This is a genomic window from Streptomyces nidicola (assembly GCF_050106155.1).
In the GTDB taxonomy this organism is placed as follows: Bacteria; Actinomycetota; Actinomycetes; order Streptomycetales; family Streptomycetaceae; genus Streptomyces.
This window is the reverse complement of sequence record NZ_JBNBPI010000001.1, coordinates 3,577,484-3,632,943: the sequence shown is the minus strand read 5'-3', so window position 1 is coordinate 3,632,943 and position 55,460 is coordinate 3,577,484. Positions and strand designations below refer to the sequence as shown.

55 protein-coding genes, 1 pseudogene and 1 riboswitch (2 of these 57 running past the window's edge) are annotated in these 55,460 nt (G+C 69.9%); of the genes and pseudogenes, 26 read left to right on the top strand and 30 right to left on the bottom strand.

The window, feature by feature from the left end; genetic code table 11:
* On the top strand, window positions 1-314 hold the 3' portion of the coding sequence (locus tag ACOKM3_RS16410) for a TetR/AcrR family transcriptional regulator (RefSeq protein WP_426901170.1). Its footprint begins 268 nt before the window's first position; only the last 314 of its 582 coding nucleotides appear in the window; its start codon lies beyond the left edge, outside the window; the stop codon is at window positions 312-314.
* 52 nt (window positions 315-366) lie between these two features.
* On the opposite strand, the gene ACOKM3_RS16405 is transcribed toward ACOKM3_RS16410, so the two are convergent.
* The 4 genes from ACOKM3_RS16405 to ACOKM3_RS16390 all read right to left on the bottom strand — a co-directional run bounded on the left by ACOKM3_RS16405 (window position 367) and on the right by ACOKM3_RS16390 (window position 3,930).
* Window positions 367-690 carry a DMT family transporter gene (locus ACOKM3_RS16405; RefSeq protein ID WP_426901168.1) on the bottom strand — a complete coding sequence of 108 codons (324 nt, stop codon included), beginning with the start codon at window positions 688-690 and terminating at the stop codon, window positions 367-369.
* 120 nt (window positions 691-810) lie between these two features.
* Complete coding sequence (gene rsgA / locus ACOKM3_RS16400) at window positions 811-1,821, bottom strand: ribosome small subunit-dependent GTPase A (protein ID WP_426901166.1); 1,011 nt, start codon at window positions 1,819-1,821, stop codon at window positions 811-813.
* A gap of 12 nt (window positions 1,822-1,833) precedes the next feature.
* Window positions 1,834-3,192 carry a 3-phosphoshikimate 1-carboxyvinyltransferase gene (gene aroA, locus ACOKM3_RS16395; RefSeq protein WP_426901165.1) on the bottom strand — a complete coding sequence of 453 codons (1,359 nt, stop codon included), beginning with the start codon at window positions 3,190-3,192 and terminating at the stop codon, window positions 1,834-1,836.
* A 36-nt stretch (window positions 3,193-3,228) separates the two neighbouring features.
* Window positions 3,229-3,930, bottom strand: a complete 702-nt coding sequence (locus tag ACOKM3_RS16390) for a M50 family metallopeptidase (protein WP_426901163.1) — start codon at window positions 3,928-3,930, stop codon at window positions 3,229-3,231.
* Between the two features lie 60 nt (window positions 3,931-3,990).
* Between ACOKM3_RS16390 and ACOKM3_RS16385 the strand changes: the two genes are divergently transcribed.
* From ACOKM3_RS16385 to ACOKM3_RS16340, 10 genes are all read left to right on the top strand, one after another.
* A complete protein-coding gene (locus ACOKM3_RS16385; RefSeq protein WP_426901161.1) occupies window positions 3,991-4,806 on the top strand; it encodes an SOS response-associated peptidase in 816 nt (271 codons plus the stop codon).
* 99 nt (window positions 4,807-4,905) lie between these two features.
* Window positions 4,906-5,541, top strand: a complete 636-nt coding sequence (locus ACOKM3_RS16380; protein WP_426901159.1) for an alpha/beta hydrolase family protein — start codon at window positions 4,906-4,908, stop codon at window positions 5,539-5,541.
* 244 nt (window positions 5,542-5,785) lie between these two features.
* On the top strand, window positions 5,786-6,469 hold the full coding sequence (sigR, locus tag ACOKM3_RS16375; RefSeq protein ID WP_266718852.1) for an RNA polymerase sigma factor SigR: 684 nt from the start codon (window positions 5,786-5,788) through the stop codon (window positions 6,467-6,469).
* Window positions 6,466-6,762, top strand: a complete 297-nt coding sequence (rsrA, locus tag ACOKM3_RS16370) for a mycothiol system anti-sigma-R factor (RefSeq protein WP_266713907.1) — start codon at window positions 6,466-6,468, stop codon at window positions 6,760-6,762. Before sigR ends, rsrA begins: the two co-directional genes overlap by 4 nt.
* Window positions 6,763-6,952: 190 nt before the next feature.
* Complete coding sequence (locus ACOKM3_RS16365) at window positions 6,953-8,284, top strand: HD-GYP domain-containing protein (RefSeq protein ID WP_426901157.1); 1,332 nt, start codon at window positions 6,953-6,955, stop codon at window positions 8,282-8,284.
* Between the two features lie 389 nt (window positions 8,285-8,673).
* Window positions 8,674-9,903 (top strand): HD-GYP domain-containing protein, encoded by a 1,230-nt coding sequence (locus ACOKM3_RS16360; protein ID WP_426901155.1) that lies wholly within the window; start codon window positions 8,674-8,676, stop codon window positions 9,901-9,903.
* A gap of 114 nt (window positions 9,904-10,017) precedes the next feature.
* Complete coding sequence (locus tag ACOKM3_RS16355; RefSeq protein ID WP_266713911.1) at window positions 10,018-10,998, top strand: tetratricopeptide repeat protein; 981 nt, start codon at window positions 10,018-10,020, stop codon at window positions 10,996-10,998.
* Between the two features lie 98 nt (window positions 10,999-11,096).
* On the top strand, window positions 11,097-11,747 hold the full coding sequence (gene def, locus ACOKM3_RS16350; RefSeq protein WP_426901153.1) for a peptide deformylase: 651 nt from the start codon (window positions 11,097-11,099) through the stop codon (window positions 11,745-11,747).
* 294 nt (window positions 11,748-12,041) lie between these two features.
* Entirely contained in the window at window positions 12,042-13,187 is a 1,146-nt protein-coding gene (locus ACOKM3_RS16345; protein ID WP_426901151.1) for a terpene synthase family protein, read from the top strand.
* Complete coding sequence (locus ACOKM3_RS16340) at window positions 13,184-14,569, top strand: cytochrome P450 (protein WP_426901149.1); 1,386 nt, start codon at window positions 13,184-13,186, stop codon at window positions 14,567-14,569. Before ACOKM3_RS16345 ends, ACOKM3_RS16340 begins: the two co-directional genes overlap by 4 nt.
* A 17-nt stretch (window positions 14,570-14,586) precedes the next feature.
* On the opposite strand, the gene ACOKM3_RS16335 is transcribed toward ACOKM3_RS16340, so the two are convergent.
* Complete coding sequence (locus tag ACOKM3_RS16335) at window positions 14,587-15,549, bottom strand: helix-turn-helix domain-containing protein (RefSeq protein ID WP_426901147.1); 963 nt, start codon at window positions 15,547-15,549, stop codon at window positions 14,587-14,589.
* 94 nt (window positions 15,550-15,643) lie between these two features.
* On the opposite strand from ACOKM3_RS16335, the gene ACOKM3_RS16330 reads away from it, so the two are divergent.
* Window positions 15,644-15,808, top strand: a complete 165-nt coding sequence (locus tag ACOKM3_RS16330; protein ID WP_426901145.1) for a hypothetical protein — start codon at window positions 15,644-15,646, stop codon at window positions 15,806-15,808.
* Here the strand turns inward: ACOKM3_RS16330 and ACOKM3_RS16325 are convergent.
* The 9 genes and pseudogenes from ACOKM3_RS16325 to ACOKM3_RS16285 all read right to left on the bottom strand — a co-directional run bounded on the left by ACOKM3_RS16325 (window position 15,790) and on the right by ACOKM3_RS16285 (window position 26,306).
* A pseudogene (locus ACOKM3_RS16325) lies at window positions 15,790-16,621 on the bottom strand (class I SAM-dependent methyltransferase). The gene ACOKM3_RS16330 and the pseudogene ACOKM3_RS16325 sit on opposite strands and share 19 nt — an antisense overlap.
* 113 nt (window positions 16,622-16,734) lie before the next feature.
* Window positions 16,735-17,754, bottom strand: coding sequence for a ribonucleotide-diphosphate reductase subunit beta (locus ACOKM3_RS16320; RefSeq protein WP_426901143.1), 1,020 nt, complete (start codon window positions 17,752-17,754; stop codon window positions 16,735-16,737).
* The gene (locus ACOKM3_RS16315) at window positions 17,754-20,111 is read right to left on the bottom strand and encodes a ribonucleoside-diphosphate reductase subunit alpha (protein ID WP_426901141.1); all 2,358 of its coding nucleotides are present in this window, start codon (window positions 20,109-20,111) and stop codon (window positions 17,754-17,756) included. The genes ACOKM3_RS16320 and ACOKM3_RS16315 overlap by 1 nt, the downstream gene beginning before the upstream one ends.
* A gap of 127 nt (window positions 20,112-20,238) precedes the next feature.
* Window positions 20,239-20,369, bottom strand: a riboswitch (cobalamin riboswitch).
* Between the two features lie 63 nt (window positions 20,370-20,432).
* Entirely contained in the window at window positions 20,433-20,954 is a 522-nt protein-coding gene (locus ACOKM3_RS16310; protein ID WP_426901139.1) for a GNAT family N-acetyltransferase, read from the bottom strand.
* A gap of 105 nt (window positions 20,955-21,059) precedes the next feature.
* Window positions 21,060-22,688 (bottom strand): monocarboxylate uptake permease MctP, encoded by a 1,629-nt coding sequence (gene mctP / locus ACOKM3_RS16305; protein ID WP_426901137.1) that lies wholly within the window; start codon window positions 22,686-22,688, stop codon window positions 21,060-21,062.
* Window positions 22,685-22,951 carry a DUF3311 domain-containing protein gene (locus tag ACOKM3_RS16300; RefSeq protein ID WP_426901135.1) on the bottom strand — a complete coding sequence of 89 codons (267 nt, stop codon included), beginning with the start codon at window positions 22,949-22,951 and terminating at the stop codon, window positions 22,685-22,687. The genes mctP and ACOKM3_RS16300 overlap by 4 nt, the downstream gene beginning before the upstream one ends.
* 126 nt (window positions 22,952-23,077) lie before the next feature.
* On the bottom strand, window positions 23,078-23,281 hold the full coding sequence (locus ACOKM3_RS16295) for a YbdD/YjiX family protein (RefSeq protein WP_426901133.1): 204 nt from the start codon (window positions 23,279-23,281) through the stop codon (window positions 23,078-23,080).
* Complete coding sequence (locus ACOKM3_RS16290; RefSeq protein WP_426901131.1) at window positions 23,250-25,412, bottom strand: carbon starvation CstA family protein; 2,163 nt, start codon at window positions 25,410-25,412, stop codon at window positions 23,250-23,252. Before ACOKM3_RS16290 ends, ACOKM3_RS16295 begins: the two co-directional genes overlap by 32 nt.
* A gap of 129 nt (window positions 25,413-25,541) precedes the next feature.
* A complete protein-coding gene (locus ACOKM3_RS16285; RefSeq protein WP_266713936.1) occupies window positions 25,542-26,306 on the bottom strand; it encodes a GntR family transcriptional regulator in 765 nt (254 codons plus the stop codon).
* A 341-nt stretch (window positions 26,307-26,647) separates the two neighbouring features.
* Between ACOKM3_RS16285 and ACOKM3_RS16280 the strand changes: the two genes are divergently transcribed.
* From ACOKM3_RS16280 to ACOKM3_RS16265, 4 genes are all read left to right on the top strand, one after another.
* Window positions 26,648-27,952, top strand: coding sequence for a sugar ABC transporter substrate-binding protein (locus ACOKM3_RS16280; RefSeq protein WP_426901128.1), 1,305 nt, complete (start codon window positions 26,648-26,650; stop codon window positions 27,950-27,952).
* A gap of 97 nt (window positions 27,953-28,049) precedes the next feature.
* Entirely contained in the window at window positions 28,050-29,057 is a 1,008-nt protein-coding gene (locus ACOKM3_RS16275) for a carbohydrate ABC transporter permease (protein WP_426901127.1), read from the top strand.
* Complete coding sequence (locus ACOKM3_RS16270; RefSeq protein WP_426901125.1) at window positions 29,054-29,944, top strand: carbohydrate ABC transporter permease; 891 nt, start codon at window positions 29,054-29,056, stop codon at window positions 29,942-29,944. Before ACOKM3_RS16275 ends, ACOKM3_RS16270 begins: the two co-directional genes overlap by 4 nt.
* A gap of 9 nt (window positions 29,945-29,953) precedes the next feature.
* The gene (locus tag ACOKM3_RS16265; protein ID WP_426901123.1) at window positions 29,954-31,438 is read left to right on the top strand and encodes a glycoside hydrolase family 3 protein; all 1,485 of its coding nucleotides are present in this window, start codon (window positions 29,954-29,956) and stop codon (window positions 31,436-31,438) included.
* Window positions 31,439-31,641: 203 nt separating this feature from the next.
* Here ACOKM3_RS16265 and nagB read toward each other — a convergent pair whose 3' ends face one another.
* Window positions 31,642-32,427 (bottom strand): glucosamine-6-phosphate deaminase, encoded by a 786-nt coding sequence (nagB, locus tag ACOKM3_RS16260; RefSeq protein ID WP_426901121.1) that lies wholly within the window; start codon window positions 32,425-32,427, stop codon window positions 31,642-31,644.
* A 265-nt stretch (window positions 32,428-32,692) separates the two neighbouring features.
* Between nagB and ACOKM3_RS16255 the strand changes: the two genes are divergently transcribed.
* Together ACOKM3_RS16255 and ACOKM3_RS16250 are read left to right on the top strand one after the other, a co-directional pair.
* Window positions 32,693-33,757 (top strand): SIS domain-containing protein, encoded by a 1,065-nt coding sequence (locus ACOKM3_RS16255; protein WP_426901119.1) that lies wholly within the window; start codon window positions 32,693-32,695, stop codon window positions 33,755-33,757.
* A 367-nt stretch (window positions 33,758-34,124) separates the two neighbouring features.
* Complete coding sequence (locus tag ACOKM3_RS16250; RefSeq protein ID WP_266718858.1) at window positions 34,125-35,591, top strand: sensor histidine kinase; 1,467 nt, start codon at window positions 34,125-34,127, stop codon at window positions 35,589-35,591.
* A 215-nt stretch (window positions 35,592-35,806) separates the two neighbouring features.
* On the opposite strand, the gene ACOKM3_RS16245 is transcribed toward ACOKM3_RS16250, so the two are convergent.
* Together ACOKM3_RS16245 and ACOKM3_RS16240 are read right to left on the bottom strand one after the other, a co-directional pair.
* A complete protein-coding gene (locus ACOKM3_RS16245; RefSeq protein ID WP_016639615.1) occupies window positions 35,807-36,064 on the bottom strand; it encodes a WhiB family transcriptional regulator in 258 nt (85 codons plus the stop codon).
* Window positions 36,065-36,383: 319 nt separating this feature from the next.
* Window positions 36,384-37,352, bottom strand: coding sequence for a diacylglycerol/lipid kinase family protein (locus tag ACOKM3_RS16240; protein WP_426901117.1), 969 nt, complete (start codon window positions 37,350-37,352; stop codon window positions 36,384-36,386).
* A gap of 126 nt (window positions 37,353-37,478) precedes the next feature.
* Here ACOKM3_RS16240 and ACOKM3_RS16235 point away from each other — a divergent pair, with 126 nt between their 5' ends.
* Entirely contained in the window at window positions 37,479-37,922 is a 444-nt protein-coding gene (locus tag ACOKM3_RS16235) for a hypothetical protein (RefSeq protein ID WP_266713950.1), read from the top strand.
* Between the two features lie 72 nt (window positions 37,923-37,994).
* On the opposite strand, the gene ACOKM3_RS16230 is transcribed toward ACOKM3_RS16235, so the two are convergent.
* The 3 genes from ACOKM3_RS16230 to ACOKM3_RS16220 all read right to left on the bottom strand — a co-directional run bounded on the left by ACOKM3_RS16230 (window position 37,995) and on the right by ACOKM3_RS16220 (window position 39,980).
* A complete protein-coding gene (locus ACOKM3_RS16230; RefSeq protein ID WP_426901115.1) occupies window positions 37,995-39,044 on the bottom strand; it encodes an RNA polymerase sigma factor SigF in 1,050 nt (349 codons plus the stop codon).
* Window positions 39,041-39,454: an ATP-binding protein gene (locus tag ACOKM3_RS16225; RefSeq protein ID WP_266713954.1), complete on the bottom strand. Its 414-nt coding sequence runs from the start codon at window positions 39,452-39,454 to the stop codon at window positions 39,041-39,043. The genes ACOKM3_RS16230 and ACOKM3_RS16225 overlap by 4 nt, the downstream gene beginning before the upstream one ends.
* Window positions 39,455-39,719: 265 nt before the next feature.
* A complete protein-coding gene (locus ACOKM3_RS16220; RefSeq protein ID WP_426901113.1) occupies window positions 39,720-39,980 on the bottom strand; it encodes a UBP-type zinc finger domain-containing protein in 261 nt (86 codons plus the stop codon).
* Window positions 39,981-40,031: 51 nt separating this feature from the next.
* On the opposite strand from ACOKM3_RS16220, the gene ACOKM3_RS16215 reads away from it, so the two are divergent.
* Window positions 40,032-41,630 (top strand): Na+/H+ antiporter, encoded by a 1,599-nt coding sequence (locus ACOKM3_RS16215; RefSeq protein ID WP_426901111.1) that lies wholly within the window; start codon window positions 40,032-40,034, stop codon window positions 41,628-41,630.
* Here ACOKM3_RS16215 and ACOKM3_RS16210 read toward each other — a convergent pair.
* The 3 genes from ACOKM3_RS16210 to ACOKM3_RS16200 all read right to left on the bottom strand — a co-directional run bounded on the left by ACOKM3_RS16210 (window position 41,609) and on the right by ACOKM3_RS16200 (window position 43,551).
* A complete protein-coding gene (locus ACOKM3_RS16210; RefSeq protein WP_426901109.1) occupies window positions 41,609-42,556 on the bottom strand; it encodes a 1-aminocyclopropane-1-carboxylate deaminase/D-cysteine desulfhydrase in 948 nt (315 codons plus the stop codon). The two genes, ACOKM3_RS16215 and ACOKM3_RS16210, sit on opposite strands and share 22 nt — an antisense overlap.
* Window positions 42,557-42,590: 34 nt before the next feature.
* Window positions 42,591-43,181 carry an N-acetylmuramoyl-L-alanine amidase gene (locus ACOKM3_RS16205; RefSeq protein WP_327661643.1) on the bottom strand — a complete coding sequence of 197 codons (591 nt, stop codon included), beginning with the start codon at window positions 43,179-43,181 and terminating at the stop codon, window positions 42,591-42,593.
* Window positions 43,182-43,317: 136 nt separating this feature from the next.
* Window positions 43,318-43,551 (bottom strand): hypothetical protein, encoded by a 234-nt coding sequence (locus ACOKM3_RS16200; protein WP_426901107.1) that lies wholly within the window; start codon window positions 43,549-43,551, stop codon window positions 43,318-43,320.
* Window positions 43,552-43,772: 221 nt separating this feature from the next.
* Here ACOKM3_RS16200 and ACOKM3_RS16195 point away from each other — a divergent pair, with 221 nt between their 5' ends.
* From ACOKM3_RS16195 to ACOKM3_RS16185, 3 genes are all read left to right on the top strand, one after another.
* Window positions 43,773-45,179: a family 2B encapsulin nanocompartment shell protein gene (locus ACOKM3_RS16195; RefSeq protein ID WP_426901105.1), complete on the top strand. Its 1,407-nt coding sequence runs from the start codon at window positions 43,773-43,775 to the stop codon at window positions 45,177-45,179.
* A gap of 112 nt (window positions 45,180-45,291) precedes the next feature.
* On the top strand, window positions 45,292-46,395 hold the full coding sequence (locus tag ACOKM3_RS16190) for a family 2 encapsulin nanocompartment cargo protein polyprenyl transferase (protein WP_426901103.1): 1,104 nt from the start codon (window positions 45,292-45,294) through the stop codon (window positions 46,393-46,395).
* A gap of 163 nt (window positions 46,396-46,558) precedes the next feature.
* Window positions 46,559-47,158, top strand: coding sequence for a GNAT family N-acetyltransferase (locus tag ACOKM3_RS16185; RefSeq protein WP_426901101.1), 600 nt, complete (start codon window positions 46,559-46,561; stop codon window positions 47,156-47,158).
* A gap of 38 nt (window positions 47,159-47,196) precedes the next feature.
* Here the strand turns inward: ACOKM3_RS16185 and ACOKM3_RS16180 are convergent, their stop codons facing one another.
* From ACOKM3_RS16180 to sodN, 3 genes are all read right to left on the bottom strand, one after another.
* Window positions 47,197-48,081 (bottom strand): NAD(P)-dependent oxidoreductase, encoded by an 885-nt coding sequence (locus ACOKM3_RS16180; protein ID WP_426901099.1) that lies wholly within the window; start codon window positions 48,079-48,081, stop codon window positions 47,197-47,199.
* Between the two features lie 57 nt (window positions 48,082-48,138).
* Entirely contained in the window at window positions 48,139-48,963 is an 825-nt protein-coding gene (locus tag ACOKM3_RS16175) for an ATP-grasp domain-containing protein (RefSeq protein ID WP_426901097.1), read from the bottom strand.
* 169 nt (window positions 48,964-49,132) lie between these two features.
* The gene (gene sodN, locus ACOKM3_RS16170) at window positions 49,133-49,528 is read right to left on the bottom strand and encodes a superoxide dismutase, Ni (RefSeq protein ID WP_306323441.1); all 396 of its coding nucleotides are present in this window, start codon (window positions 49,526-49,528) and stop codon (window positions 49,133-49,135) included.
* A gap of 190 nt (window positions 49,529-49,718) precedes the next feature.
* Here sodN and sodX point away from each other — a divergent pair, with 190 nt between their 5' ends.
* A complete protein-coding gene (gene sodX, locus ACOKM3_RS16165; protein WP_426901095.1) occupies window positions 49,719-50,171 on the top strand; it encodes a nickel-type superoxide dismutase maturation protease in 453 nt (150 codons plus the stop codon).
* On the opposite strand, the gene ACOKM3_RS16160 is transcribed toward sodX, so the two are convergent.
* Window positions 50,066-50,704 (bottom strand): CGNR zinc finger domain-containing protein, encoded by a 639-nt coding sequence (locus tag ACOKM3_RS16160; RefSeq protein ID WP_426901093.1) that lies wholly within the window; start codon window positions 50,702-50,704, stop codon window positions 50,066-50,068. The two genes, sodX and ACOKM3_RS16160, sit on opposite strands and share 106 nt — an antisense overlap.
* A 95-nt stretch (window positions 50,705-50,799) precedes the next feature.
* Between ACOKM3_RS16160 and ACOKM3_RS16155 the strand changes: the two genes are divergently transcribed.
* The gene (locus ACOKM3_RS16155) at window positions 50,800-51,570 is read left to right on the top strand and encodes a class I SAM-dependent methyltransferase (protein ID WP_426901091.1); all 771 of its coding nucleotides are present in this window, start codon (window positions 50,800-50,802) and stop codon (window positions 51,568-51,570) included.
* A gap of 104 nt (window positions 51,571-51,674) precedes the next feature.
* Here ACOKM3_RS16155 and ACOKM3_RS16150 read toward each other — a convergent pair whose 3' ends face one another.
* The 3 genes from ACOKM3_RS16150 to ACOKM3_RS16140 form a co-directional block, all read right to left on the bottom strand.
* Window positions 51,675-52,427 (bottom strand): amino acid ABC transporter ATP-binding protein, encoded by a 753-nt coding sequence (locus ACOKM3_RS16150; protein WP_426906809.1) that lies wholly within the window; start codon window positions 52,425-52,427, stop codon window positions 51,675-51,677.
* A gap of 11 nt (window positions 52,428-52,438) precedes the next feature.
* Entirely contained in the window at window positions 52,439-53,386 is a 948-nt protein-coding gene (locus ACOKM3_RS16145; protein WP_426901090.1) for an amino acid ABC transporter permease, read from the bottom strand.
* 84 nt (window positions 53,387-53,470) lie between these two features.
* Window positions 53,471-54,430 (bottom strand): ABC transporter substrate-binding protein, encoded by a 960-nt coding sequence (locus tag ACOKM3_RS16140; RefSeq protein WP_426901088.1) that lies wholly within the window; start codon window positions 54,428-54,430, stop codon window positions 53,471-53,473.
* A 563-nt stretch (window positions 54,431-54,993) separates the two neighbouring features.
* Between ACOKM3_RS16140 and ACOKM3_RS16135 the strand changes: the two genes are divergently transcribed.
* Window positions 54,994-55,460 carry the beginning of an NAD(P)-dependent malic enzyme gene (locus ACOKM3_RS16135; RefSeq protein ID WP_426901086.1) on the top strand. The gene runs 748 nt beyond the window's last position, so 467 of the gene's 1,215 nt are visible here — the first part of the coding sequence; the start codon lies at window positions 54,994-54,996; its stop codon lies beyond the right edge, outside the window.

Below are 55,460 nucleotides of genomic sequence, written 5' to 3'. Positions count from 1 at the left end.
CGCTGGTGCGGGCCGCGCTCACCGGGTGCTGGAGCGAGCGCCTGCCCGCGCCGACGCTGTCCGCGGTGCCGTCCTCCTCGTCCGTGCCGGCCCAGCGCAGAGCGGACGGGCCGCTGCCGGCGCCCGGCGACCTCGTGGTCGCGGTGCGGGACCGGAGCGTGGCCGCGCTCGGGGTGCCGGGTGTGGCGAAGGGCGAGATGGAGGTGCTGGCGCGGGACTGCGAGGTGGCGGTGCGGCTCGCGCTGTCGTGTGTGATGGCGCCGCCGGGGGAGGGCGGGGTCGCGCGGATGGTGCGCGAGGTCCTGCGGCGGTAGCGCGGACGTTCAGTGTGCCGGTGGAGCGGACGCGTCAGTTGGCGCGGACGCGTCAGTGCGCCGAGCCCGACAGCTGCAGGCCGATCACGCCCGCGATCACCAGGCTGATCGAGACGATCTTGAGGACCGAGACCATGTCGCCGAGGAAGACCATGCCGTAGATCGCCGTGCCCGCCGCGCCGATGCCCGTCCACACCGCGTAGGCAGGACCCACGTCGAGCTTCTTCAGGGAGAGCGTGAGGAGTCCGAAGCTGCCGAGGGCGAACGCGGCGAACGCGATCGTCGGCCACAGCCGGGTGAAGCCGTGGGAGAGCTTCAGGCAGACGGCGAATCCGGTCTCCAGGATCCCCGCGACGACGACCAGCAGCCACGCCATGTCCTTGTGCCTCCCGCGTTCCACTGATCTCTGACTGATCTCTGAATGTCTGTGATCTTGCGTCCGGCTTGGTGCGATTATGCCCTTACCTGTGTGGCGCGGCAGCAAACAAGCGCGAGCTCAGTCGCCCTCCCGGCGCTCCCGTGTCGCGAGGAGGCGGCGCAGCGAGTACAGCCGGGCCGGATCCGCGTGCCCCTCCTCCACGTAGGCGTCCAGGGCGCAGTCGGGCTCGTCGTGGCTGCACGCGCGCGGGCAGTTCTCCGTGCCCGGCACCAGGTCCGGGAAGGCGTTGATGACGCGCGACGGGTCCACGTGGTGCAGGCCGAACGACCGCACGCCGGGCGTGTCGATCACCCAGCCCGCGTCCCCCGACAACGGCAGCGCGAGCGCCGACGTCGTCGTGTGCCTGCCGCGCCCGGTCACCGCGTTGACATGCCCCGTCGTACGCCGCTGATCGTCCGGCACCAGGGCGTTGACCAGCGTCGTCTTTCCGACACCGGAGTGGCCGACGAACGCCGTGATCTTCCCGTCGAGCTGCTCGCGCACCCGCTCCACTGCCGTGCCGTCCTCCAGCTCCGCGCGGCTGGTGACGACGTACGGGATGTCGAGCGCCCCGTACAGGTCGAGCATCTTGTCCGGCGGGGCCAGGTCCGACTTCGTCAGGACGAGGAGCGGGGTGAGCCCGCCGTCGAACGCCGCCACCAGGCAGCGGTCGATCATGCGCGGGCGCGGCTCGGGGTCGGCGAGCGCGGTGACGATGGCGAGCTGGTCGGCATTGGCGACGACCACCCGCTCGTACGGGTCGTCGTCGTCCGCCGTGCGGCGCAGCAGGGAGCTGCGGCCCTCGATGCGGACGATGCGCGCGAGGGTGTCCTTCTTGCCGGACAGATCGCCGACGACGGAGACCCGGTCGCCCACGACCGCCGCCTTGCGGCCCAGCTCGCGGGCCTTCATCGCGGTCACGGGGACGTCGTCGATGAGGACGGTGAGCCGGCCGCGGTCGACCGTGAGGACCATGCCCTCGGCCGCGTCCTCGTGCTTGGGACGGATGTTGCTCCGCGGCCGGTTGCCCTTGCGGTTCGGGCGCTGCCGGATGTCGTCCTCGTCGGTGTGCTTGCCGTAGCGGCGCATCGCGATGTGCCCCTACGCCCGGTCGGTCCCGAGCATCGCGGCCCACATGTCGGGGAAGTCCGGCAGCGTCTTCGCGGTGGTCGCCACGTTCTCGATCTGTACGTCCTTGACCGCGAGGCCGATGATCGCGCCCGCGGTGGCCATGCGGTGGTCGTCGTACGTGTGGAAGATCCCGCCGTGCAGCGCCCGCGGGCGGATGTGCAGACCGTCGGCGGTCTCCGTCACGTCACCGCCCAGCTCGTTGATCTCCTTGGTGAGCGCGGCAAGGCGGTCTGTCTCGTGCAGGCGCAGGTGGGCGACGCCGCGCAGGGTGGACGGGGAGTCGGCCAGGGCGGCCACAGCGGCGATGCCGGGGGTCAGCTCGCCGACCTCGCTCAGGTCGACGTCGATGCCGTGGATCGACCCCGACCCGGTGAACTCGAGCCCGCGCTCGGTCAGTTCACAGCCGCCGCCCATCTGCGTGAAGATGTCGCGCAGCGCGTCGCCGGGCTGCGTGGTGTGCTCCGGCCAGTCGGGGATCGTCACCTTGCCGCCGGTGACCAGGGCCGCGGCCAGGAACGGCTGGGCGTTCGAGAGGTCCGGCTCGATGGTGATGTCCCGGCCGAGCAGGGCGCCGGGGGTGACCCGCCACACGTTCGCCTCGCCGCCCGACTCCGGGGTGTCCACCTGGGCGCCGACCGCGCGCAGCATGTCGACCGTCATACGGATGTGCGGCATGGAGGGGAGCGCCGAGCCCGTGTGCCGGACCTCGACTCCCTGGTTGAAGCGCGGGCCCGACAGCAGCAGGGCCGAGACGAACTGGGACGAGGACGAGGCGTCGATCTCGACCGGGCCACCCTCCAGGGCGCCTCCGCCGTGCACCGTCAGGGGCAGCGCGCCGGGGCTCCCGACAGTGCGGTCGTCGATCCGGGCGCCGAGCGCGCGCAGCGCGTCGATCACGCCGTGCAGTGGACGCTCGTACGAACGGGGGTCGCCGTCGAAGCGGATCGGACCGTCGGCGAGCGAGGCGACCGGCGGCAGGAAGCGCATCACGGTGCCCGCGTTGCCGACGTCGACCGTGGCGGGCCCCTGGAGGCCGGACGGGATGACGCGCCACGCCTCACCGGACCCGTCGGGGCCCCCCGCGACGGAGGAGCTCGAAGACACCGTTTCCTCGATGCCCACACCCATCTCGCGCAGCGCGGCCGCCATCAGCAGCGTGTCGCGGGAGCGCAGCGGGCGGCGCAGCCAGCCCGGCTCCGCGGCGAGCGCGGCGAGCACGAGCGCCCGGTTGGTGACGGATTTGGACCCCGGCACCTGAACAGTCGCGTCGACGGCTCCGCTCGCGAGAGGGGCGGGCCAGAGGGCGGTGTGGGCCGGGTTCGTGGTCATGCCCCAACTCTAGTCGGCCCCCGGGAAGGCACCTGCTCACAGCCCCAGCAGCCAGCGGCCGCCGCCGAGCAGTGAGCACAGTGAGACGGCGTGGAAGAAAAACAGCCACATTCCCGCGGGTACGTGCGTGAGGCGCGAGAGCTGGTCGGCGTCGGAGTCTCCAGCGCCTCCCCTGCGGCGCTTGCGCTGCAGCTCGAAGGCGGGGCGCACGCCGCCGAGGAGCAGGAACCAGACCACGGTGTACGCGAAGGCGGCCTGGACCTGCGGCCCCGCGAGCCAGGAGACGAGGACGAAGGCGCCGCCGGCGACGACGACGGTCAGCACCCCGTACGCGTTCCTGATCATCACCAGCATCGCCACGAGCAGCGCCGTGGCCAGCCACAGCAGCAGTGTGATGTGCCCCTCGGAGAGCAGCGCCGCGCCGCCGAGACCGAGCAGCGGCGGGGCCGTGTAGCCGGCGGCCGCGGTCAGGATCATGCCGAGGCCGGTCGGTTTGCCGCGGCTCACGGTGAGGCCGCTGGTGTCGCCGTGCAGCCGGATGCCGTCGAGGCGGCGGCCCATCAGCAGGGCGATCAGTCCGTGGCCGCCCTCGTGGGCGATCGTGATGGCGTTACGGGACAGCCGCCAGATGCTGTGCGGGACGATCGCGGCGAGCGCGACGACGGCCGTGGCGATCGTCACCCACTGGTCGGGGTCGGACTGGGTCCCGAAGATCCGGTCCCAGAGGCTGGCGTCCATGTGTTTCGGCTGCTCCCGTTCGGGTTCGGTGGCGGGTCGGCATCTGGCACTGTGGCACGTATGTGCGGACGTTATGCATCGAGTCGCAGGCCCGAGGATCTCGCAGGAATCTTTGAGATCGAGAAGTGGGAGCCGGAGGAGGCCTATGAGGCCGACTTCAATGTGGCTCCTACGAAGGAGGTCTACGCGGTCCTCGACCGTCCGGTGAAAGACGCCGAGGATCCTCGTCCGGTTCGCCAGCTGCGCAAGCTCAAGTGGGGGCTGGTGCCGTCGTGGTCCAAGACGCCCGAAGGCGGCGCCCGCATGATCAACGCGCGGGCCGAGACCGTGCACGAGAAGCCCTCGTTCCGCAAGGCGTTCACCACGCGGCGCTGCATCCTGCCCGCGGACGGCTATTACGAGTGGGTGACCGCGCCGGCCGAGCGTGACCTGGAGGTCGAGGGCAAGAAGAAGCGGCCCCGCAAGCAGCCGTACTTCGTGACGCCCGCGGACGGCTCGGTCTTCGCGATGGCCGGGATCTACGAGTTCTGGCACGACCGCACGCTCCCGGACGAGCACCCGCTGGCCTGGTGGGTGACGTGCTCCGTGATCACCACGGAGGCGGAGACCGCGCCGCTCGGCGTCGCGCCGAAGGAGGGGCCGGGGTCCCTCGCCGACATCCACCCCCGGATGCCGCTGATGCTGACGCCGGACCGGTGGGACGACTGGCTGGACCCGGCCCGTACGGACGTCGATGACCTTCGGTCGCTCCTCGCCCCTCCTCCGGAGGGGCTGATGCGGGCGTATCCCGTGTCCACGGCGGTGAGCAACGTGCGCAACAACGGCGCGGAGCTGTTGAAGGAGCTGGAGGGGCCGGAGGAGGGCACGCTCTTCTGACCGGTGCGGGGCGCCGGGGTTGACGTCTCGGGGCTCTGCCCCGGACCCCGCGGGCTCTCGTCGAAGAGCGGGGCTTGATTCGAGGGGCACCATGATCTCGTGACTCGTAGCGAGATTGTTTCCACTGAAGTCGGCGACGCCCGTATCACCTGGCACGTCGCCAAGAAACCGAAGCTGGTGCTGGCCGTCAGCCACGGTGCCGGTGGCGGTATCGAGGCACGCGACCTCGTGGCCCTCGCCGCCGTCCTGCCCGCCCACGGAGTGAGCGTCGCTCTCGTGGAGCAGCCCTGGCGCGTCGCGGGGAAGAAGCTCGCGCCCGCCCCGAAGACGCTCGACAAGGGGTGGCGGGGCATCTGGCCCGCCCTGGAGAAGCCCGGACTCCCGGTGATCGCCGGAGGCAGGAGCGCCGGTGCCCGCGTCGCCTGTCGCACCGCGGGGGAGCTCGGCGCCGCCGCCGTGCTCGCGCTGAGCTTTCCGCTGCATCCGCCGGGGAAGCCGGAGAAGTCCCGAGCCGAGGAACTCCTGGGCGCGGGCGTGCCCACGCTCGTCGTACAGGGCGGCAACGACCCCTTCGGCAAGCCCGCGGAGTTCCCGGAGTCCGGCGCGTACGAACTCACCGAAGTCCCCTACGGGGACCACGGCTTCGCCGTCCCCAAGCGCGCGGACATCACCCAGGACGAGGCCCTCGCCGTGATCACCGACGCGGTCGTGAAGTGGGCCGGATCACTCGTCTAGCGATCGGGAATGTTGGGGCCGGGACGGCTGTTGTGCGGACTGTCGGTGCACAGAGTTCGTACGAGAGGAAGTCCGCCGCATGGGTTCAGTCGCTTGCCCCAGCCGTGCCACCGCTCCTGACCTGGAGTGGAGCGTGCTGAGCGCGGCCAAGACCGCTCCTGTTCGGGCGGCGGGCGGACCGGATCGTCGTCTATCCTCCGATTCGAGCGGGGTCTCCTTTGGCTCCGTGACATCGCTTGAGGAGGTGGGTCCGGTCACAGGGACCGACGCAGGGACCGAGCACGGCCACGCGGAGGAGCGCCCCGAGACTCCCGGGAACGGGGAGAGCACCGCTGAGCGCAACGCGCGCTTCGAGCGGGACGCGCTGGAATTTCTCGACCAGATGTATTCGGCGGCCCTGCGCATGACGCGCAACCCGGCCGACGCCGAGGACCTGGTGCAGGAGACGTACGCGAAGGCGTACGCCTCGTTCCACCAGTTCCGTGAGGGCACGAACCTCAAGGCGTGGCTGTACCGGATCCTGACGAACACTTTCATCAACTCGTACCGCAAGAAGCAGCGCGAGCCCCAGCGCAGTGCCGCCGAGGAGATCGAGGACTGGCAGCTGGCCCGGGCCGAGTCGCACATGTCGACCGGTCTGCGCTCCGCCGAGTCGCAGGCGCTCGACCACCTGCCCGACTCGGACGTGAAGCGGGCCCTGCAGGCGATCCCCGAGGAATTCCGCATCGCGGTCTATCTCGCGGACGTAGAGGGCTTTGCGTACAAGGAGATCGCGGACATCATGGGAACACCCATCGGTACGGTGATGTCCCGGCTGCACCGTGGCCGTCGCCAGCTGCGCGGCATGCTGGAGGACTACGCCCGTGATCGCGGGCTCGTCCCGGCCGGTGCCGGTCAGGCGAACGAAGCGAAAGGCTCGGGCTCATGAGCTGCGGAGAGCCGCACGAGACGGACTGCAGTGAAGTCCTGGACCATCTCTACGAGTTCCTCGATCACGAGATGCCGGACAGTGACTGCACCAAGTTCGAGGTGCACTTCGAGGAGTGCTCCCCGTGCCTGGAGAAGTACGGCCTCGAGCAGGCCGTGAAGAAGCTGGTCAAGCGGTGCTGCGGTCATGACGACGTGCCCACCGACCTGCGGGCCAAGGTCATGGGGCGGATCGAAGTGATCCGCTCGGGCCAGGTCACGCCCGAAGAGGGCATGGGCAATCCGCTCGCCTGAGGCGCTTGTCGCCTGAAGTGGCTGCCGTCTGAAGTGCCCTTCGCCCGAAGTACCTGCTGAACCGGGCCCCGTTCACCCGATCGTGCGAATCCGGGGCCCGAGGTCCGGGCAATCCCCGTGATGCGCCGCGAGCGCCTTCCCGCGCGTCCTATCCTCCCTGAACTGGACGCCTTGGGGAGGGAGTTGGGGCATGCGGTCGGTTCCGCCTGTGGCCCGTGCGTATGTGCTCCTGACCGCCGGTGTCGCCGTGGTCTGTGCCGCCCCCGCGTTCTCCGCCACCACGTCGTGGCCCGGCGTCGCACTGCTCGCGTTCCTCTACGCGGGGTGTGAGCAGCTCGGCCGCTGCCGACTCGTCGGGCGGCGTGCGCCCAAGGGGATGGGCACCTTCTTTCCCGTTCTGCTCGCCGGGGCGTTTCTGCTGCCGCCGGCCGCCGCCGCGCTCGTCGCCCTGCCCGGCGCCCTGCTCACCGCTGTCGAGCGGCGGCCCGCGTGGCTGCGCAAGGTGTGGCGCGCGGCCCAACTCGCCCTCGCCTCCTGGGCCGCGGCCCGGGTCTTCGGCGCGCTCGGCGGGCCCGACGCGGTCGCCGACCCCCGGTTCCCGTACGCGCTCGTGCCCGGCGGAGCCGCTGTCCTCGCGTTCTGCGTCGCGCTCACCGTGCTCGACGGGGGCGTGCTCGCCACCGCGGAGCGGGTTCCGCTGCGCAGCGCCTGGCGGGGGCTCTTCCTGCGGATGCTCGCGCCGGTGGCCGCGCACGGGCTCGCGGGTCTTGTGATGGCGACGATGTGGACGAGTTCGTACGGTCCGCTCGCCGCGCTGCTCGTGCTCCTGCCGATGTACATCTCCTGCTGGGTGTTCGCCCAGTACCAGCGGGAGTGGTCGGCCCACCAGGCCACGATCCGGGCGCTCGTGCAGGCCGTCGACATCAAGGACGGCTATACGCGCGGGCACAGTGAGCGGGTCGGGCAGGCGTCGATGATGATCGCGCGCGAGCTCGGGATGGCGGGGGAGCGGGTGGAGGCGCTGCGGTTCGCCGGGATCCTGCACGACGTGGGGAAACTCGGCGTGCCCACGCGGTTGTTGCGCAAGGACGGGCCGCTGACACCGGAGGAGCGCGAGGTCATTCAGCTGCATCCCGAGTACGGGCACGAGATGGTGCGGGGGATCGCGTTCCTGGGTGAGGCGCGGGCGGCGATTCTGCATCACCATGAGCGGCTCGACGGGAGCGGGTATCCGTACGGGCTCGCGGGGGCGCAGATTCCGGAGTTCGCGCGGGTGGTGGCGGTGGCGGACGCGTTCGACGCGATGACGTCCACGCGGACGTATTCGCGGGCGCGGCCCGTTTCGGTGGCGTTGACGGAGCTGGAGCGGTGTGCCGGTTCGCAGTTCGATCCGGTGATGGTGGGGGCGCTGGTGCGGGTGCTCGAGCGGGACGGGTGGCATCCCGTGGTCACGGCGGACGAGGCGGTGGTGCCTCCGGCCCGTGCGGAAAGCGTCGCCGTCCCGCCGGCGGCGTCCCGGTGACGGGGGCCGAGCCGGAGCGTGGCGCGGGGGCCTCGGACCCGTTGCACGGCACCGAAGACCGCGGCACCGGGGCCGGGCCCTCCGATTCGTTGCGCGGCACCGGGGGCCGCCTTGCCCACCCTGCCGCCCGATGGGGTCTCCCCTGCTCGGAGCCTGTCGGAGAGCTTGGGGAAGGCAGACTGCCCAAGGCGGGAGCGGCGGCGGATGTGCGTGGGGGCGGGGTGCCCGAGGCGGGGACCGTACCCCGGCGGCCCGACGCCCCCGGAGGGGGCGGGTGGGTGGGAGATGGGGGAGGAGATGCCGGGGGACGCGAGGTGGCAGGCGTGGGAGATGGGCGAGGAGAGTCCGGGGGACGGGGGGTGGTCGGCGTTGGGCGGCGGTGTTCCGGGGTGCTCGTCGCGGTGTTCGGGGTCGCCGTGGTGGTCGCCTCCGTGGCTCTCGGGGACACCGTGTGGCACGGCGTCGTCGAGCGCGGGAACGCGTTGGCGTTCGGGGTGCTCGTCGCCGTGGGGGAGCTGGCGCGGTGGGGTGGCGCCGAGGATCGGGAGGCCGCGCCGCTCGGGGCCGCGGGAGCGCTCGCGTACGCGTTGCTCGGCGAGGTCGCGGGGCGGCCCACGCACCACGGCGCGCTCCAGGTCGTCGCGATCGTCGTCGCGGGCACGCTCGTCGGCTGCATACCGCACGTGGCGCGCGGCAAGGGTGCCTCGCTCGACCACGTGACGCGGCGCGTGCTCACCGTCGCGTTCGCCGCCGTCTGCTTCCAACCGCTCTACAACCAGGGCGTGTTGGCGGAGTGGTTCGGTGACGGGGCGTACTACGCGCTGCTGATCGTCGGGTTGCTGGTGCTGACCGCGCTGTGCGACGCCGTGCTCGCCGCCGCCATGGCGCACGCCAGGACGCGCTGGCCGTTCGGCCCGCTGCTGCGCGACGAGCTGCGGGCGATGCTCGGGATCGGGTCGGCCGTGTGCGCCACGGGTGCCGTCATGGCGCTCGCCGTCGCCGTCGCCGGGCTGTGGGCGCTGCCCCTGATCAGCCTGCCGCTGCTGCTCACCCAGTTGGCGTTCCGGAGGTACGCCGTGGTCAAGGCCACGTACCGGCAGACCATCACCTCACTGGCCCGCGCCACCGAGATCGCCGGCTACACCCCGCACGGGCACGCCCGCCGGGTGGCCGCGCTCAGCCGGGCCGTCGGCCGCGACCTGGGCCTCTCCCAGCCGGACCTGTCGGTGCTCGAGTACGCGGCGCTGATGCACGACATCGGGCAGCTCTCGCTCGTCGACCCGGTGGCCGAGGGCGCCACCGCCGCGCTGCCGCCCGCCCAGCAGCGGCGGATCGCGCTCCTCGGCGGCGCCGTCGTCCGCCAGACCGGGGTGGACACCCAGGTGGCGGTGGTGGTCGAGCGGCAGGCGGACCCCTACCGCGAGCAGCCGCTCATCGCCCGGATTGTGCGGACAGCGAACGCGTACGACGAGATGGCGAGGGAACAGGGACCTCAGGGGCCGCTCAGGGCCCTGGAAAGCCTGCGTCTGGCCACGGGGCGCGACTACCAGCCGGAGGTCGTGGAAGCGCTGGCCAGGGTGGTTGGAACGCCCGGTCTGAGCCTAGGGTCGGTTGGGTAACCCATGGGTAATGAGCGGTCGTCCGACCGTACGTGGTTGGATGCAAAGCAAGGTGGAAAACGCAGGGAACGCGCGTCCGGGGGCACAGACCCCGAGTATCGGCAGGCGGGAATCGTGAGGATCTTCGGCAAGGGACGGCACCGGCCCTCCGCCTCCTGGCGGCAGGCCACGGATCGCGCGTTCACGCTGATCGGCGACGGCCGGTACGAGGACGCGGGAGCGCTGCTCACGCGGGCCGCCGACCTGGAGCCCTGGCTGTCGGAGTCCTGGTTCAACCTCGCGCTGCTGCACAAGTTCCGGCACGACTGGGAGCAGGCCCGCACCACGGGCCTGCGGGCCGTCGCCCTGCTCGAGAAGGAGGGCGGGGCACCGGACTGGTGGAACGTGGGCATCGCCGCCACCGCCCTCCAGGACTGGCCGCTCGCGCGCAGGGCCTGGCAGGCGTACGGGCTGAAGGTGCCGGGCGGCGCCGCCGCTGCCGGGGAGCCGACGGGGATGGACCTCGGGAGCGCCGCCGTGCGGCTCTCGCCGGAGGGCGAGGCGGAGGTCGTGTGGGGGCGCAGGCTCGACCCCGCGCGCATCGAGCTGCTCTCCATCCCGCTGCCGTCGTCCGGGCGGCGCTGGGGCGAGGTCGTGCTGCACGACGGTGTACCGCACGGTGAGCGGACCACGGCGGCCGGGCACTCGTACCCGGTCTTCGACGAGATCGAGCTGTGGGCGCCCTCGCCGGTTCCCACCTGGGTGGTGCTGCTCGAGGCCGCCACCGAGGACGACCGGGACGCGCTGGAGCGGCTGGCCGCCGATGCGGGCTTCGCCGCGGAGGACTGGTCGTCGTCCGTGCGGCTGCTGTGCCGGACGTGTTCGGAGTCGCGGATGCCGTCCGACGAGGGGGACGGGACGCATCTCGATCCGCACGACCACAGTGAGCCGGGGCATCCCGGGCCGCTCGGGCATCGGACCGATGGGCAGCTGTGGGTGCCGGAGCGGGAGTGCGGTGTGGCCGCGCCGGCTTCTCTGGTGCGGGGGTTGCTCGACGGGTGGGTGGCGGATTCGCCGGACTCGCGTGACTGGCGGGATCTCGAAGAGGTCTGTTAGACGCGCGCCCTGATCACCCGGGGTGCTGAAAGTACCCTGTAAGGGTTCCACCTCGTTGTTCACCTCTCGTTGTTTCCCTAGGAAGGCGTTCGTCCGTCATGGCTCAGCAGGACACCGATCAGCAGCACGGCGGCGTGCTTCCCGTGGATGACGAGGGGTTCGTCGTCGACACCGAGGACTGTGAGGCCCGGGAGGCGGCGTACCGGGAGCGCGGCACGTCGCGGCCGATCACCGTCGTCGGGAACCCGGTGCTGCACAAGGAGTGCAAGGACGTCACCGAGTTCGACGACGAGCTGGCGAAGCTCGTCGACGACATGTTCGCGAGCCAGCACACCGCCGAGGGCGTGGGCCTCGCCGCCAACCAGATCGGCGTGGACCTGAAGGTCTTCGTGTACGACTGCCCGGACGACGACGGCGTGCGGCACACCGGCGTCGTCTGCAACCCGGTCCTGCGCGAGCTGCCGGCCGAGCAGCGCCGCCTCGACGACTCCAACGAGGGCTGCCTGTCCGTGCCGACCGCGTACGCCGAACTCGCCCGCCCCGACTACGCGGTGGTCGACGGCCGGGACGAGAAGGGCAACCCGATCACGGTGCGCGGCACCGGCTACTTCGCGCGCTGCCTCCAGCACGAGACGGACCACCTCTACGGGTACCTGTACATCGACCGTCTCTCGAAGCGTGAGCGCAAGGACGCGTTGAAGCAGATGGAGGAGGGGACGCCGCGTTACCCGGTGGTCCCCAACAGCTGAGCAACTACCTTTCCCCCGTGGGGGAGTTGAGGCGTCAGGCGGCGCCCGGTGCGGAAGTGACCTCCGGCCGGGCGCCGTTCGCGTGTGCGGTCAGGGGCATGCGGCCCGGACGCGTATCGCCCGAATCCGGTCATGGCAGGTGAAGAATCAGGAAGTGCGGGGTAGTGAGGGGAGCAAATCCGTTCCCATCGCGGTCAGTTATGGTGCTGAATAGAAAGCGCGGGGTTACACGACGGCGCGCGACCGGCACAGCGGGAGGGGCGCGCGCTGCAGGCCACAGAGAGGGGTTACTACGTGCCTGCTTTCTCACATACGTCGGTTCCGGCGGCTGTGGCGCTTCCGGTGATCGAGAGTCGGTTTCCTCGCCGACTTCACCCGTATTGGCCGAAGCTCCAAGGAAGGACCCGGTCCTGGCTCCTGGAAATGGGGCTGATGCCGCCCGACAAGGTGGCGAAATATGCCGACGGCCTGTGCTATTCGGACCTCGTCGCGGGCTACTACCTCGGCGCACCCGATGAACTGCTCGCGACGATCAGCGACTACAGCGCGTGGTTCTTCGCCTGGGACGACCGGCACGACCGCGACGTGATCCATGGTCGCGCGGAGAGCTGGGGACGGCTCGTCGCCCAGTTACACGCGGCGACCGAGGCGCCCGAGCTCCATCTCGACCATGGGGATCCGCTGGTCGCGGGGTTCGCCGACTGCCTCCAGCGGTTCTACGGCTCGCTGAGCCACACCTGGAACGTACGGTTCGCCCGCCATTTCCACCCGGTGATCGACGCGTACGACGAGGAGTTCAGGAACCGGACGACGGGCACCGTGCCCGGCGTCGACGCGTACATAGAGTTGCGCCGGCAGACCTTCGCGCACTGGATTTGGATAGACCTGCTCGAGGCGACGGCGCAGTACGAACTCCCGGCGTGGGTGCGTAAAACGCCGGCGTTCATGCGTGCGGCACTTGCCGTCCAGGACTTCTCCGCCTGGTACAACGACCTGTGTTCGCTCCCCAAGGAACTCGCGGGAAACGAATTCCACAACCTCGGGATAAGCCTCATCGAGCACGAGGGACTTTCCGTCACCGAAGCCGCCGCGGAGGTACGGCGCCGGGTACTCGGATGTGTCGACGATTTCCTTGAGGCGGAAATCGAGGTCGGGAACATCGCGGACGGCGTCGAGACGCTCGGAGAAAAAGGAAAAGACCTCTCCGTGGCGATGAGGTCATGTCTGGAGAACATGCGGAACTGGTTCAGTTCCGTCTACTGGTTCCACCATGAATCGGGCCGCTATCAGGTCGACGACTGGGAGGACCGCAGCAACCCGCCGTACGTCAGCGACGAGCCGGTCGGTGCCGACGGCGTGCCCGGCGCGGGCCGCATCCCCAGGCAGGCTCCCCACCGGATCCCGGACCGGATCCCCGAACAGGCAGGTGAGTGCGCATGACCGTGGAATCCACGCTGCCGACCCCGGCGCCCGGCCAGGCGGGAGCGTCGCTGCCGCCGCTCGCACCCGGCGGTGCGCCGCTGCTCGGCCACGCCCCGCAGATGCTCCGCGACCCGCTGGCCTTCCTGACCCGGCTGCGGGACGGCGGCGACGTGGTCCGGCTGCGGCTCGGCCCCAAGACGGTCTTCGCGGTCTGCGACCCCGTACTGGTCGAGAAGCTCCTCAAGAGCCCGGACTTCATCGTCGGCGGCGCGATGTGGGACACCCTCGAGGTGCTCCTCGGCGAGGGCGTGGCGAGCAGCAACGGGCAGAAGCACCGGCGCCAGCGGCGTGCCATCCAGCCCGCGTTCCGGGCCGAGCGGATGGCCGACTACGCCGCGCTGATGGCGGAGGAGGCGGCGGCCGCGGCCGACCGCTGGCAGGACGGGCAGACCGTCGACATCAACGCCGAGATGTTCCGCGTGGCGGCCCGGATCACGGCCCGCGCCATGCTGCACATCGACGCGGAGGACGACCGCTCGGACCGCCTCGGCGAGACGATGGGCACGGTCTTCGCCGGCATGTACCGGCGGATGATCCTGTCCTTCGGACCGCTGTACCGGCTGCCCCTGCCGGCCAATCGGCGTTTCGAGCGGGCGATGGCCGAATTGCACCGCATGGTCGACGAGATCATCGTCGAGCGAAGGGCTCAGGCGGCCGAGGGAATCGACACCGGAGACCTTCTCGCGGCATTGCTCGCCGCGCACGACGACGACGGTGAAGCGGTCACCGATCAAGAGATCCACGATCAGGTTCTGGCTCTCCTGTTGGCCGGCGGCGAGAATGTCTCCAAGACGCTGGCTTGGACGCTCGGACTCCTCGCCGAACACCCGGACCATGAAAGCCGGTTGTACGAAGAGGTTGAATCCGCGACCGGTGGTGACAGGCAGGTGGCTTTCGGTGACCTCGGGGAACTCGCATATATGCGGAATCTCCTTACCGAGTCGATGCGTATTCGCCCCAGCGTGTGGATATTCACGCGCATATCGGCGGTCGATACGACGCTCGGCGAGTATCACATTCCGGCCGGGACGGACATCGTCTACAGCCCGTACGCGATGCAGCACGACCCGCGCTCGTTCGACGACGTGGACGTCTTTGACCCCGATCGCTGGCTGCCGGAGCGCGTGACGGACGCCGCGAACATGGCGCACCAGCCGTTCGGCACCGGCAACCGCAAGTGCCCGGGCGACCACTTCAGCATGGTCGAACTCAGCCTGATCCTGGGCACCTTGGTGTCCCGGTGGCGGTTCGAGACGGTCCCCGAGACGGAGTCGACGGCGAAGCTGGGGATCACCATCGGTCCCAAGAACGGGAACCTGCGGGTGCGGGCCCGCGGCTGACCGCCGGTGACCGGGACCTAGGAGGCGAGCTTCACCCGGAAGGTCCTTCTGAAGGCGTTGGGGGTCGTCCCCAGCGCCTTCATGAACTGATGGCGCATCGCCGCAGCGTTGCCGAACCCCGCGCGCGCGGCGATCGCGTCCACCGTCTCGTCCGTGCCCTCAAGCAACTCCTGGGCGAACAGGACGCGTTGGCGCAGCAGCCAGCGGTACGGCGTCGTGCCGGTCTCCTGCTGGAAGCGGCGCGCGAACGTGCGCGGTGACATGTGCGCCCGCGCCGCCAGCTCCTCCACGGTCACCGGCTCTCCCAGATGCCGCTCCATCCACGCCAGCACCCCGCCCACGGTGTCGCAGCGCGTCGCCGGCAGGGGGCGCTCCACGTACTGGGCCTGGCCGCCGTCGCGGTGCGGCGGGACGACCATGCGGCGGGCGATCGCGTTGGCCACCTCGGAGCCGTGCTCGGTGCGGACGATGTGGAGGCAGGCGTCGATGCCGGCGGCCGTGCCTGCGGAGGTGATGACCGGGCCCTCGTCGACGTACAGCACATCGGGGTCGACGCGGGTGCGCGGGTACATCGCGGCCAGTTCGCGCTCGTACCGCCAGTGCACCGCGCACCGGCGCCCGTCGAGCAGGCCCGCGGCGCCGAGCACGAACACGCCGCCGCACACGCTCAGGACGCGCGCTCCCCGGTCGACCGCGCGGCGCAGCGCGTCGAGCAGCTCGGGCGGAAAGCCGTCGCGGCGGTAGCCGACGGCCGGGACGGCGATGAGGTCGGCCTCCTCCAGGCGCTCCGGTCCGTGCGTGGTGGACACCGTCATGCCCGGTACGTGGGTGGACAGGGTCGGCCCCTCGAAGGAGACCGCGGCGAAGTCGTACACGGGAAGCCCGGCGTCGCTCCGGTCGAGGCCGAACACCTCGCAGACGACGCCGAGTTCGAAGGGATGCGTTCCGTCGAGCAGCACTACGGCCACGTTCGTCAGCATGCCGTCCAGTGTGCCGCACGGCTGGCAGTAATTCGAGGGTCAGTGACGGTCCTGCCACTGCCGCGAGGCCGCCGCTGGGCGGAGAGTGGAGGACATGAACACAGCGATGAACTACTTCGCAGTCCTCTTCGTCTTCCTCCTCCTGGCCGCCCCGTCCCTGTACGGCATGGCCCACGACCGCCGCATCGACCGCCAGCTCAGGGCCGCGGCTGCGCGGAACGCCGAAGAGCACCACTCCCGCTACGAGCGCGCGGCCTGACTCGGCCGTCGCCCGAAGACCAGCAGATGCGAGCTCGCGACGAGCAGCTCCGGATGCTCCTCGGCCATCCGGGCCGCCGCCAGGGCCGACGTGAACAGGTCGGATTCCCGTAGCACTTGGCGGCCGGTGGCGGTCTCGGCGGCCTTCAGGAGGGCGTCACCGGGCCCCTCCACCCCGTACAGCCGAGTGTCGTCGAACCCGGCACCCCGCACCTCCGCCGCCAGCTCCTCGGCCCGGTGGAAATAGGCGAAAAGTGAACTCCCGCCCCTCGTTCCTGCCGGTCACCAACACCCGCCCCGACCGCCCCTCCCGCCCGTCGAGATGCAGCCGCCCGTGCGCGGCGTGGTCGAACAGTGCCGCGTACCGCTGGATCCCGGCGGCCACGACGAGCCCACCGGGACGCACGACCCGCAGCGCCTCGGCCAACACCCGTCCCCTGTCGGCCCGTTCGGGCAGGTGGTACAGCGGTCCGAGCAGCAGCACCACGTCGTACGAGGAGTCGGCGGCGCTCAACGCTCGGCCGTCACCCAGCTCGACCGTGCACCCGGCGCCCGCCGCCTCCCGCACGTGCCGCTCCACGGGGTCGACGAGATGCACGCGATACCCGTCCCCGACCAGCCACCGCGCGTGGGTGCCCGGCCCTCCTCCCACGTCGAGCACGGAGGCCGGGGCGGCAGGCAGATGGCGTCTCAACAGCTCTTGTGTACGCACAAGTTCGAGCACGCCGGCGGCGGAGGCGCCGAGCCGTGCGTGCTCGTCGAACTGGGTGGAGTAGTAGGTGAGGACCTCGTCTGCGACCTGGGGTGTTGTCATGCCCCGCAAGTCTGACGAAGGGGCGGCGGGCGACGCATCTCAATTAGCGCCGCCCACCGCCCCGTTGGAGCCGAACCCGTCAGGGGGCCCGACCCGTCATACGGATGGACCCGTCAGAAGTCCTCGTCGAAGCCGACCGAGCCTTCGACCGCGACCTGGTAGGCCGAGGGGCGGCGTTCGAAGAAGTTGGTCAGTTCCTGGACGCCCTGGAGTTCCATGAACGAGAACGGGTTCTCCGAGCCGTAGATCGGCGCGAAGCCGAGGCGCTGCAAGCGCTGGTCGGCGACGCACTCCAGGTACTGGCGCATCGAGTCGGTGTTCATGCCCGGCAGGCCCTCGCCGCACAGGTCGCGCCCGAACTGCAGCTCCGCGTCGACCGCTTCCCGCAGCATGTCGGTGACCTGCTGCTGGAGCGCGTCGTCGAAGAGCTCCGGCTCCTCCTTGCGGACCGTGTCCACCACGTCGAAGGCGAAGCTCATGTGCATCGTCTCGTCACGGAACACCCAGTTGGTGCCGGTGGCCAGGCCGTGCAGCAGGCCGCGCGAGCGGAACCAGTAGACGTAGGCGAAGGCACCGTAGAAGAAGAGGCCCTCGATGCACGCGGCGAAGCAGATGAGGTTGAGGAGGAAGCGGCGGCGGTCCGCCTGGGACTCCAGGCGGTCCATCTCCTCGACCGAGTCCATCCACTTGAAACAGAACTCCGCCTTCTCGCGGATGGACGGGATGTTCTCCACCGCCGCGAAGGCCGCAGTGCGGTCCTCGGGGTCGGGGAGGTAGGTGTCCAGGAGCGTCAAGTAGAACTGGACGTGGACGGCTTCCTCGAAGAGCTGGCGCGACAAGTACAGGCGCGCTTCGGGGGAGTTGATGTGCTTGTAGAGCGTGAGGACGAGGTTGTTCGCGACGATCGAGTCACCCGTCGCGAAGAACGCGACCAGGCGGCCGATCATGTGCTGCTCACCCGGCGACAGCTTCGCGAGGTCGGCGACGTCCGAGTGGAGGTCGACCTCCTCCACCGTCCACGTGTTCTTGATGGCGTCGCGGTAGCGCTCGTAGAAGTCCGGGTAGCGCATGGGGCGCAGGGTCAGTTCGAAGCCCGGGTCGAGCAGGTTCTTTTCCGTGGCGGGAGTGGTCATTACTGGCAGGCCTCGCAGGACTCGGGGTTTTCCAGGGAGCAGGCGACCGCGTCGGGGTCGGGCGTCGCGGTCTGCGCGGGGACGGTGCTGTTGCCCGCCGCCCGCGCGATGCGTGTCGCCGGGCGCGAGCGCAGGTAGTACGTCGTCTTCAGGCCCGACTTCCAGGCGTACGCGTACATCGAGGAGAGCTTGCCGATGGTCGGCGTCTCCATGAAGAGGTTCAGGGACTGGGCCTGGTCGAGGAACGGGGTCCGCGCCGCCGCCATGTCGATGAGGCCGCGCTGCGGGATCTCCCACGCCGTGCGGTACAGGGCGCGGACCTCGTCCGGGATCCAAGTGAAGCCCTGCACCGAGCCGTTCGACTCGCGCAGTGCCTCACGGGTCTGGGCGTCCCAGACGCCGAGCCTCTTCAGCTCCTCGATCAGGTACCCGTTGATCTGGAGGAACTCGCCCGACAGCGTCTCCCGCTTGAAGAGGTTGGAGACCTGCGGCTCGATGCACTCGTAGACGCCGGCGATCGACGCGATGGTGGCGGTGGGCGCGATCGCGAGGAGGAGGGAGTTGCGCATGCCGACGTCGGCGATACGTTCCCGCAGCGCCGCCCAGCGCTCCGGCCACGTCAGCTCGACGCCGTAGTGGTCGGGGTGCAGCACGCCGCGGGCCGTACGGGTCTTCTCCCAGGCGGGAAGCGGGCCGTTGCGCTCGGCGAGGTCGGCCGACGCCTCGTACGCCGCGAGCATGATGCGCTCGGAGATGCGGGTGGACAGGGCGCGGGCCTGCGCCGAGTCGAACGGCAGGCGCAGCTTGAAGAAGACGTCCTGGAGGCCCATCGCGCCGAGGCCCACCGGGCGCCAGCGGGAGTTGGAGCGGCCCGCCTGGTCGGTCGGGTAGAAGTTGATGTCGACGACGCGGTCGAGGAAGGTGACGGCCGTGCGGACCGTCTCGTCGAGGCGCTCCCAGTCGATGTCCCCGGTCTCTACGTCCACGAAGGCGCCCAGGTTCACCGACCCCAGGTTGCAGACGGCCGTCTCCCCGTCGTCCGTCACCTCCAGGATCTCCGTGCAGAGGTTGGAGGAGTGGACCGTGTGGCCGGGCTCAGCCGTCTGGTTGGCGGTGCGGTTGGCGGCGTCCTTGAAGGTCAGCCAGCCGTTGCCGGTCTGCGCGAGGGTGCGCATCATGCGGCCGTACAGATCGCGGGCGGGGATGGTCCGCTGGGGCTTCCCGTCGGCCTCGGCCTTGCGGTACGCGGCGTCGAACTCCTCGCCCCACAGGTCGACCAGCTCGGGCACGTCGGCCGGCGAGAACAGCGACCACGGCTGGTCCGCGTTCACCCGGCGCATGAACTCGTCGGGGATCCAGTGCGCGAGGTTCAGGTTGTGGGTGCGGCGCGCGTCCTCACCGGTGTTGTCGCGCAGCTCCAGGAACTCCTCGATGTCGGAGTGCCAGGTCTCCAGGTAGACCGCGGCGGCGCCCTTGCGGCGGCCTCCCTGGTTCACGGCGGCGACCGAGGCGTCCAGCGTCTTCAGGAACGGGACGATGCCGTTGGAGTGCCCGTTCGTGCCGCGGATCAGCGAACCGCGGCTGCGGATGCGGGAGAACGAGAGGCCGATGCCGCCCGCGTGCTTCGAGAGGCGGGCGACCTGGTGGTACCGGTCGTAGATCGAGTCGAGCTCGTCGAGCGGGGAGTCGAGCAGGTAGCAGCTCGACATCTGGGGGTGGCGGGTGCCGGAGTTGAAGAGCGTGGGGGAGGAGGGCAGGTAGTCGAGGCGGCTCATCAGGCCGTAGAGAGCGGCCACTTCGTCCAGCGCGCGGACGCTGTCGTCCTCGGCGAGGCCGCAGGCCACGCGCAGCATGAAGTGCTGCGGGGTCTCGATGACGTGCCGGGTGATCGGGTGGCGCAGCAGGTAGCGGCTGTGCAGGGTGCGCAGGCCGAAGTAGCCGAAGCGGTCGTCGCCCGCGATGTCGATCAGCGCGTCGAGGCGCGCCGCGTGCACCCGGACGAACTCGGCCGTACGGTCCGCGATCAGGCCCTCGCGGTGGCCGACCGCGACCGACTCCGTGAAGGACGTGACGCCCTGCGAGGCGGCCTCCGCGGCGATGGAGCGGGTGAGCAGGCGGGCGGCGAGCCGGGAGTAGGCGGGGTCCTCGGAGATCAGACCGGCCGCGGCCTCGGTGGCGAGATCGCGCAGCTCGGCCTCATCGGCCCGCGCCGAACGGCCGCGCAGCGCGGCGGCCGCGATCCGGCCGGGATCGGCGTCGGGGAGTTCGGCGGTCAGCTCGGTCAGGGTGCGCAGCAGTGCGGCACCCGGGCCGTCCTGGGGCGTGGCTGAGACCGGTTCGGCGGGCGCGATGGTCACGTGGAGGCTCTCCCTCGCTCGGCTCGAGGCCTGCGGGGAGGAGGTGGCAGCGCGGGCGCGCACGGGCGGGCCCTCGTCCACCGGCCCTTTCCGCGAGGCCCGGACGTCGTCGACGCCCGGGCCGGTCGGCTCGGGCGTACCGTCGACAGGTCATCGGACTCACGCGGGCGTTTTTGTACGCCTACGTACACCGTTGCGGGACAGTTCCGGATTCGCACCGGATTCCCCTGTGGTGACAGCGAGAGCGAGCATACATGTTGTGTCGGGCTTTCGCGTCAGCCCCATATGTTGTGTCGGCGTCGCGCCGGGGTGCCCGTGCCCTCAGCCCGCCGATGCCTCCGCCGCCCCCGCCGCCAGCCTCAACTCGTACGCCCGCAGCAGCACTTCCGGGATCGGGGACCAGTCGCGGTCCGGGATCCGGGTGAAGCCGAGGCGCTCGTAGAGGCGGTGCGAGGCGGTCGCGAGCGGCTGGGTGCAGAGCACCACCGCCGATTTGCCGGCCGTGCGGGCCCGGTCGATCACGGCCCGCACGAGCGCCTCGCCGACGCCCTTCCCGCGCGCCTCGACGGCGACCGCCAGCATGCGGAACTCGGCCTCCGAGGGGCGTGCGATCTCCGCGTACGAGTGCTTGTGCGAGGGGACGTAGGTGACGCCGCCGACGACCCGGCCGTCGGGGTCCTCGGCGACGAGCACCTCGGCCTGCCGCGCGCGTTTCTCGACGTCGCGCAGTTCGGCGGCGTACCAGTCGTCCTCGCCGAACGCGAGCAGCCCACTGCCCAGGTAGGCGCGGGCACTCAACTCGCCGAGCGCGGCGTACTCATCGGGGCGCACAGTTCTGATCACGACGCCATGGTTACGCGACCCCCGGCCGTGGCCGCAACGTCTTCCCGGAAATGTGTCGGGCCCCTCCGCAAGCGGAGGGACCCGAGACGCGTGCGTACGCGGTGCCTAGTGACCGGAGCCCGCGCCGACCGTCGGCAGGTCGACCTGGACGCCCTTGTCGCCCGCGTCGGCCGTGTAGTCCTCGCGGGACGTCTCGTCGACGCCGTCCGGGGCCTTGAACGCCTTGAGGACGAAGGTTCCGACCACGGTCACCACGATGTTCAGGACGAACGCCGTGAGGCCGATGTAGCCGATCTCACCGATGCCGGGGATCTCCGCCGAGGAGCCGCCGAAGTGCGCCTGCGTCGGCGACGCGACGCCGTACGCGGCGAGCGTGCCGTACACCATGCCGACCGCCCAGCCGGCGAGCAGCGCCCACCGGTGGAACCAGCGCGTGAACAGGCCGCCGACCAGCGCGGGCATCGTCTGGAGGATCCAGATGCCGCCGAGCAGCTGGAAGTTGATCGCGACGGTCTTGTCCATGGTGAGGACGAAGGCCAGCGCGCCCACCTTCACGAGCAGCGAGACCAGCTTGGAGACCTTGGTCTCCTGCGCGGGCGTCGCGTCCGGCTTGATGAAGTCCTTGTAGATGTTGCGCGTGAACAGGTTCGCGGCGGCGATGGACATGATGGCCGCGGGGACCAGCGCGCCGATGCCGATGGCGGCGAACGCGACGCCCGTGAACCAGTCCGGGAACATGTTCTCGAACAGCTGCGGGATCGCCAACTGCCCGTTCTGCACCTTGATCCCTGCCGCGATCGCCATGAACCCGAGCAGTCCGAGCAGGCCCAGCATCAGCGAGTACAGCGGCAGGATCGTGGTGTTGCGGCGGATCACGTTGCGGCTCTTGGAGGAGAGGGTCGCCGTGATCGAGTGCGGGTACATGAAGAGCGCCAGGGCGGAACCGAGCGCGAGCGTCGCGTACGTCCACGTACCCGAGGAGCCCGGTGCTAGCCCGGCGACCGGTTTGCCCGCTGCTTCGTTGGCCGCGTCGAACTTGTCGTTCGCCGCCGAGAAGATGTGCTCGAACCCGCCGAGCTTGATCGGGATGTAGATGATGGCGACCGCGATCACGAGGTAGATCAGGCCGTCCTTGACGAACGCGATCAGCGCGGGCGCGCGCAGGCCCGAGGAGTACGTGTACGCGGCCAGCACGCCGAAGGCGAGCAGCAGCGGCAGGTCCTTGATGAACCAGTTGGTGTTCTCGCCGCCGCCGACGCCCATCACGTCGAGAACGGCCTGGATGCCGACCAGTTGGAGCGCGATGTACGGCATCGTGGCGAGGATGCCGGTGATCGCGACCGCGAGCGAGAGGCCCTTCGAGCCGAAGCGGCCGCGCACGAAGTCGGACGTGGTCACGTACCCGTGCTTGTGCGAGACCGACCACAGGCGCGGCAGGAAGGTGAAGATCAGCGGGTACACGAGGATCGTGTACGGCACGGCGAAGAAGCCGGAGGCGCCGGCCGCGTAGATCGCCGCGGGTACGGCGACGAAGGTGTACGCCGTGTAGAGGTCGCCGCCCAGCAGGAACCAGGTGACCCAGGTGCCGAACGAGCGGCCGCCCAGGCCCCATTCGTCGAGCGAGGCCTCGTTTTCGGCCTTCCGCCAGCGCGCCGCGAGGAAGCCCATGACCGTGACGGCCACGAAGAAGAAGATGAAGACGGTGAGCGCGACACCGTTGACGCCGCCGTTCACGCCTGGCCTCCAGCCGACTGAGCAGACTTACGGGCACGCTGATCGCGCTGCCACAGCTTGTACGCGATCATCGTGAGCGCGGTCGAGATGAGCACCCAGAGCATCTGGTACCAGTAGAAGAACGGGACGCCGATGAGCGTCGGTTCGATCTTTGCGTAGGAGCTGACCCAGAGCATCGCGACGAACGGTGCGACCAGACACAGTGCAATGATCACGCGCACCGGCGTGATCACCGGTTGTTTCACTTCAGGCGCATCGGACATTCGCGGTTCCGTTCCCCTCGCTCATCAGAGATCCCACTTATCTCACGTTTAACGCCCGGGAAATCTAAGCGAGAGTCTTGATCTATGGAACCCCTGTCCGGATAACGGACCCGTTCGGGGGCCGCCTCAGCAGCAGCGGAACCCCTGCCGTGGATCCGATTCCTGGCGGTCCGTCCGCATGCGTTCGAACTCGCGCCGGGACGGCACGGACGCGCCCGGGTGGGTCTCCCCGAGGTGCGTCACGTACCGCTCGTACGCGCTCTCGTCCGTCAACTCGCGGACGAACCACCGCACATACCTAGCCACCCGTAGAACTGCCGACGCCGGCATCGCGCGCCTCCGCCTTCTCCTCCTGTGTGGGGACGAGCCCGGCCGGTGCCACCAGCGTGGACTCGACGTACGGAGCCTCGCTCAGCTTGGACGACTGGGGGTTCCGCACGTGCTTCACGCATACCCGCAGCGCGTCGAGGACCACCACGACGATGAGGAGGGCGAGCGCGGCCGAAAGGACGCCGTCCACCGTGGAGTTGGTGACCACGGTGTGCATGTCGTCCATGGTCTTGGCGGGCGGCAGGATCTTTCCGGCGTCGATGGCGTCCTGGTAGTTCGAGCGCTGCTGGAAGAAGCCGACGCGCGGGTCGGACGAGAACACCTTCTGCCAGCTGGCGGTCAGCGTCACGACGGTGTCCCAGACCAGCGGGATCCCGGTGATCCAGGCCCACTTGAGCCGCCCCGACTTCACGAGCAGCGTCGTGCAGACGGCGAGGGCGACGGCGGCGAGCAGCTGGTTGGAGATGCCGAAGATCGGGAAGAGCTGGTTGATCCCGCCGAGCGGCTCGTGCACGCCGACCCACAGGAAGTAGCCCCACAGGCCGACGACGACGGCGCTGGTGATCAGCAGCCCCGGCTTCCAACTGATGTTCTTGAACGGCTTGTAGACGTTGCCGAGCATGTCCTGGAGCATGAACCGGCCCACGCGCGTGCCCGCGTCGAGCGCGGTCAGGATGAACAGCGCCTCGAACATGATCGCGAAGTGGTACCAGAAGGCGCGCAGTCCGCCCCCGGTCACCTGCGAGAAGATCTCCGAGACGCCGACGGCGAGCGTCGGCGCGCCGCCCGTACGGGACAGCAGGCTCGACTCCTCGACGTTCTTCGCGGCCTGCGCGAGCTCCGCAGGCGAGATCGAGTACCCGAAGCCCGCCACGGCCTGCGACGCGGACTGCACGCTGTCGCCGATGACTCCGGCGGGCGCGTTCATCGCGAAGTAGAGCCCGGGGTCGATGATGCTCGCGGCGACGAGCGCCATCACGGCCACGGACGACTCCATCAGCATGGAGCCGTAGCCGATCATCCGGACCTGCGTCTCCTTCTGGATCATCTTCGGCGTCGTGCCGGAGGAGATCAGCGCGTGGAATCCGGAGAGCGCGCCGCACGCGATGGTGATGAAGACGAAGGGGAAGAGCGAGCCCGCGAAGACCGGGCCGTCGCCGCGCGAGGCGAAGTCGGTGACCGCGTCCATCTTCAGCGTCGGCAGCGCGACCACGACGCCGATGGCGAGCAGCGCGATGGTGCCGAGCTTCATGAACGTGGACAGATAGTCGCGCGGCGCGAGCAGCATCCACACCGGAAGCACCGAGGCGACGAAGCCGTAGATCACCATCCAGATCACGAGCGTCGAGGGCGCGAGCGTGAAGGTGTCGGCCCACGAGGACTCGGCGACCCAGCGGCCCGCGATGAGCGCGATCAGCAGCAGCGCGACCCCGATGAGCGACACCTCGGACACCCGTCCGGGGCGCAGCACCCGCAGATAGAAGCCCATGAGCAGCGCGATCGGGATGGTCATCGCGATGGAGAAGGTGCCCCACGGCGACGAGGCGAGCGCGTTCACCACGACCAGGGCGAGCACCCCGAGCAGGATGATCATGATGGCGAAGGCGGCGACCAGGGCGGCGGCGCCGCCGAACGGGCCGATCTCCTCGCGTGCCATCTGGCCGAGCGAACGCCCGTCGCGCCGCGTCGAGAAGAACAGCACGACCATGTCCTGGACGGCGCCCGCGAAGATCACGCCGACGATGATCCAGATGGTGCCCGGCAGGTACCCCATCTGCGCCGCGAGCACGGGACCGACCAGCGGTCCCGCCCCCGCGATGGCCGCGAAGTGGTGCCCGAGCAGCACGCGCCGGTCGGTGGGGTGGAAGTCCATGCCGTTGTTGAGCCGCTCGGCGGGCGTGGCGCGTTTCCCGTCGACCTTCAGCACCTTGTGCGCGATGAACTTCGCGTAGAAGCGGTAGGCGATGGCGTACGACCCGAGGGCGGCGGCCACCATCCACGCGGCGGAGACGTTCTCGCCGCGGGAGAGCGCGAGTACGGACCAGCCGGCCGCGCCCACGAGGGCGACGACGGTCCACAGGATCACGGTCTTAGGAGAAGCGGTACGCACTGGTGGGTCCTCCCCGTCCATGCGACGACGGGAGGACCGTAAGCCAGAAATGTGATCTGCGCTACACCGCGTGCGGGAAAGCGTCTACTCCGTTATCCGGCACGGGAGTTGGGGCTCTTTCGGGGGTCGGTCGGTGGGGCGCTTGAGGGGTCAGTCGGTGGGCCGCTTGAGTCGTGCCACGAACTTGTACCGGTCGCCCCGGTACACCGAGCGCACCCACTCCACCGGCTGTCCCGAACCGTCGATCGAGTGGCGGGAGAGCATCAGCATCGGCAGGCCGACGTCCGTGCCGAGCAGCCCCGCCTCGCGCGGCGTCGCGAGGGAGGTCTCGATGGTCTCCTCGGCCTCGGCGAGGTGCACGTCGTAGACCTCGGCGAGCGCCGTGTAGAGGGACGTGTACTTGGCGAGGCTGCGGCGCAGCGCCGGGAAGCGCTTCGCCGACAGGTGCGTGGTCTCGATGGCCATCGGCTCGCCGCTCGCGAGGCGGAGCCGCTCGATGCGCAGGACCCGGCCGCCGGCGGCGATGTCGAGGAGCTGCGCGAGGGTCTCGTCGGCGGTGACGTAGCCGATGTCGAGCAGCTGCGAGGTCGGCTCCAGGCCCTGGGCCCGCATGTCCTCGGTGTACGAGGTGAGTTGGAGCGCCTGGGAGACCTTGGGCTTGGCGACGAAGGTGCCCTTGCCCTGGATCCGTTCGAGACGGCCCTCGACGACGAGCTCCTGGAGCGCCTGGCGGACCGTGGTGCGGGAGGTGTCGAACTCGGAGGCGAGCGTGCGCTCGGGCGGGACGGGGGTGCCGGGCGGCAGCGTCTCCGTCATGTCGAGCAGGTGCTTCTTGAGGCGGTAGTACTTGGGCACGCGTGCGGTGCGGACGGGCGCCCCGCCCTCGTTCTCCGCACTGCTGACGTCGGTGCTCATGCTCCGCCTTCCCGGCTCCGGTGCCCACGCGACTCCGTGACCCCTCCTTATACCGCCCGGTGGCCGTCTGGTCTAGTCCACCCGCCGAGGGTGTCCGCAGGTGGTCAACGCCCTTGCCCTGCTTGGCGGATGCGGCCCGGGTGTCGTTCCGATAACGGACGCGGGGACGTCTCTCGGCCACCCTTGACAGCCCAATTGGTCTGGGCCAAGCTCCCCGTACTGGTCTACACCATTAAAGATCAGGTCCCAGTCCCATCAGCCGGATCCGCGTACGCAGACGTGTGCTTGCCGTATGTCATCGCTGTGGGTGGGGGGTTGCAGGGTTCCCTGAGGAGGGTGACATGAACCGCAAGCTCATAGCGGCCGTCGGCGTCGCGGCGATGATGTCCGCGGTCGCGGCGTGTGGGAGTGACAGCGGCAGCGATGCCGGCAAGGACCCGAAGGACCGCACCGGCGACGTCTCGGTCTGGCTGATGGTCGACGCGCAGAGCACCTGGCCCGGCCTGGTCAAGGACGTCAACGCGCAGTTCAAGAAGAAGTACCCGAAGGTCAAGGTCAACGTCTCGTACCAGCAGTGGGCGGACAAGGCCAAGAAGCTCGACACCGCCCTGGGCGGCGACAAGTTCCCGGACGTCGTCGAGCTCGGCAACACCGAGACCATGCAGTACATCCTCAACGGGGCGCTCGCCGAGATCGACCCGAAGAAGTACGACAACAGCGACTCCTGGATCAAGGGCCTCAAGGACACCTGTTCCTTCGAGGGCAAGATGTACTGCGTCCCGTACTACTCCAGCGCGCGCGTCGCCATCTACAACAAGGACCTGCTGAAGTCGGCCACCGGCTCCGACAAGCTGCCCACCGACGAGACCGCGTTCCTCAAGGCGATGGACAAGGAGACGGCGAAGCAGGGCGCGAAGGACAAGCGCTTCTCCTCCCTGTACCTGCCGGGCCGCTACTGGTACGCCGCCATGTCCTACGTCCAGGCGTACGGCGGCAGCATCGCCTCGTACGACGACGCCACCAAGAAGTGGAAGGGCACCCTCTCCGACGCCAAGTCGCAGGAAGGCATCCAGCACTTCATCGACCTGGTGAAGAAGTACAACAAGGGCGACATCACCAAGGACGAGCAGGACCACGCCAACGTCATGGCCAACGAGAAGGCCGGCGTCCTGTACGGCAACGGCTGGGAGGCCGGCTCCGTCGTCGACGGCAAGGCCAACGGCAACCCGAAGCTGAAGGACAAGATCGCCGTCGCCTCCATGCCGGGCCCGAACGGCAAGACCCTGCCGTCCTTCGTCGGCGGCTCCGACCTCGCCGTCACGCAGAAGTCGAAGAACGCGGACCTCGCCGAGGACTGGATCTCCATGTTCACGAGCGAGAAGTCCCAGGAGGTCCTCACCGCGAAGAACGTGCTGCCGAGCAACACCAAGCAGCTGCAGCCGCTGAAGGAGAAGGCGGAGACCGAAGCCGCGGCGAACGCGGTGGAGAGCGCCTGGTTCACGCCGATCGCCCCGGGCTGGACCGCGATCGAGAAGGAGGAGGTCCTGAAGAACATGCTTCTCGACATCCTCAAGGGCAAGTCCGTCGCCACGGCCACCAAGGCGGCCGACACCAAGATCGACGAGCTGATCAACAAGGAGTCCTGAGCCCTCGGGCTCCGGAGCGAGGGGCGGGACCGACACCGTTCGGTTCCGCCGTTCACCCTCCTCTCCTCTTTCGCTGAGAACGAGAAAGGTCAGCCACGTGACTGCCGCCGACACCAAGGCCGCCGGGCCGCCGCCCCGCACGGCGGACGCCCCGGAAGGGGACGTGCTCACCAAGGGCATCAAGGGTCCCCGCGGCACCGGCCGCCCCCCGCGGAAGAAGGGGGCGTCGCTCCCTTACCTCCTGATCCTGCCGGCGATCGTCGCGCTGGCTGCCGTCTATGCGTACCCCCTGGTCAAGACCGTGATCATGTCCTTCCAGGACATGGGGCGCCGCGAGCTGTGGACGGGCGAGAGCCCGCCGTGGGTCGGGTTCGACCAGTTCACCAACATCCTCGGCGACGCGGAGTTCTGGCAGGTCACCGTCCGCACGGTGGTCTTCATGGTGGTCTGCGTCGCGCTCACCATGGCGATCGGGCTGCTGATCTCCCTGCTGATGATGCGCCTGTCGACCTGGGTGCGGCTCACGCTCACCACGGCCCTGATCGCTGCCTGGTCGATGCCGCTGCTCGTCGCCTCCTCGATCTTCCGCTGGCTCGCCGACTCCGACTACGGCCTGGTCAACACGCTCATCGCCAAGGTCGCCGGCGACGACTTCCTCGGACACAACTGGTTCCTCGACCCGCTCCAGGGCTTCTCGATCATCGCCGCGCTCGTCATCTGGGGCGCCGTCCCGTTCGTCGTGATCACCCTGTACGCGGCCCTCACCCAGGTTCCCGCGGAGCTGACGGAGGCCGCACAGCTCGACGGCGCGAACGCCCTCGGTGTCTTCCGGTTCGTCACCTGGCCGGTCATCAAGCCCGTCTTCGTCATGGTCACCACGCTCTCGGTGATCTGGGACTTCAACGTCTTCGGGCAGATCTGGCTGCTGCGCGGCAACAAGCCCGAACCGGACTACGAGACCCTCGGCCTCTACTCCTTTTCCAAGGCGTTCACCTCGACGTCCTTCAGCCAGGGCACCGCCATCGCGCTGATCACCGTACTGATGCTGTCCGGCGTGGCCGTGTACTACCTGCGCCAGCTCATGAAGACAGGAGAGGTCGAATGAGCGCCTCCACCGCACCGGTCAAGGAGGGGCTGCGCCCCGCGACCACCGAGGGGCTGCGTCCCGACCGCAAGAAGACCAGGCTCGGCTACAACGTCCTCGGGCTCGTCATCGCCGTCGTGATGGCCTTCCCGGTCTACTGGCTCGTCGTCTCGGCGCTGCGCCCCAACCACGAGATCCGCTCCTACGACCAGACGCTGTGGCCTTCGTCGATCACCTTCGACAACTTCGCCCGCGCCGTGAAGCAGCCGAACTTCGGCACCGCGATCCAGTCCAGCCTCATCATCTCGATCACGGCCGTCGTCGGTGGCATGGTCATCGCGACCCTCGCGGCCCTCGCCATCGGACGGTTCCGCTTCACCGGCCGGCGCGCGCTCCTCATGGCGATGATCCTGGTCCAGATGCTGCCGCCGACCGCGATGCTCATCCCCATCTACACCCAGCTCAACGCGATGGGCGGACTCAACGAGTACTGGGGCGTCATCGTCGTCTATCTCGTCTCCACGCTGCCCTTCGCCACGGTGATGATCCGCGGCTTCGTGGTCAACATCCCCGTGGAGCTGGAGGAGTCGGCGATGGTCGACGGCTGTACGCGGATGGGCGCGTTCCGCCGCGTCGTCTTCCCGCTGCTCGCCCCCGGCCTCGCCGCCTCCTCGATCTTCGCCCTCGTCAACGCGTGGAACGAGTACCTGTTCGCCTACATCCTGATGAACGAGGACTCGAAGTACACGCTCAACGTGTGGCTGATGACGTTCACGACCGAACGAGGCACCGACTACGGCGCGTTGATGGCCGCGTCCACGATGATCGCTCTGCCGGTGGTGGTCTTCTTCATGTTCATCCAGAAGAAGATGGCCACAGGACTCACATCCGGCGCCGTGAAGGGATAACGCCGCACGATGACGACACTGACACGTGGTACCGACACTTTGACCCGCGACGCCCTGACCGTCCTCCAGCCCGGGTTCACCGGCACGTCCGCGCCCGACTGGCTGCTGCGCCGGCTCGGCGAGGGCCTGGCGTCGGTCGGGCTGTTCGGGCGCAATATCGCCACCCCCGAGCAACTGGCCGCCCTCACCGCCCAATTGCGCTCCGAACGCGATGACGTGCTGGTCGCCATCGACGAGGAGGGGGGTGACGTCACCCGCCTCGAGGTGCGCACCGGTTCGTCCTTCCCGGGCAACCACGCGCTCGGCGCGGTCGACGACGCGGAGCTGACCCGCGCGGTGGCCGCCGAGCTCGGGCACCGCCTCGCCGAGTGCGGGGTCAACCTCAACTGGGCGCCCTCCGCGGACGTCAACGCCAACCCGGACAACCCGGTGATCGGCGTACGGTCCTTCGGTGCGGACCCCGCCCTCGTGGCCCGGCACACCGCCGCGTACGTCGAGGGACTGCAAGCCTCGGGCGTCGCCGCCTGTACGAAGCACTTCCCCGGGCACGGGGACACGGCGGTCGACTCGCACCACGACGTGCCGCGCATCGACGCCGACCTGGACGTGCTGCGCTCCCGTGACCTCGCGCCGTTCCGCGCGGCGATCGCGGCGGGCTCGCGGGCCGTGATGAGCGCGCACATCCTGGTGCCCGCGCTCGACCCCGAGTACCCGGCAACGTTGTCGCGTCGGATCCTCACGGGGCTGCTGCGCGAGGAGTTCGGCTACGAGGGGCTCATCGTCACGGACGGCATGGAGATGAAGGCCATCTCCGGCACGTACGGCATCGAGCGCGGCAGCGTCCTCGCCATCGCCGCGGGCGCCGACGCGATCTGCGTGGGCGGCGGGCTCGCCGACGACGACACGGTGCTGCGGCTGCGTGACGCCCTGGTGGGCGCGGTGCGCTCCGGTGACCTGCCGGAGGAACGCCTCGCGGACGCGGCGGCGCGGGTGCGTGCCCTGTCGAAGTGGGCGACGGCGTCGGCCCGCACCGGGGCCCCGGGGGGCAACCCCGACGTGGGGCTCGACGCGGCGCGCCGTGCGGTCACGGTGACCCGTGGGGGAGCCGGGGCACCGGTCTCCGGTCCCGTGCACGTGGCCGCCTTCACGCCCGTCGCCAACATCGCGGTCGGCGCCGAGACCCCGTGGGGCGTCGCCGCCGAACTCGAACGCCTGCTGCCGGGCACGACGACCGGTTCCTACACCGGTCCCGACGCGGGCCGCGCCGCCCTCGCTGCCGCGGGGGAGCGGCGAGTGGTGGCCGTGGTCCGCGACGAGCACCGGCACCCGTGGATGTCCGGGGCCCTGGACGACCTGCTGGCCGCCCGCCCGGACACGGTCGTTGTGGAAATGGGCGTCCCCCAGGCGGCGCCGCGCGGATCCCTGCACATCGCTACGCACGGTGCGGCGAGGGTGTGCGGGGTCGCTGCCGCTGAGGCGATCGCCGGGGCTTGACGAGCCGCCACCCCGGCCGCCTTGGGCAATCTGCCGCCTGGGGCGGCAGGGTGGGCAAGGCGGCACCCCGGCGCGGGCAGCGCCCTCGGTAGGCGTCCAGCCCGCCGCCGCTCACGCCCCGCCTCCCAAGCACTCCCGCGCACATGCAACAGTGCCGGTCACCCCGAGTGGGGGAGACCGGCACCGTTACGCGGGCCGCAGGCCTACAGGCCCTGCCACTCCGGCTTGTTGGCGTACGTGTGGCGGAAGTAGTCCGCGAGCTTCAGCTTCGACGCGGCGGCCTCGTCCACCACCACGGTCGCGTGCGGATGCAGCTGGAGCGCGGACGCCGGCACCACGGAGGCGACCGGCCCCTCGACGGTCGCGGCGACCGCATCCGCCTTGCCCTCACCCGTCGCGAGCAGCACCAGATGCCGCGCCTCCAGGATCGTCCCGATGCCCTGCGTGATCACATGCCGCGGCACCTGGCTCAGGTCCCCGTCGAAGAACCGCGCGTTGTCCGCGATCGTCTGCTCGGTCAGCGTCTTGATCCGGGTCCGCGAGGCCAGCGAGGAACACGGCTCGTTGAACCCGATGTGCCCGTCCGTGCCGATCCCCAGCAGCTGCAGATCCACACCCCCGGCCTCGACCAGCGCACGGTCGTACGCCTCGCACGCGGCCTGCACGTCGTCGGCGCTGCCGTCGGGCCCCATGAACGCGGACTCGCCGAGACCGAGCGGCTCGACGACCTGCCGCAGCACCGTCGCCCGGTACGACTCGGGGTGCCCGGTCGGCAGCCCCACGTACTCGTCGAGCTGGGCGATCCGCGCCTTCGACGCATCGACCGCACCGGCACGCACCTGCGCCGCCAACGCCTCGTAGATGGGCAGCGGGGTCGAGCCGGTGGCCACGCCGAGCAGCGCGTCGGGCTTGCGCCGCAGCAGCTGGGCCATGGCCTCGGCGATCAGCTCGCCACCTGCCTTGGCGTCCGGAACGATCACAACTTCCACGCTGGGCCTGCCGTTCTGGTCAGAGGAGACGGGATGACATGTGGTATAGACCAATCTAACAGAGCGCGACCCCGCCGGTCAGGCCCTTCACCACACCTCTTCGTCCACGTCGTCGTCCATGTCTTCGTCCATGCTCCGCGCTGCGCTGTGGCTCGGCACCTCGAAGCGTCCGGTGGGCGGCGCGGGCACCGACCGGCCACAGTGGAAAGGGCCGCAGCCGACGCGACCCGGCCCCGGCCCCCGTCGCCCCACCGGAGGTGCCCGTATGAACGCCACTCCGTCCGACCCGGAGCGCCCCGGCCGGATCATGACGCGGGAGATGCACGAGCAGCCCGACGTGCTCCGGCGTCTCCTCGCCACCGGCGCCCCGCGCATCCAGGACGTGGCCCGCCGGGTCGCCGACCGCGCCCCGCGCTTTGTCCTGCTCACCGCCCGCGGTACCTCCGACCACGCCGCGCTCTACGCCAAGTACCTCCTGGAGATCCGGCTCGGCCTGCCCTGCGGCCTCGCCTCGATGTCCACCACGACGGCCTACGGCGCCCGCCCCGATCTGCGCGACGTACTGGTCGTCACGGTCAGCCAGTCCGGCGGCTCACCCGACCTGGTCGCCTCCACGAAGGCCGCCCGCGAGGCCGGCGCGATCACCCTCGCCGTGACCAACAACCCGGACTCCCCGCTGGCCGCCGTCTCCGAGCACCACATCGACATCATGGCGGGACCGGAGAAGGCGCTGCCCGCGACGAAGACGTACACCGCCTCGCTGCTCGCCCTGTACCTCTTCGTGGAGGGCCTGCGCGGGGGTGATGGGTCGGCCGCCGCCGTGCTGCCCGACCACGCCGACCAGGTCCTCGCGCGCCAGGACGAGGTCCGCGATCTGGCCGCCCGCTACCGCTTCGCCGGGCGCATGGTGATCACCTCCCGCGGCTACGGCTATCCGACCGCCAAGGAAGCGGCCCTCAAGCTGATGGAGACCAGCTACATCCCCGCCCTCGCGTACTCCGGCGCCGATCTGCTGCACGGACCGCTCGCCATGGTCGACAACATCTCCCCGGTGATCGCCGTGGTCACTGACGGCCGGGGCGGTGAGGCCCTGCAACCCGTCCTCGACCGGCTCCGCGGGCGCGGGGCCGATCTGATGGTGGTCGGTCCCGAGGCCCAGGTGGCCCGCGCCTCCGCCGGCTTCGTCCTGCCGACCGCCGGGGTGGCGGAGGAGGTGCAGCCGGTGCTCGAGATCCTCCCTCTGCAACTTCTCGCGTACGAGGTGACCATCGCCCGTGGCCAGGACCCCGACGCCCCGCGCGCCCTCGTGAAGGTGACGGAGACGCGATGACTGTTCCGGCTCGGAGAAACAGACGACAATAAACCTCTGCCTACGCATGGACATAGGAGAATGGTCTAGTCCACAATGCGTAACTGTGGCTTCCGCCCTCCCCGCACAGGAGGACGGACAGAGGACCCGACGCTCTCTGCCCTGACCGCGTCGGATCCTCGATCGGCAGCCGGGACCGCACACCTGGAAGCCGGTGCACCTGAAGGGCTGCGGTGCTAGGGGAAGGGCTGAGGGTCCCGACCCCCGGCGCCGCGGCCCGTCGGTCTTTCGAGCCCCTCCCGCAGTTTCCCGCTCCCTCCGGAGCCTGCGGCTCCTCGCTCCTTTCGGAGCCCCGCCGCCCGGCGGTTAAGCTCGGCTCGTGCCCTCCATGAACGATCTCGTACGCCAGCACACCGCCCTCGGTGACTCCGATCTCGAGTGGCTCCACCTGCTGGTCTCGGAGTGGCAGTTGCTCTCCGACCTCTCCTTCGCCGACCTCGTCCTGTGGGTCCCCACCCACGACGGCACGCGATACGTCTCCGTGGCCCAGATGCGGCCCAACACCGGGCCGACGTCCTACCAGGACGACATGGTCGGCCACCTGGTCCCGCGCGGCCGCCGCCCCATGCTGGACGTCGCGCTCGACGAGGGCCGCATCGTGCGCGAGGGCGACCCCGAGTGGCGCGAGGAGGTCCCGGTGCGGGTGGAATCCATCCCCGTACGCAGGGAGGGCCGGGTCCTCGGCGTCATCGCGCGCAACACCAACCTGCTGACCGTCCGGACGCCCTCGCGCCTGGAGCTGACCTATCTGCAGTCGGCCTCCGACCTCGCGCAGATGATCGCGGCCGGCACCTTCCCGTTCCCCGACCAGCAGGTCGACATGGACGCCTCCCCGCGCGCGGGCGACGGCCTGATCCGGCTCGACGCGGACGGCGTGGTCCAGTACGCCTCGCCCAACGCCCTGTCCGCGTACCACCGGTTGGGCTTCCAGGCCGACCTGGTCGGACACCACCTCGGCACGACGACGGCCGAACTCGCCCCGTCCCGTGGCCCGGTGGACGAGGCGCTCGCCAAGGTGGCCAGCGGCTGGGCGCCGCGCGAGTTCGACGTCGAGGGCGAGGAGGGCTCGATCCAGCTGCGCGCGATCCCGCTCAGCCCCAAGGGCACCCGCATCGGTTCGCTGGTCCTGCTGCGCGACGTCACCGAACTGCGCCGCCGCGAACGCGAGTTGATCACCAAGGACGCGACCATCCGGGAGATCCACCACCGGGTGAAGAACAACCTCCAGACGGTCGCCGCCCTGCTCCGTCTCCAGGCCCGCCGCATCGGGTCCGACCGCGGACGCGAGGCGTTGGAGGAGGCGGTCCGCCGGGTCGGTTCCATCGCGATCGTGCACGAGACGCTCTCCCAGAACCTGGACGAGCGCGTGGAGTTCGACGAGATCGCCGACCGGGTGCTCGCGATGGTGGCGGAGATCTCACCGGGTCAGGTGGTGGGCCGGCGCACCGGCCGCTTCGGCATCCTGGACGCCGAGGTGGCGACCCCGCTGTCCATGGTCCTCACCGAGGTGCTGCAGAACGCGCTGGAGCACGGCTTCCGGCAGGGCGACACCGGCAGCGTCGAGGTCTCGGCCGTGCGCGGCGGCACCAGCAAGGAGGCCCGACTCCTGGTCACCGTCCAGGACGACGGCGTCGGCCTGCCCGAGAACTTCGACCCGAAGCGCGCGGGGAACCTGGGCCTGCAGATCGTACGCACGCTGGTGGAGGGCGAGTTGGGCGGAACGTTCGACATGGTGCCCGCACCGGAGCGCGGCACGCAGGTCATCCTCGACATCCCCGTACGCAGCAGCAAATAGCAGACGGGCAGGCCGCGGCCCGCACGCGGCGGCCCGGACACAGCAGTGAGCCCCGGACCGTTGAACGGTCCGGGGCTCACTGTCGCTTCGTTGCCCGGGCTGTGTCCCGGGCTGAGCCTGGGGAGCATCGGGGGTACTGCGCGCTGCGGCTCGGGGGCGGGAGATGCGTACGCGATGTACGCGCCGCCGGGCTCAGGCTCGAACGGGGTGGGGAATCAGGCGGAGGCCTGACGGGCCCGGTTGCGAGCGGCGCGGCGCTTCATTGCGCGGCGCTCGTCCTCGCTGAGGCCACCCCAGACGCCGGAGTCCTGGCCGGACTCGAGCGCCCACTGCAGGCACTGCTCCATGACGGGGCAGCGGCGGCAGACGGCCTTGGCTTCCTCGATCTGCAGCAGCGCGGGACCGGTGTTGCCGATGGGGAAGAACAGCTCGGGGTCTTCCTCGCGACAAACGGCGTTGTGACGCCAGTCCATGGCTGCTACCTCTCCTTGGTATTACGTGCAGGTTGCTTGTGAATGTGAACGCTTTCACGAAACCCTCAACAAGTGAACCGACGAACGTCACATCTGCGACGGATGTCCGTTTCTTTGGGGAGGGGATTCGGGCTCTCTGTGGGGCCGATGTTTCGGGCCGTCCCGAGCGCCATGTAGAGATTCGCAAACCTCGGCGGCGGATACAACCCCTTCTGGAAAGTTTTTTTTGATTCCTCGGTGTCGGCTAGGTCACAGCCGTACTTCCATGGGGTGGATGCTGGCCCAAACGTTCGAGATGAAGGACTTTAGTCCCTTCCACTCACACAATCACACGCAGTGCACGGCGTACGCCTGTGAACGTCACGCTGGTCCGTAGCCCCAGGTGGTCACCGTCCATCTGAAGGGGCAGGGGAGCCTTCGAATGCAAGGTGAAGTCCGTCAGGTCGTGGAGCGTAACCGCGTTCTTGCCGTGCGGTCCGCGCTCGGGTGTGGAGGCGAGCAGCTGGGTGCCGTAACGGGCCACCGCGGGAGTGGACAGTTTCTTGAGTCCCAGCACGTCAAGGCCGGTGTCGAAGGACGCCTGGGGCGTTGGGTACAGCGGCCGGTTGCCCAGGAAGGACCACGGCGACGTGTTGCTGACTATGGAGACGACGAGATCGGTGACCGGATCCTCGCCCGGCCGTTCGAGCGTGATCGTGCCGTGCCTGCGGTCGGCCTCGCCCAGGAACTGGCGCACGACCTGTCGCACGTACAGGGCATGCGTCGAACGCTTGCCGCGCTCCCGCTGCTGCTCCACCCGGCCCACCACACCCGCGTCGAAGCCGAGGCCCGAGGCGAACGTGAACCAGCGGGCCGGCACACCCTCGTCCTCCGTGCCCGGGGTGCCCGAGGCGAGGCCCAGGCCCACCGTGCGCCGGCGGCCCTCGCGCAGGGCGTCCAGGAGCTGTCCTGTGGCCTCCACGGGGTGGTTCGGCAGACCGAGGGCGCGCGCGAAGACGTTCGTGGAGCCGCCCGGGACGACGGCGAGGCCGGGCAGCCGGTCGAGGTCGGGGCCGCTGTGCAGCAGTCCGTTCACGACCTCGTTGACCGTGCCGTCGCCACCGAGAGCGACGACCAGCTCGATGTCCTTGCTCTCCGCGGCCTGCCGGCCGAGGTCGCGCGCGTGGCCCCGGTACTCGGTCGTCACGGCCTCGAGCTTCATCTCGCTCGCCAAGGCGTGGATCAGTACGTCACGCGTGCGCGCGCTGGTGGTGGTTGCCGCCGGATTGACCACGAGAAGTGCACGCATGCAAGGCAGCGTACCCAGCGCCCTTGATCGGGCCCAGACCGAGGTGGGCCTCGGGTGACGGTCCACACAGATTCCGCGTGGGGTCCGGGCTTCGGGACGGCGCCGGCAGGCGGCTACTCTGCAAAGGTGACCTCAGAGCAGAACCCCGCCCCCGAAACCGACGCAGAAGACGGCCCCCGCCCCGGTCGGCTGACCGCCGCCGCGGCCCTGGCCGGGCTCGAAGGCCTCGCGCTCGTCGTGGGCGGTGCCTACATGCTGGTCGCCGGTCTGGCCGGGCACCCCGACAACCCGGAGCAGGCCGCCACCGGCGGTGTCACGCTCATCGTGCTCGCGCTGCTGCCGCTGTTCGCCGCGCGCGGACTGCTCGCCCGCAAGCGCTGGAGCCGCGGCCCCGCGATCATCACGCAGATCATGGCCCTGCCGGTCGCCTACACGCTGTTGCAGGCCGACAGCATGGCCATCGGCGGCGGCATCGCACTCGCCGCCGTGTCGATCGCCGCGCTGGTGCTGCTCGTCAACCAAGAGACCACGCGCGCGTTGGGCATCCGTACGCCGGGATCATCTCAGTAGCTCGCAAGCTCGCACACGAGAAGGCGCCCCATGCGAATCCGCATGGGGCGCCTTCTCGTGTGCGTACGTGGGTCACTCCTCGACGAGGAGCCGGTCCCGGAGCTGGGCCAGCGTGCGGGCCAGCAGGCGCGAGACGTGCATCTGGGAGATGCCGACCTCCTGGGCGATCTGCGACTGCGTCATGTTCCCGAAGAAACGCAGCAGCAGAATGCGCTTCTCGCGCGGCGGCAGGTCCTCCAGGAGCGGCTTGAGGGACTCGCGGTACTCGACGCCCTCCAGCGCCTCGTCCTCGGACCCCAGCGTGTCCGCGACCGCCGGGGACTCGTCGTCCGTGTCCGGGACGTCCAGGGACAGCGTGGAGTACGCGTTGGCCGACTCCAGGCCCTCCAGGACCTCCTCCTCGGAGATGGCCAGTTTCTCGGCCAGCTCATGGACCGTGGGGGAGCGGCCGTTCACCTGGGAGAGCTCCGCGGTCGCCGTCGTCAGGGCCAGGCGCAGCTCCTGGAGGCGGCGCGGCACGCGCACGGCCCAGCCCTTGTCGCGGAAGTGCCGCTTGATCTCGCCGACGACGGTCGGCGTCGCGTACGTGGAGAACTCCACGCCGCGGTCGGGGTCGAAACGGTCGACCGACTTGATCAGGCCGATCGTCGCGACCTGGGTGAGGTCGTCCAGGGGCTCGCCGCGATTGCGGAAGCGGCGCGCCAGGTGCTCGACCAGGGGCAGATGCATGCGCACGAGCTTGTTGCGCAGCTCCGCGTACTCCGGGCTGCCGTCCTTCAGGGCGCGCAGCTCGATGAACATCGCCCGGGCACCGCTGCGGTCCCGCGGATCGTGCCGGTCGTGCCGCTCACCGTGTCGCTCGTGGTCGCTCATCAATCCCGCCCGTCGCGCGTCCGATCCCCCTGAGTCCCCGCGCAGTGCGGCCCCCGGGGTCGGCGCTGCCTGCTGTGCCGCGTCGGCCGCCGGGTCCGCCGTGTCCGCTGCGTCTTCCGGGTGTGGCAGGGCCTGCTGCTCGGGGATGCCGGTGGTCGGCCGCCGCATCCCGCCCGTGCCGTCGGCCGGGAGATCCAGATCCCGTGTGCCGCGCTTGTCGTCCCGCACCGGACCGTCCCCGTTCCTCACGTCGGGCCGGGGCCCGCGCCGCGCTTCTTGTAGAGGCTGATGGAGACGGTCTTGTCCTCGGCCACCGTGGAGTCGACCTGGCCCGCGAGGGCCGACAACACCGTCCACGCGAAGGTGTCGCGCTCCGGGGCCCGGCCGTCGGTCGTCGGCGCGGAGACCGTCACCTCCAAGGAGTCGTCGACCAGCCGGAACACGCAGCTGAGCACGGAACCCGCGACGGCCTGCTGAAGCAGGATCGCGCAGGCCTCGTCGACAGCGATGCGCAGGTCCTCGATCTCGTCGAGGGTGAAGTCCAAACGCGCTGCGAGGCCGGCCGTCGCCGTACGCAGCACCGACAGGTAGGCACCCGCAGCCGGGAGTCGGACTTCCACGAAGTCCTGATTACCGGGGTCGCCTGCGATCTGGGACACCCTCACCTCCAAGGTGGTACAAGCACTTTCGGGCTCCGGAGGCGTCGTCCCCCGGGTGATGCGCCACTTATATCTGCGGTGACGCTACCGCGCGCCCGACTTTCCTGTCCCGGGGACCCCCGGCCCGTTGCTGTCACTCATAGTAAGCCTACGGGTACGGACAGTGGCTAGAGGGTGTGCGGGCTCAATTGGAAAGAGCGGGCGCCGGTTTGACGTACCCAAGCGTCAGCGCATCGAACCCCGGAGGGGCCGGGGAACCGTCGGGTCAGACCAGAATCGAGTCGACAAAGCACCAACGCCAGCTCTCACCAGGCTCGAAGGTGCGCATCACCGGGTGGCCGGTCTCGGTGTGGTGAACCGTCGCGTGCTTGTACGGGGACGAGTCGCAGCACCCGACGTGGCCGCAGACCAGACACAGGCGTAGTTGCACAGGGTGACTGCCGACGGCCAGGCACTCCAAGCAGGTCTCGCTCAGAGGTGCGGGCTCGGGGTGCGGCAGCGCGGCGACGTGCGAGCACTCGTTCATGATGGCCAGGTTACGTCGGGCGGTGCGGAGCAGGGCGGTGGAAGGCGGGTCATGGACGTATTGCCTTTGGTGGGTCTGATCGCCGCCAGTGCGGCTGTGGCGGGGGCGGCGCGCAGGACGCCGGTCCCGGCACCGCTCCTCCTGGTCGCCATCGGCCTGATCGCGTCCTACGTGCCGTGGGTCCCGCAGTACGTGCTCGACCCGCACATCGTGCTGCCGCTGATCCTGCCCCCGCTGCTGCACACCGCCGCCCTGGAGAGCTCGTACCTCGACCTGAGGGCGAACATCAGGCCCGTCGCGCTGCTCTCCGTGGGGTACGTCCTGTTCGCCACGCTCGCCGTGGGCTGGCTGGCGTACGAGCTGATCCCGGACCTGCCGCTGACCGCCGCGCTCGTCCTGGGGGCGGTGATCGCGCCGCCGGACGCGGTGGCCGCCACGGCGATCGCCCGGCGGGTGGGGCTGCCCTCCCGGATCACCACGATCCTCCAGGGCGAGTCCCTCGTGAACGACGCGACCGCGATCACCGCCTACAAGGTGGCGCTCGCCGCGGCGGTGGGCGAGGGTGCGAGCTGGGCGGGCGGGATCCAGGAGTTCCTGGTGGCCGCCGTCGGCGGGGTCGGTGTGGGGTTGCTGCTGATGGTGCCGCTGCACTGGTTGCGCACGCACCTCAAGGAAGCGCTGCTGCAGAACACGCTCTCCCTGCTGATCCCCTTCGTCGCGTACGCGGTCGCGGAGCAGGTGGGCGCCTCCGGGGTGCTCGCCGTCGTGACCGTGGCGCTCTACCTGGGGCACCGCTCCTGGCAGGTCGATTTCGAGACACGGCTCCAGGAGACCGCGGTGTGGAAGGTCGTCGCGTTCATCCTGGAGTCCGCCGTCTTCGCGCTCATCGGCCTCCAGCTGCGCTTCGTCCTCGAAGGGCTCGGCGAGTACAGCGTGTGGCAGGCGATCTGGTACGCGGTCGGGGTGTTCGTCTTCGTGGTCGTGATCCGCTTCGTGTGGTCGTATCCGGCCACCTATCTGCCGTGGTGCCTGTCGTCCCGCATCCGCGCGCGCGAGAGCGACACGGACTGGAAACGGCCGCTGGTCGTGAGCTGGGCCGGCATGCGGGGCGTGGTGTCGCTGGCCATCGCGTTCTCCATCCCGCTGGTCACGGAGGACGGGGAGCCGTTCCCCTCGCGCAACCTGGTGCTCTTCCTGACCTTCACGACGGTCATCGGCACACTCGTCGTCCAGGGGCTCACGCTGCCGCCGCTCATCAAGCTCCTCAAGCTGCCGGGCCGGGACACGCAGGCCGAGACGCTCGCCGAGGCCCAGGCGCAGAACGCCGCCTCCGTGGCCGCGGAGGAGCGCGTGGAGGAGTTGATGCGGGACGAGCGCAACTGCCTGCCCACACCCCTCCAGGACCGTCTGCGCACCGTTCTGGAGCGGCGCCGCAACTCCGTGTGGGAGCGGCTCGGGCAGGCCAACCCGGTGACCGGCGAGTCCGCCGACGACACGTACCGCCGGCTCGCGCGGGAGGCGATCGCCGCTGAACGTGAGGTCTTCGTACGGATGCGGGACGAGAGGCGGATCGACGACGAGATGCTGCGGACACTGCTGCGCAAGCTGGACCTGGAGGAGGCCGCCGCCTATCGGGAGATCGACGACTGAGCGTCTTCGAAGGGGGCGCCCGTGATCACCGCCGCGAGCGTCGTGCCGCGTGGGAACGCGCCCTCCTGGGTGAGGGCGACAAGTGCGTACAGCGCTTTGGCGACATACAGGCGCTCAATGGGCAGGCCGTGGCGGGTCTCGAAGTCCTCGGCGAACGCCGCGAGTTCCTCGGGCACGCGCGCGTAGCCGCCGAAATGGAACCGGTCCTCCACGTGCCAGGAGCCCCGTCGGCCGCCGAACGCCGACTCCTGCAAGGCGCGTACCTCGGCCTCCAAGAACCCGCCCTTCAGGACGGCGACGCCCATGGCGCGCTGGTCGGGGGAGAGTCCGGCGGCGAGCCCCGCGAGGGTGCCGCCCGTGCCGCAGGCGAGCGCGACGACATCCGCGCGGCCCCGCAGCTCCCGGCCGAGGTCCGTACAGCCTTGAACGGCGAGGGAGTTGCTGCCGCCCTCGGGCACCACGTACGCGTCCTCGGCGTCGGCGGCTTCGAGGAGCCCGGCCAGTACGCCGGGGTCGGTCTTGCGCCGGTACGTCGACCTGTCGACGAAGTGCAGGCGCATCCCGTCGGCCGCGCAGCGGGACAGGGACGGGTTGAGCGGGCGGTCGGCGAGTTCCTGGCCGCGGACGATGCCGATGGTGGCCAGGCCCAGGAGCCGGCCCGCCGCGGCCGTGGCCCGCAGATGGTTCGAGTACGCGCCTCCGAAGGTGACGATCGTGCGGCCCCGGGACGCCGCCGCGTCGAGGTTCGGGGCGAGCTTGCGCCACTTGTTGCCGATCAGGTCCGGGTGGATCAGATCGTCCCTCTTGAGCAGCAGGCGCACGCCGTGGCGCGCGAAGCGCTCGTCGTCGACCTCCACGAGGGGAGACGGGAGGCGGGGGCGCGGGCCGGAGCCGGTGGGGCGGGACACCCGGCCATTGTCGGACATCTGGCCGGTTCCCCGCCCGCGCGGCGACGGGCCGCTACTTGAGCCGGTCCCCGATGCGCTTGCGCATCGACGCCATCGTGAAGCCCTTGGGGTCGATCTTCCCGGGCTGCCACTCCAGGTGGCCGATGACCGAGCGCTCGGTCCAGCCGTGGTGGCGGCAGATCGCCGCGGCCGCCTTCTCGATGGCCTCCAACTGGGCGGCGGGCCAGGGGTCGTCGCCGTTGCCGAGGTTCTCGCACTCGAAGCCGTAGAAGCGGCTGTTGCCGTCCGTGTTCGCCTCGTTGTCGTGCGGCAGGGCCTTCTCGGCGATCACCGCGCGCAGCACGTCGTCGTCGCCCAGGCCCGCGTGGTTCGCCCGGCCGTAGCCGACCAGGTGCACGCGGCCGTCCTTCGTGATGACGCCGTGGCACAGCGGTCCCGGCAGGTTCGCGTGGCCGTCGCGGCAGATGCGCACCGTGCTGGCGCTGCCGGAGGTCGCGGTGTGGTGGATCATCACCCCGTTCAACGGGCCCCAGTCGCCGATGTGGTTGCGGTTGTGGTGCCGCCAGTCGCCGACCTCGACCACCGTCAGGCCCTCGTCCTTGAGAGCCTTGATGAAGCTGCTTGCGGACATGGGTGGGGCCACGGCCGCCTCCTTCGCGGGAGCGACGGCCGCCGACTGCGTACCGTCTCGTACGGTTCGCTTTTACCCGGAACTGCCGTTCAGCGACCTACTGTTCGCATAACGTGCACAACGTCCGCGGCGTCGGCGGCCTGCTCGCTCAGCTGCGCAGGACGCCGTCCCCGTTCACCGCGATGTGCGACTCGAGGGCCTGCAGCGCCTGCTGCGTGGCCTCCGGGCTGCCGGTGCCCTTGCGCTCCGCGTAGTACGCCGCGCCCAGTCGCTTGAGCAGATCGCCGCCCGCGCGCTGAGCCTGCACCTCGTCCAGCTTCTGCTTGCCCTGCGTCAGGCCGCGCTGCGCCTGCTCCTTGGCCCGGTCCATGAAGCCCGCCATGGTGATCACCCTTCTCGTCTTTACCGTTTCCTGACCAACGCGCGCCGGGATCTTCGAGTTCCGGCCGGTTGCGGAACATGAGCCGGGAGGGGGTCAAAGTGCCCACCCAATGCCCCGCCCGTCCGCCATCCATTCCCGCTCATTTGTGTAATGGTGCGATCGCTCTCCGTGCTGAAAGGCTTGTCCGTGCAGGTCAGTTCATGATCGGGAGGGCATTGCACATGTCGGTAGGCGAAGAGGTCCGCGAGCAGACCCCCGGACCGCAGAAGAGTCTGGGTACGTCCGCGGCGCGGAACCTGGCCACGACCACCAAATCCGCACCGCAGATGCAGGAGATCAGCTCCCGCTGGCTGCTGCGGACGTTGCCCTGGGTGGATGTGAAGGGCGGCACGTACCGGGTCAACCGACGGTTGAGCTACTCGGTCGGGGACGGACGCGTCACGTTCGTGAAGACGGGGGACGACGTCAGGGTCATCCCCGCCGAGTTGGGGGAGCTTCCCGCGCTGCGGGGTTACGAGGACGAGGACGTGCTTGCCGAGCTCGCCCAGCGCTGCACCCAGCGGGAGTTCGCGGCCGGCGAGCTGCTCGCCTCGTTCGGCAGCCGGGCCGACGAGGTGTTCCTGCTCGCGCACGGCCGCGTCGAGAAGGTCGGCACCGGTCCCTACGGGGACGACGCGGTGCTCGGAGTGCTGGCCGACGGCGCGTACTTCGGCGACCAGGCACTGCTCGACGAGGAGAGCATCTGGGAGTACACGGCGCGAGCGGCCACCGCGTGCACCGTGCTCACGCTGCCGCGCGGCGACTTCGAGCAGGTCGCCGAGCGTGCCCAATCACTGCGCGACCATCTCCAGCAGCTGCGCTCACTGCCCGAGCAGCGGGCCAACGCGTACGGCGAGAAGCAGATCGACCTCGCGGCCGGTCACGTCGGGGAAGCGACCCTGCCCGGGACCTTCGTCGACTACGAATCCGCGCCGCGCGAATACGAGTTGAGCGTCGCCCAGACCGTGCTGCGCATCCACTCGCGCGTGGCCGATCTCTACAACCAGCCCATGAACCAGACGGAACACCAGCTCAGGCTCACGGTCGAGGCGTTGAAGGAGCGCCAGGAGCACGAGCTCATCAACAACCGGGAGTTCGGCCTGCTCAGCAACTGCGAGTACGAGCAGCGCCTGCAGCCGCACGACGGCGCGCCGAGCCCGGACGACATGGACGAACTGCTCAGCAGGCGGCGCGGCTCCAAGCTGTTCCTCGCGCACCCGAAGGCGATCGCCGCGTTCGGCCGCGAGCTCAACAAGCGCGGCCTGGTCCCCGAGAGCATCGACGTCGGCGGGAACCGGATCCCGACCTGGCGCGGTGTGCCGATCTATCCGTGCAACAAGATCCCGGTCTCGGACGCGCGGACCACATCCATCATCTGCATGCGTACCGGAGAGGAGGACCAGGGCGTCATCGGGCTGCGCCAGTCCGGCATCCCGGACGAGATCGAGCCGAGCCTGTCCGTGCGGTTCATGGGCATCAGCGAGCAGGCGATCATCTCGTACCTGGTGACGACGTACTACTCGGCGGCGGTCCTGGTGCCCGATGCGCTCGGAGTGCTGGAGAACGTCGAGGTCGGCAGGTGGCGGTGACGAGCCGCGCCCCGTTCGCCGTGTCCCCGTCCGACAGGGCGGGTACACCGAGGAGGTACGCGCCCACCCATCGCGGAACCGCCACCGTCCGCACCCTTTCGGGGGTGAGTCCATGACACAGCCGGCCGTGGATGAGCAGACGCGCGTGGCAGCAGAGGCGACCGGGGCGGCCGCGGCAAAGGAGTACGAGGCGCAGGAGGCGTCGGAGATCCTGGCGCAGGCCAGGACCGCCGTCGACCCCGAGCTGCGGCGGGCGGTGGACGCCCTGCCGGCATCGATGCGCCGCGTCGCCCGCTACCACTTCGGTTGGGAGCACGCCGACGGCACGCCCGCCACGGGGAACGCGGGGAAGGCCGTGCGGCCCGCCCTCGTGCTCGCGGCGGCGCGGGCCCTCGGCGGGCGGCCCGAGCGGGCGGTGCGGGCGGCGGCCGCCGTGGAGCTGACGCACAACTTCACGCTGCTGCACGACGACGTGATGGACCGGGACGCCACCCGCAGGCACCGGCCCACCGCGTGGACCGTGTTCGGGGACGCCGACGCGATCCTCACGGGCGACGCGATACAGGCCCAGGCGCAGCGCATGCTCGCGGAGGAGGGCCACCCGGCGGCCTCCGCCGCGGCCGCGCGGCTCGCGGCCTGCGTGGTGGAGCTGTGCGAGGGCCAGGCCGTCGACGTCGCCCTGGAGGCGCGGGACCCGGCGGACGTGTCCCTGCCGGAGACGCTGGCCATGGCGGAGGCCAAGACCGGGGCGCTGCTCGGCTGCGCCTGCGCGGTGGGCGGCCTGTACGCGGGAGCCGGCGAGGAGGAGGTCGAGGCGCTCGACGCGTTCGGGCGCTGTGCCGGACTGGCGTTCCAGCTGATCGACGACGTGATCGGGATCTGGGGCGACCCGGTCCGCACCGGCAAGCCGGCCTGCGCGGACCTGGCCGTACGCAAGAAGTCCCTGCCCGTGGTCGCCGCGCTCGCCTCCGGCGGTGCGGCGGCGGACGAACTGGCGGCGCTGTACGGGCCGCCGGGACCGAAGAAGGAAGGAGTGGCGGAACTGGAGGCGATCGCGCTGGCCGTGGAGCGGGCCGGCGGCCGGGACTGGGCGCAGGCGCAGGCCGCGGACCACATGTCCCGCGCGGTGGACCGGTTGTCGCAGGCGGTCCCGGTGCCGGAGGCGGCGGACGGCCTGCTGTCCCTGGCGGAGTTCGTCACGCGCCGCGGGTACTGAGGCCTGCCGGCCGGGGTGCCGTGATCCCTTACGGCACCCCGGCGGCGGCATCGCGGAGAGGGGTGAGGTGGTGGCGGCAGGCGCGGCGGTGGCGCGGTAGGTGATCGTCTAGAGTGCCAACGGCCGTGCAGAGCAAGCGGGTTGGGTGTGAGGGGCGATGTGCGTGGGTGTGGGAATTCGGCGGGCCGGGGAGGCGGACCGGGATCTTGTGGTGCGGCTGCTCGACGAGGCGTTCATGGACGACCCGGTCAGCGGCTGGGTGTTTCCCGGTGAGCAGCGGCGCCGGGAGAGGCACTCGGGGCTCATGGCGGCGTTCGCGGATGCGACGTTCGCGGACGGACATGTGGATCTCACCGAGGACGGTTCGGCCGTCGCGCTGTGGGTGGACATGCCGGCCGAGCCGGAGGACGAGGGCGACGAGGACGTGCCCGCCCAGGTGCGGGAGGCCGTCGACCCGGACAACGTACGGGTGGAGCAGATAGCCCGGTGGACGGAGCAGGCGCACCCCGTGGGCCGGGCGCACGCCTACCTGTGGATGATCGGCGTCACGCCCGAGCGGCAGGGCCAGGGACTGGGGACCGCGCTGATGGCGCCGGTGCTCGAGCGCTGCGACCGCGAGGGGCTGCCCGCCTACCTGGAGGCCAGCAACCCACGCAGCCGGGAGCTGTACGAGCGCCTCGGGTTCACCTTCACCGGCACACCGATCGAACTCCCGGACGGCCCGACGATCTGGCCCATGTGGCGGGAGCCCGACACCGACTGACACCGCCGTGGAGCGGGGCGCCGTGTATAGACCCTCGGTCAGGCGTCGGGGAAGCTTGCGAAGTAGGTGGCGGCCATGTCCTCCTCGCCGTGGCCCTGTTCGGACGCGCGTTGGAAGCGGTCGCGGGCGGCTGTCACCGCGTCCACGCGGATGCCCGCGCGCTCGGCCGCGGCCAGCACCAGGTTCGCGTCCTTCGCCGCGTTGTCCACGGAGAAGCTGGGGGTGTAGTCGTCGCCGCGGATGGCCGCGGACTTGGTCTGGAAGTACCCGCTGTCCAGCGGGCCGCCGGTGACGGCCTCCACCAGGTCGTTCGCGTCCACGCCGAGTCCGCGGGCCAGCGCGAGGGCCTCGCCGACGCCCGTGGTCAGCGCGAGCACCCAGGAGTTGAGGGCGAGCTTGAGGCGGCTGGCCGCGCCCGGACTGCCGTCGCCGACCCACAGCGTGCGGGAGCCGATGGCGTCGAAGATCGGCTGGGCGCTCGCCCGCGTGGTGTCGGCTCCGGCCGCGAGCACGGTCAGCGTGCCCTGCTCGGCGGGCTGCCGCGTGCCCAGAACGGGCGCGTCGACCAGCAGGAGCCCGGCGCGGGACGCGTACTCGGCGAGCTCGTCGATGTCCTCGCCCACGGTTCCGGACTGCACCCATACGGTGCCGGGCTTCGGTGTGGCCTCCCGGACGACGTCCAGGGTGCGCGGCCCGTCGGGCAGGACGGTCACGACGACATCGGCGTCCCGGACCGCGTCGGACGCGCTGTCCGCGACCGTCACGCCGTCCGCGGCCAGCGGCTCGGCCTTCGTACGGGTCCGGTTCCAGGCCCGCACGGTGAACCCGGCGCGGGCCAGATTGCGGGCCATCGGCGCGCCCATCGTCCCGGTGCCGAGCACGGCGACGACGGGACCTGCGGCGGACGGGTCGGTGCTGCTCATGAGTGAACTCCCTGGGTGGGGTGGGGTCCGGGTGGGTGCCTCCGTGGTGTCTCCGTCTCAGACGCTAGCTCGTACCGAGGCCTCCATCGCGGTCACGAACGCCTCCCGCGTCGCCTCGTCCACCAGGTCGAGCGAGAGGTACGGGTTGAGGTCCTCCAGCTCCACCAGGAGCAGCTCGCCGCCCGGGGCGCGGCAAGCGTCGACGCGCTGGATGCCGTACGGGAGCGTGTTCCACTCGACGAAGGAGCGGGCGAACTCCCGGTCCGCCGCGGTCGGTTCGTACGGGCGCAGCTCCCAGCGGCGCGCCGGATCGGGCGCGTACAGGGCGTACAGCAGCTGGTCGTCGACGAAGTAGAACGAGACCTCGTACTGGAAGTCGATGCGCGGCTGGACCAGCAGGCCGTCCCCGTCGGGGAGTTCGGCGAGCTCGGCGGCGGGTACGACGCGCAGGCCCATCGAGTCCGCGCCCAGCTTCGGCTTCGCGATGTACGTGTCGGCCTTCGGCAGCCGGCCGAGATCCGCCGCCCGGTCGACCGTCGGGATGACCGGATACCCGGCCGTGGTCAGGTCCAGGAGGTACTGCTTGCCGGCCATGTCGGCCCGCCCGGTCAGCGGGTTGTAGACATTCGTGCCGCGCTCCAGGGCCCGCGCGCGGAACTCGTCGTACGCCTCCTGGTAGCCGAGTACCGGGCCGCTGTTGCGGACCACGACGGCGTCGAAGCCGTCCATGAGCGCGGTCGCGTCCAGGGGGTGGCACAGGGCGAGGTCGAACGCGGAGCGCAGCCGGGAGGTGAGGTGAATGTCCTCGTCGCAGTACCGGCGCCCCTGGGCGGGATACGCGAGATCGGTGACGTAGAGGACGCGGGGGCGGCGCGGGGACAAGAAGGGGCTCCTGATGGTGCAAAGGGGTGACGCCGGGGGAGCGCGGCGCTTCGGGGGATGCCGAAGGGGCCCGGCCGAGCGGCAGTGCCGTTCGGCCGGGCCCCTTCAGGAGTTCACGGACCCGCGGGGGTGCACCGCCCGCCGGTCGCAGATGTGAACAGGGCCTGGGTCAGGCCTTCTTGGTCTCCCAGAAGATCTTGTCGATCTGGGCGATGTAGTCCAGAGCCTTCTGGCCCGTGGCCGGGTCCGACGAGCCCTTGGCGGCCGAGAGGGCCTTCAGGGTGTCGTTGACCAGCTGGTGCAGCTCCGGGTACTTCTCGAAGTGCGGCGGCTTGAAGTAGTCGCTCCAGAGCACCGAGACGTGGTGCTTGGCGAGCTCGGCGCGCTGCTCCTTGATGCCGATGGCACGCGTCTGGAACTGCGGGTCGTCGTTACCGGCCATCTTTTCCTGGACGGCCTTGACCGACTCGGCCTCGATGCGGGCCTGGGCGGGGTCGTACACGCCGCAGGGGAGGTCGCAGTGAGCGCTGGCCTTCACCTTGGGGGCGAACAGGCGGGAAAGCATGTAGCTGTTCCTTCCTCGTGATCGTCTTCTCGGGTGCGACATTACTCCGTGGGGAACGGCTTTTCTCGGGTGCCCCCGGCGGCTTAGGACAAAAGTCCGGGGCAAGACTGGGACTGGTGGAGGATGGGACCGTAAGGGCACAGGCCCTAAGGCCGGCGGGAGCAGTGGTGGGAACCGGGGAGGTTTTCTGATGCCCGAGGCGATCGAGGAGATGCGCGAGGCGAAGGTGCCGTTTCAGATCATTGAGGTGGAGGGACCTTCCATGGTCCCGACGCTGTACCCCGGTGACTGGATGCTGGTGCAGCACGGCGCGCGGGTGCGGGCGGGCGATGTGATCGTCCTGCGCCACCCCTTCCAGCAGGATCTGCTGGTGGTGAAGCGGATCGCGGAGCGGCGCGAGGGCGGCTGGTGGGTGCGCGGCGACAATCCGGGCGCCGGTGGCGACAGCACGGTGTACGGGGTGGTGCCGGACGAGCTGGTGCTCGCGAAGGTGCGCGGCAGGCTGCGGCGCCGCAGGCCGTGGGCCGAGGGCGAGGGTCAGCGCTCGGTGACGGCGGTGCTGTCCTGGGTCTTCTCGGCGGTACGTCCCGTGCTGGCGGACCGGTCGGGACGGTCGGCCTCCAAGCGCTTGCGGGCCCGGTAGGCGGCGACGTTGGCGCGGGTCGCGCAGCGGTCCGAGCAGTAGCGCCGGGAGCGGTTGGTGGACGTGTCCAGGTAGGCGTTGCGGCAGGGCGTCGCCTCGCACAGGCCGAGGCGGTCGACCCCGTACTCGGTGAGGTGGAAGGCGAGGCCCATCGCGGCGATGGCGGCGTAGCCGGCCGTCGCGTTCGACGGGTGGTCGGACAGGTGCAGGTGCCACAGCGGGCGGCCGTCGTCGTCGCGATGGTTGTGCCCGGAGATCTGCGGGCTCACCGGGAACTCCAGGAGCAGCGAGTTCAGCAGGTTCACCGCGAGTTCCTCGTCGCCCCCGTCGGCCGCGTCGAACACCGCGCGCAGCCGTCCTCGTACGCCCCTGAAGCGGGTCAGATCGGCGTCCGTGGCGCGGCGGGCCGCCTCCTTGTTGGCGCCGAAGAGCTCGCGCACCGCCTCCACCGACGTCAGGGAGTCCTTGCCGCGATTCGGCTCCTCGGTGTTGACGAGGCGCACGGCGTAGTCCGAGTAATAGGCCAGTTCCACTTGTAGTCCTTACCGGGGCGCTCTATCGTCTTGTCGGGCGAGGGTAATACTCGCCCGCGCTTTCAGGGTATTACAGGGGATCACGGGAGGGTTTCATGGCCGAGACCGCCGCCAACACTCGTACCACCGACTGGCGCGCCTGGCAGGAGAGCTGGGACCGGCAACAGGAGTGGTACATGCCCGACCGCGAGGAGCGGTTCCGGGTGATGCTCGACATGGTCGAGGCGTTTGTCGGGTCCACGCCCCGGGTGCTCGACCTCGCGTGCGGTACGGGGAGTATCACGGACCGGCTGCTGAACCGGTTCCCCGGCGCCACCAGTGTCGGGGTCGACCTCGATCCGGCGCTGCTGGCCATCGCGCGGGGCACGTTCGAGGGGGACGAGCGGGTCGAGTTCGTGACTGCCGACCTCAAGGACCCGCGGTGGACCGAGGCGCTGCCGCACGATTCGTACGACGCCGTGCTCACCGCGACCGCGTTGCACTGGCTGCACTCCGAACCTCTCGCGACGCTCTACGGGCAGGTCGCCGGGCTCGTGCGCGACGGCGGCGTCTTCATGAACGCGGACCACATGATCGACGAGTCGACGCCGAGGATCAATGCGGCGGAGCGGGCGTTGCGGCATGCGCGGATGGGTTCGGCGAAGGCCTCCGGCGCGGTGGACTGGGCGGAGTGGTGGGGGCTTGCTGCGGCGGACCCGGTGCTGGCCGGGCCGACCGCCGAGCGGTTCGAGATCTATGGGGAGCATGCGGATGGGGATACGCCGTCGGTGGGGTGGCACGGGGCCGCGCTGCGGGGGGCCGGGTTCGGGGAAGCGCGGGCGGTGTGGTGCTCGCCGTCGGACTCGATGGTGCTCGCCGTGAAGTGAGCCCCCGCGGCGATGGCGTTGCGGTCGCGGGGCTCTGCCCCGGACCCCGCTGCTCAATCGCCGCAGGGGCTTGATGGTGCGCAGTTGGGCTTGAACGACCGGTTCTACAGCACCTTCGACAGGAAGGACTGGGTGCGTTCCTGTTGGGGGTTGGTGAGGACCTCGCGGGGGTCGCCGGCTTCGACGACCACGCCGTCGTCCATGAAGACGAGGCTGTCGCCGACCTCGCGGGCGAAGCCCATCTCGTGGGTGACGACGATCATCGTCATGCCGGACTCCGCGAGGTCGCGCATGACGTCGAGGACCTCGCCGACCAGCTCCGGGTCGAGCGCGGACGTCGGCTCGTCGAAGAGCATCAGCTTCGGCTCCATCGCGAGCGCGCGGGCGATCGCCACGCGCTGCTGCTGGCCGCCGGAGAGCTGCGAGGGGTAGTTGTCGGCCTTGTCGGCGAGGCCGACCCGCTCGAGCAGTTCCTTGGCCCGCTTGCGGGCCTCGGACCTCGACTGCTTCTTGACCTGGACCGGCGCCTCCATGACGTTCTCGACGGCTGTCATGTGCGGGAAGAGGTTGAAGCGCTGGAACACCATGCCGATGTCCCGGCGCTGCTGCGCGACCTCCCGGTCCCGCAGCTCGTACAGCTTGTCGCCCTGCTGCCGGTAGCCGACCAGGCTCCCGTCGACGTACAGCCGCCCGGCGTTGACCTTCTCCAGGTGGTTGATGCAGCGCAGGAACGTCGACTTTCCGGAGCCGGAGGGGCCGATGAGGCAGAAGACCTCGCCCTGCTTGACCTCCAGGTCGATGCCCTTGAGGACCTCGACGTGACCGAAGGACTTGTGGACCTGTTCGGCCTTGACCATGGCTTGCTCGCTCATGCCATGCCTCCGTTCGGGCGGCCCAGGGAGAACAGGGTGCCGCGCACCTTCTGCCAGGGGGTGGCCGACAGTTGGCGGCTGGTGCCGCGGGCGTAGTACCGCTCGATGTAGTACTGACCGACGCTGAGGATCGAGGTCATGATCAGGTACCAGGCGGCGGCGAGGAAGAACATCTCCACCGGTGACCCGGACTGCTGGCCGATGTCCTGGGCGGCCCGGAACAGTTCGACGAACTGCACCATCGACACCAGGGACGTCGTCTTCAGCATGTTGATGACTTCGTTGCCCGTGGGCGGCACGATCACGCGCATCGCCTGCGGGATGATCACGCGGCGCAGCGTCTTGCCGTGGCTCATGCCGAGCGCGTGCGAGGCCTCGGTCTGGCCCTCGTCGACCGATTGCAGGCCGGCGCGGCAGATCTCCGCCATGTACGCGGCCTCGTTGAGGCCGAAGCCGAGCAGCGCCGTCAGGAACGGCGTCATGAAGGACGACCAGTAGTCCTTGTAGATCGGCCCGAGGTTGATGTACTCGAAGACCAGGCCCAGGTTGAACCAGATGAACAGCTGGACCAGGACCGGCGTGCCGCGGAAGAACCAGATGTAGAACCAGGAGATGGAGCTGGTCACCGGGTTCTTCGACAGCCGCATGACGGCGAGCACGATGCCGCCGACGATGCCGATCACCATCGCGAGGACCGTCAGGAGCAGCGTCTTCAGCGCGCCGGTGACGATCCGCTCGTCGAAGAAGAACTCCGGGATGGTGCCCCAGTTGATCTTGCCCTGGCCGAAGGCGTACACGATCAGGGCCAGCAGGGCGACGGCGATGAACGCCGAGAGATACCGCCCGTAGTGCCGCACCGGGATCGCCTTGATGGCTTCCGGCCGGGCCGCGGGCGGCGGCGTGTCCTGGGGGCCGCCGCCCGTCTTGTCTATGTCAACAGACACGGATGTTGCCTTTCACGACGTCGCGGACGTCCATGGCTCGGGCCACGGGCGTGAGCCGCGCGGTCAATGATGTGGAACGCGCGGTCACTTGCCGCCGTTGAGGGTCGCCGACTTCACGGCACCCGCCTCGACGCCCCACTTGGCGATGACCTTGTCGTACTCGCCGTTCTTGATGATCGCGTCGAGCGCGGCCTTGATCGCGTCGCGCAGCTGCTTCTGGTCCTTGGAGACCGCGATGCCGTACGGGGCGGCCTCGACCTGGTCGCCGACGAGCTCGAAGTCCTTGCCGCCGCCCGCGGTCTTCACGGCGTACGCGGCGACCGGGAAGTCGGAGGAGCCGGCGTCGGCGCCGCCGGAGCGCAGCCGGGTCTGGGCCTGCTGGTCGTCGTCGAAGGACTGGATGCCGAGCTTCTCGCCGCCCTTGCACTTCTTCGCCTGCGACTTGGCGAGGTCGTGGGAGACGGTGCCGCGCTGCACGACGATCTTCTTGCCGCAGAGGTCGTCCCAGGTCTTGATGCCCTGGGTCTTGCCCTTCGGGGTGTAGATCGAGACGCCCGCGTTGAAGTAGTCGACGAAGTCGACGCCGTCGCCGACCTTCTTGCCGGTGTCGGAGTCGACGCCGTTCTGGCGGTCCTTGGTGTCGGTCATGGCCGACATGGCGAGGTCGTAGCGGTTCGACTTCAGGCCCGTGACGAGGGTGTCGAACGTGGCGTTCTGGAACTGGAAGTCCACGCCGAGCTGCTTGCCCATGGCCTTCGCCAGGTCGGGGTCGATGCCGATCGCCTTGCCCGACTTGTCCTTGAACTCGACCGGCGCGTACGCGATGTCCGAGCCGACCCGGATGACGCCCTTGTCGCGGATCTCCTTCGGGAGCTTGTCCGCGAGCGGCGCGGACTTGGCGCCCGACTTGGTGCTGTCGCCCGACTTCGTCTGGTCACCGCAGCCGGTCAGCAGCAGAGTGCCGGCGACCGCGATCGCGCCGACCGCGGCTATCCGGGACTTCGCGGACTTCGCGGTCGTGCGCTGGGTGGTGCTTGCGGTCATGGTTGGTTCCTCCGGCGGGTGTGGGAGTTGCCGTGCTGGTCGCCTGGCACACACCTTCGGGTGTCGCGACCTCGTGTGATGAGGCATCTTGCCATTCGGACTTACCGATTCAGGAGGTCAGCCATGTCAAAATCGGATAACGGGTGAGCGAAGAGTGCCAACGACCCCCGGTTTCGGCGTGCATGGGGGCTACAGCATCTGCGGAACTTCCGCCCCGCGACCGGAGATCCTCCGGCGGGCCGCCCGCTGTCTCACCATTCGGGCGGACTTCCCTCGTTTTGGGCGATCGACTTGTGGACTTGTCCATATATTCGGCTATGAGTCATGTCACCGGGGCGTGATCGATCACGGGCGGGCTCGTCCCGGACACCGCCCGTCAGGTAAGAAGGATCCTTACACCCCTCATCCGGGGCTCAGGGCGCGCGTGCGGCGCGTCCGTCGCGCAGGTGCCCACAGGGCGGCCCACAACAGGACCGTCCGGCGCGTGCGCGGTGCCCGCCCGTCCCTCAATCAGGGACGGAACCACCCTCAACCTGTGCAACATGACTTAAGGGGTCAGAAAAGTGGCAGCGGAGATCGTCAACCCTCGCAGCGACGCGAGTACCGGCAACGAGGGCTCCGACGAGCCCTTCGATCCGGCTTTCGCGCTGCACCGTGGCGGCAAGATGGCCGTGCAGGCCACCGTGCCGGTCCGCGACAAGGACGACCTGTCCCTGGCGTACACGCCCGGCGTCGCGAAGGTGTGCAGCGCGATCGCCGAGCAGCCGGAGCTCGTCCACGACTACACGTGGAAGTCGAGCGTCGTGGCCGTCGTGACGGACGGTTCGGCCGTCCTCGGACTCGGTGACATCGGTCCCGAGGCCTCCCTCCCGGTGATGGAGGGCAAGGCCATTCTCTTCAAGCAGTTCGGTGGCGTGGACGCGGTGCCGCTCGCGCTCTCGACGAACGACGTCGACGAGATCGTGGACACCGTCGTGCGCCTCGCCCCGTCCTTCGGCGGCGTGAACCTCGAGGACATCTCGGCCCCGCG

Coding starts and splice junctions, on each gene's coding strand:
- ACOKM3_RS16245 (WP_016639615.1), bottom strand. CDS start 36,064: ATGGACTGGCGTCACAACGCCGTTTGTCGCGAGGAAGACCCCGAGCTG.
- ACOKM3_RS16265 (WP_426901123.1), top strand. CDS start 29,954: ATGACGACACTGACACGTGGTACCGACACTTTGACCCGCGACGCCCTG.
- ACOKM3_RS16155 (WP_426901091.1), top strand. CDS start 50,800: ATGGCCGAGACCGCCGCCAACACTCGTACCACCGACTGGCGCGCCTGG.
- ACOKM3_RS16220 (WP_426901113.1), bottom strand. CDS start 39,980: ATGAACGAGTGCTCGCACGTCGCCGCGCTGCCGCACCCCGAGCCCGCA.
- ACOKM3_RS16195 (WP_426901105.1), top strand. CDS start 43,773: ATGTCGGTAGGCGAAGAGGTCCGCGAGCAGACCCCCGGACCGCAGAAG.
- ACOKM3_RS16210 (WP_426901109.1), bottom strand. CDS start 42,556: ATGTCCGACAATGGCCGGGTGTCCCGCCCCACCGGCTCCGGCCCGCGC.
- ACOKM3_RS16365 (WP_426901157.1), top strand. CDS start 6,953: ATGCGGTCGGTTCCGCCTGTGGCCCGTGCGTATGTGCTCCTGACCGCC.
- ACOKM3_RS16255 (WP_426901119.1), top strand. CDS start 32,693: ATGAACGCCACTCCGTCCGACCCGGAGCGCCCCGGCCGGATCATGACG.
- ACOKM3_RS16295 (WP_426901133.1), bottom strand. CDS start 23,281: ATGCCGGCGTCGGCAGTTCTACGGGTGGCTAGGTATGTGCGGTGGTTC.
- ACOKM3_RS16280 (WP_426901128.1), top strand. CDS start 26,648: ATGAACCGCAAGCTCATAGCGGCCGTCGGCGTCGCGGCGATGATGTCC.
- ACOKM3_RS16240 (WP_426901117.1), bottom strand. CDS start 37,352: ATGCGTGCACTTCTCGTGGTCAATCCGGCGGCAACCACCACCAGCGCG.
- ACOKM3_RS16140 (WP_426901088.1), bottom strand. CDS start 54,430: ATGACCGCAAGCACCACCCAGCGCACGACCGCGAAGTCCGCGAAGTCC.
- sodX (WP_426901095.1), top strand. CDS start 49,719: ATGCCCGAGGCGATCGAGGAGATGCGCGAGGCGAAGGTGCCGTTTCAG.
- ACOKM3_RS16330 (WP_426901145.1), top strand. CDS start 15,644: ATGAACACAGCGATGAACTACTTCGCAGTCCTCTTCGTCTTCCTCCTC.
- ACOKM3_RS16335 (WP_426901147.1), bottom strand. CDS start 15,549: ATGCTGACGAACGTGGCCGTAGTGCTGCTCGACGGAACGCATCCCTTC.
- rsrA (WP_266713907.1), top strand. CDS start 6,466: ATGAGCTGCGGAGAGCCGCACGAGACGGACTGCAGTGAAGTCCTGGAC.
- ACOKM3_RS16200 (WP_426901107.1), bottom strand. CDS start 43,551: ATGGCGGGCTTCATGGACCGGGCCAAGGAGCAGGCGCAGCGCGGCCTG.
- ACOKM3_RS16250 (WP_266718858.1), top strand. CDS start 34,125: ATGAACGATCTCGTACGCCAGCACACCGCCCTCGGTGACTCCGATCTC.
- ACOKM3_RS16190 (WP_426901103.1), top strand. CDS start 45,292: ATGACACAGCCGGCCGTGGATGAGCAGACGCGCGTGGCAGCAGAGGCG.
- def (WP_426901153.1), top strand. CDS start 11,097: ATGGCTCAGCAGGACACCGATCAGCAGCACGGCGGCGTGCTTCCCGTG.
- ACOKM3_RS16340 (WP_426901149.1), top strand. CDS start 13,184: ATGACCGTGGAATCCACGCTGCCGACCCCGGCGCCCGGCCAGGCGGGA.
- ACOKM3_RS16300 (WP_426901135.1), bottom strand. CDS start 22,951: ATGTCCGATGCGCCTGAAGTGAAACAACCGGTGATCACGCCGGTGCGC.
- aroA (WP_426901165.1), bottom strand. CDS start 3,192: ATGACCACGAACCCGGCCCACACCGCCCTCTGGCCCGCCCCTCTCGCG.
- ACOKM3_RS16180 (WP_426901099.1), bottom strand. CDS start 48,081: ATGAGCAGCACCGACCCGTCCGCCGCAGGTCCCGTCGTCGCCGTGCTC.
- sodN (WP_306323441.1), bottom strand. CDS start 49,528: ATGCTTTCCCGCCTGTTCGCCCCCAAGGTGAAGGCCAGCGCTCACTGC.
- ACOKM3_RS16285 (WP_266713936.1), bottom strand. CDS start 26,306: ATGAGCACCGACGTCAGCAGTGCGGAGAACGAGGGCGGGGCGCCCGTC.
- ACOKM3_RS16385 (WP_426901161.1), top strand. CDS start 3,991: ATGTGCGGACGTTATGCATCGAGTCGCAGGCCCGAGGATCTCGCAGGA.
- ACOKM3_RS16150 (WP_426906809.1), bottom strand. CDS start 52,427: ATGGTCAAGGCCGAACAGGTCCACAAGTCCTTCGGTCACGTCGAGGTC.
- rsgA (WP_426901166.1), bottom strand. CDS start 1,821: ATGCGCCGCTACGGCAAGCACACCGACGAGGACGACATCCGGCAGCGC.
- ACOKM3_RS16390 (WP_426901163.1), bottom strand. CDS start 3,930: ATGGACGCCAGCCTCTGGGACCGGATCTTCGGGACCCAGTCCGACCCC.
- ACOKM3_RS16215 (WP_426901111.1), top strand. CDS start 40,032: ATGGACGTATTGCCTTTGGTGGGTCTGATCGCCGCCAGTGCGGCTGTG.
- ACOKM3_RS16320 (WP_426901143.1), bottom strand. CDS start 17,754: ATGACCACTCCCGCCACGGAAAAGAACCTGCTCGACCCGGGCTTCGAA.
- ACOKM3_RS16290 (WP_426901131.1), bottom strand. CDS start 25,412: ATGGACGGGGAGGACCCACCAGTGCGTACCGCTTCTCCTAAGACCGTG.
- ACOKM3_RS16270 (WP_426901125.1), top strand. CDS start 29,054: ATGAGCGCCTCCACCGCACCGGTCAAGGAGGGGCTGCGCCCCGCGACC.
- ACOKM3_RS16405 (WP_426901168.1), bottom strand. CDS start 690: ATGGCGTGGCTGCTGGTCGTCGTCGCGGGGATCCTGGAGACCGGATTC.